Origin of the sequence: Massilia sp. AB1, from assembly GCF_018119385.1 — a bacterium.
Classification (GTDB): domain Bacteria; phylum Pseudomonadota; class Gammaproteobacteria; order Burkholderiales; family Burkholderiaceae_D; genus Telluria.
The window spans coordinates 1-55,510 of sequence record NZ_JAGKSG010000009.1 but is presented as its reverse complement, the minus strand read 5'-3'; the positions used below and the strand labels follow the sequence as shown (position 1 = coordinate 55,510).

Sequence of the window (55,510 nt, the reverse complement as noted above, 5' to 3'; positions counted from 1 at the left end):
CGCGCAACGACCAGGTGGCGACCGACATCCGCCTGTACGTGCGCTCCGCCATCGACGACATCCTGGGCCTGCTCGCCAGCCTGCGCGGCGCCCTGACGGACCTGGCCGAGCGCCATGCCGACACCATCATGCCGGGCTTCACCCACCTGCAGGTGGCGCAGCCGATCACCTTCGGCCACCACATGCTGGCCTATGTGGAAATGTTCGGCCGCGACGCCGAGCGCATGCAGGACGCACGCCGCCGCGTGAACCGCCTGCCGCTGGGCGCCGCCGCCCTGGCCGGCACCACCTTCCCTATCGACCGCCTGCGCGTGGCCAAGACCCTCGGCTTCGAGGACGTGTGCCATAACTCGCTCGACGCCGTGTCAGACCGCGACTTTGCGATCGAGTTCACCGCCGCCGCCTCGCTGATCATGATGCACGTCTCGCGCTTCTCGGAAGAACTGGTTATGTGGATGAGCCAGCGCATCGGCTTCATCGACATCGCCGACCGCTTCTGCACCGGCTCGTCGATCATGCCGCAGAAAAAGAACCCTGACGTGCCAGAACTGGCGCGCGGCAAGACCGGCCGCGTCTACGGCCACCTGAACGGCCTGCTGGTCCTGATGAAAGGCCAGCCGCTGGCCTACAACAAGGACAACCAGGAAGATAAGGAACCGTTGTTCGACACCATCGACACCGTCACCGACACCCTGCGCATCTTCGCCGACATGGCGGGCGGCATCACGGTCAAGCCGGACAACATGCGCGCCGCGGCGCTGCAGGGCTACGCCACTGCGACCGACCTGGCCGACTACCTGGTCAAGAAGGGCCTGCCCTTCCGCGACGCGCACGAAGCCGTGGCCCACGCGGTGCGCGCCTGCGACGACCTGAAGTGCGACCTGTCCGACATGCCTCTGGAAAAGCTGCGTGAGTTTTCGCCGCTGATCGAGCAGGACGTGTTCGCCGTGCTGACCCTGGAAGGCTCGGTGGCGGCGCGCGACCACGTCGGCGGCACCGCGCCGAACCAGGTGCGCGCGGCGATCGCGCGCGTGCGCAAGCAGCTGGCGGAATAAACCGCCGGGTGGACGGCCTTGCCGTCCACCCTTGGTTCAGCCTCCCCGCTTCTCGCGTCCACGCAGGCGCGCGCCCTTCATCAGGGTCTTCCACTTCGCCCGTTCAGCGATCCGGTCCAGCGCCGTCTGCTCGGCGCGCCTCACCTCGCGCAACAGCTTGCGGTAGTTCCGCAGCCGGTCCGCATCCACCACGTCCCTCACCGCGCATCCCGGCTCGCTCTCGTGCTGGCAGTCGCGGAACTGGCAAGCCTCCCCGAGCGCGGCGATGTCGTTGAAGGACTGTTCCAGGTCGTCTTCATCCGCGTCCGGCTGCCAGGCGCGCAGTCCCGGCGTGTCGATGATGCAGGCGCCGCCCGGGCAGCGGTGCAGCGAACGCGCCGTGGTCGTATGTCTTCCCCGGTCGTCGCCGTAGCGGGTGCCGCCCGTCGCCTGCAGGCTGCCGGCGAGCGCGTTCGTCAAGGTCGACTTGCCCACGCCCGAGGAGCCCAGCAGCACCAGGGTCTGGCCGGCGCCCAGCCACGGCGCAAGGAGGCCGGCATCGCTCTGCTCGGCCGGGTGCACGGCCAGCGCCGGCACATCCTCGGGGATGCGGCGGCGCAGCTGCGCGATCTTTTCGCCGGCATCGCTGCCGATGTCGGATTTGGTCAGCACCATCACCGGCGCCACGCCGCAGGCGCGCACCACGGCGATATAGCGTTCCATGCGGCGCGGGTTGAAGTCCTTGTCCAGGCCCATGAGCAGCAGCGCGGTGTCCACGTTGGCGGCCAGGACCTGGCGGCCGCCCGCGGTGCGCCGCGCCAGGCGGGTGGATGGCTCGAGGACATGGTCGATCCAGTAGTCGCCGATGACTTGCACGGCGAGTACCCAGTCGCCGACTACCGGCGGGCTGGATGCGATAGGCGGCGTGCTGCGGGCCAGGAAGGCCTCGCGGCCATCGTCCAGCATCAGGCAGTCGCGCTGGACGGAGGTGACGCGGGCAAGGCGGTGCTGCGGTCCGGCCTGCGCCAGTTGCGCGGCCAGGTGGTGATGAAAGCCGATTCCTTGCAGGGTCGGGTAATCGATGTCGATCATGACGATGTGTTTTCCAATTCGATAGGCGCAACAGGCGTGCGCGGACAGCCGCCCATTGAGGCGGCAAGGTCGGGAAATGGAAGGTCGGCGCTGGCGCGCCTCAGGCCATCGTCGTGATGGGTGTGCGCGTCAGGCGGCCGACCGGAGGGCGGTATCAGGCTGGTTCATGTCGCGTCTCCTCGGGTCGTGTTGGAAAGGCTCGTAGTCTGGCACCTAAGGCGGATGACGTCAAGCAAACGCGGTGGCGGACAAGGCGTCTCCGGCTTTTGCGCTATGCTGATGGCGCATCGCACCAACCATCCAGCGAGAACATCCCGTGACCACCTTCACCCCTGCCCTGCCCGAGCGCGACTTCGCCGCCTTCCTGTTCGACATGGACGGCACCATCCTCACTTCGATCAAGGCCGCCGAGCGGGTCTGGAGCGACTGGGCGCGCAGCCACGGGCTGGATGTCGAGGCCTTCCTGCCGACCATCCACGGCAAGCGCACCGAAGACACCATTCGCAATCTCAATCTGCCTGGGGTCGATCCGGCGGCCGAGGCAAGGCGCATCACGCTGGCGGAGATCGACGACGTGGCGGGGATCGAAGCGATCGAGGGCGTGGCCGCCTTCCTCGACAGCCTGCCGCCGCAGCGCTGGGCGATCGTGACCTCGGCGCCGCGTGCACTGGCCGAGGCGCGCATCGTGGCGGCCGGGCTGCCGCTGCCTGGCGTACTCGTCGCGGCTGAAGATGTGCAAAAGGGCAAGCCGGCGCCGGATCCTTTCCTGCTGGGGGCGGAGAAGCTGGGAGTGTATCCGGAGCATTGCCTGGTATTCGAGGATACGCTGGCCGGGCTGCAGGCGGCGGAGGCGGCGGGGATGGACAGTATCGTCGTGACGGCGACGCATACGCATGCGCTGGACACGACGGCGTATGACGTGCCGGATTATGCGGAGTTACTGGCAGTGCGGACGGAGGATGGGTTGTTGAGGTTGCAGCGCAAAACGGCGTAAGGGCTGTTCTTCTGCTGGTCGAACTTGGGTCCCGGCCTTCGCCGGGACGACGGTCTTGAGGCTATAGGCGCACTCAAACAACGTCATCCCCGCGCAGGCGGGGACCCAAGTTCAACAGATCTCAGCACTGCCGCGCAGCAAGCCTTGTATCGCTACCGCCAGCCCTTACATACTCCGTATCGACGCACCCAGCAGAGGCCCCCCATGCATCGCTACAGAAACCAAAGCGGCGAATCCGGCGTCACCGCCTACGACATCGGCAAGGACTTCATCACCATCCAGTTCACCGGCGGCGACCGCTACCTCTACACCGAGCGCAGCGCCGGCGCCGAGAACATTGCCAAGATGCGCGAGCTGGCCGAAGGCGGACGCGGTCTCTCGACCTTCATCAGCCAGCACATCCGCCAGCGCTACGCCCGAAAACTCAACTAAGTCTTGCGCAAGGGATACGGCGTGCCGTCTTTGTGCAGATAGGAATTGGTCGCGCCTTCAAAACGCAGGTCGATATCCGGATAGGTCGCGATATCGTTCTTGACGCGCGACCCGACCACCAGGAACACGCCCGGCCCCCAACTACGATTGATCAGATGGTGGCCGTTCGGCTTACCAGCAGGAAATGCCGCGCAATCGCCGGCCCGCATCAGGGTCTCCCCTTCATCCGTGACGAGCACCAGTTCGCCGGACACCATCATGACGAACTCGTCCTCGTGCGAATGCCAGTGGCGCTGCGAGGAAGCCGCGCCGGGCTGCAGCTCGACCAGGTTGACCCCAAATTGGGTCAGCCCGCCGGCGTCGCCCAGCGCTTGCTTGGTGCGTCCATCCACCGCCTCGGCGAAGGGCTCCGGGTAACCGGTGCCGCTCACCACAGGGATACTGCTCAGATCCAGTCTCGACATGGCGCTCCTTTTGCAGTTGGACGCGGCCAGGTATTAGCCGCGTTTTTGTACCAGCGTCAGGATATCGTAACTCGCCACCAGTTCGTCGTTTTGATTCGTGACCTGCACATCCCATGCGACCACGCCCTGGCCGCGCCCCTGCTCGTCAGTGCGGTTGCGGTCGACCTTGCGCTTGCAGGTGAGGCGCGCGCGGATGGTGTCGCCGATCGCCACCGGCGCCACGAAGCGCAGGTTGTCCAGGCCGTAGTTGGCCAGCACCGGGCCCGGGGCCGGCGACACGAACAGGCCCGCAGCCGCCGACAGCACGAAGTAGCCGTGGGCGATGCGCTTGCCGAATTGCGTATCCTTGGCCGCGATCTCGTCGAAGTGCATGTAGAAGTAGTCGCCCGACACGCCGCCGAAGTTGACGATGTCCGCCTCGCTCACGGTGCGGCGGTGGGTCAGCAGCGAGTGTCCGATCTCGAGGTCTTCGAACCAGCGGCGGAACGGATGGACTTCCGTCTCCTTGACCGCGCCGCCGCGCACGTATTCGCCGGTGACGGCGCCCAGCATGGTCGGCGAACCCTGGACCGCGGCGCGCTGCAGGAAGTGCTTGACGGCGCGGATGCCGCCCAGCTCTTCGCCGCCGCCGGCGCGGCCCGGGCCGCCGTGCTTGAGCTGCGGCAGCGGCGAGCCGTGGCCGGTGCTGTCGACCGAGGCTTCGCGGTCCAGGATCAGCACGCGGCCATGCGAGGCGGCGGCCACCGGCACCGCGTGGGCGGCGATCGCCGGGTCCTTGGTGGCGAGCGTGGTCACCAGGCTGCCCTTGCCGCGCGCGGCCAGTTCCAGCGCCTCGTCGATGTCCTTGTAGGTCATCAAGGTGCTCACCGGGCCGAAGGCTTCGATGTCGTGGACGGCGTCGTTGACCAGCGCGTTACGGCACAGCAGCAGGGTCGGCGAGAAGAAAGCGCCGTTGGCGCAGCCCTCGCCCACCGGCGCGAAGCCGTCGCGGGCCGAGAACAGTACTTCGTTGCCGCGCGCAAGCATCTCCACGCGCTCGGAGACGTCGCGGTGCTGATCCATCGAGGCCAGCGCGCCCATGCGCACGCCTTCCATCTTCGGGTTGCCGACGGTGATCTTGGCCAGGCGGTCGCGCAGGCGCTCGCCGACGGCGTCCACGAGCTGCTCCGGCACGATGACGCGGCGGATCGCGGTGCACTTCTGGCCGGCCTTGCCGGTCATCTCGCGCGCGACTTCCTTCACGAACAAGTCGAATTCCGGGTCATCCGGGGTAACGTCCGGGGCCAGGATGGCGCAGTTGAGCGAGTCGGCTTCGGCGGTGAACGGCACCGAGTTGCGGATCAGGTTCTGGTTGGCACGCAGCTTGGCGGCGGTGTCGGCCGAGCCGGTGAAGGTGACGGCATCGAAGCCGCCCAGGCGGTCGAGCAGGTCGCCCGTGCTGCCGATCACCAGCTGCAGCGCGCCTTCCGGCACCAGGCCGGATTCCATCATCATCTTGACGGTGGCCTGGGTCAGGTAGCTGGTGGCGGTCGCCGGCTTGACGATGCAGGGCATCGCGGCCAGGAAGCTCGGTGCGAATTTTTCCAGCATGCCCCAGATCGGGAAGTTGAAGGCGTTGATGTGCACGGCGACGCCGCCGCGCGGCACCAGGATGTGGGTGCCGGAGAAGCCGCCGCGCTTGCCCAGGGCCAAGGCCGGGCCTTCATGCAGGACGTTGGACGACGGCAGTTCGCGCGAGCCCATGCTGGCGTAGGCGAACAGGGTGCCGATGCCGCCTTCGACGTCGACCCAGCTGTCCGGGCGGGTGGCGCCGGTCAGGTGGGAGATTTCGTACAGCTCTTCCTTACGCTCCATCATGTAGAGGGCCAGGGCCTTCAGGGCCTGGGCGCGCTTCTGGAAGTCGAGCTGCATCAGCTGCTTGATGCCGGTCTTGCGCGCGTAGGTGATGGCTTCCTCGAAATCGATCTTCTCGGCGTGGGTGTGGTAAATCAGCTGATTGTCCAGTGCGCTGTGCAGCGGGGTGTGCGCTTCCTGGCCGTGCCAGCGGCCGGCGATCAGGCTTTGCAGGGTGGCGATGTTGCCCATGTTTCTTCGTCTCCGTTCAGTTATCTCTTCAATTGGCCTGCTGCCCCTGCACCGTCATCCCGGCGAAGGCCGGGATCCAAGTTTGCGTGCGCGTCTGTGGCGCGAAACTTGGGTCCCGGCCTACGCCGGGACGACGGTTTTACGGGCGGTGGTGCTTTCAGCTTTTCGGTTTATGCAGCGCCCCAGTCCCGAAATCGATGCCCTTGCGGTCCGGCTCCACTTCAGTGAACGCCTCGACCTCCCGCATCGTCTCCAGCGACCGCACATTCAGCTCGTGATACTGCCGCGTCCCAAAGCTCTTCCACTTCACATCTTCATCCGTCAGCTCGCGCATGACCTTGGCCGGCGTCCCCATGACCATCGAGCGCGGCGGAATGATCATCCCTGCCTTTACGAAGCTCATCGCCGCCACGATCGACTCCTCGCCGACCACGGCCTTGTCCATCACGACCGCATTCATGCCCACCATCGCGTTGCGCTTGATGCGGCAGCCGTGCAGCACCGCGCCATGCCCGATGTGCCCATCCACCTCGACCACGGTGTCCTCGCCCGGAAACCCATGCATCACGCAGGTATCCTGCAAGTTGGCGCCCTCCTCCAGGATCAGGCGCCCGAAGTCGCCGCGCATCGAGGCCAGCGGGCCGATGTAGCAGCGCGGTCCGACGATCACGTCGCCAATCAGGACCGCCGACGGATGCACATAGGCCGTCGGATGCACCACCGGCCGTACGCCGTTGATCTCGTAGACCTTGACCATCTCAGACCCGCTCGACGATCAGCGCGATGCCCTGGCCCACGCCGATGCACATGGTGCACAGCGCGTAGCGGCCCTTGGTGCGATGCAGCTGGTTCACCGCCGTGGTCACCAGGCGCGCGCCCGATGCGCCCAGCGGATGGCCCAGCGCGATTGCGCCGCCGTTCGGGTTCACGTGGGCCGCGTCGTCCGCCAGCCCCAGGTCGCGCGTCACCGCCAGGCCCTGCGCGGCGAAGGCTTCGTTCAGCTCGATCACGTCCATCTGGTCCAGGCGCAGGCCGGTCTGCGCCAGCAGCTTCTTCACCGCCGGCGACGGGCCGAAGCCCATGATGCGCGGCGCCAGGCCCGCGGTCGCCATGCCGACCACACGTGCACGCGGGCTCAAGCCGTGGCGGCGCGCCGCGTCGCTTGACGCCAGCAGCAGCGCGCAGGCGCCATCGTTCAGGCTCGACGCATTGCCGGCGCTGACCGTCCCATCAGGCATGACCACGCCCTTCAGCTTGGCCAGCGCTTCCATGCTGGTCTCGCGCGGCTGCTCGTCGGTGTCGAACACGCGCGACTCACCTTTCTTCCCATGAATCGTGACCGGCACGATCTCATTCTTGAAGAAGCCCTCGGCGTTCGCACGCGCCCAGCGCTGCTGGCTGCGCAGCGCGAACGCATCCTGGTCGGCGCGGCTGATGTTGAATTCGACGGCCACATTCTCGGCAGTCTCCGGCATCGAATCGATGCCGTACTTGGCCTTCATCAAGGGATTGACGAAGCGCCAGCCGAGCGTGGTGTCCTCGATCTTGGCCGCGCGCGAGAAGGCGCTGTCGGCCTTGCCCATTACGAAAGGCGCGCGCGTCATGCTCTCGACGCCGCCCGCGATGATCAACTGGGCCTCGCCGGCCTTGATGGCGCGGGCGGCCGTGCCGACAGCGTCCATACCGGAGCCGCACAGGCGGTTGATGGTATTGGCCGGCACGTCCTGAGGCAGGCCGGCCAGCAGCGCGGCCATGCGGCCCACGTTGCGGTTGTCCTCGCCCGCCTGGTTGGCACAGCCATAGAACAGGTCATCCACGGCGGACCAGTCCACGTCCTTGTTACGGCTAATGAGCGCCGCGATCGGCAGCGCGCCCAGGTCGTCGGCGCGGACGGTCGAGAGCGAGCCGCCGTAGCGGCCGAAGGGGGTGCGGATCGCGTCGCAGATGAAAGCGTCGTTCATGAAATCTCCTGGATTAATTTTTGGGGCGTTTGTCGACGACACGCTTTGCTTTGCCAGTGAGCGTGCGTTCGATGCCTTGCGGAGGCATCAGCGTCACACGGGTAGTCACGCCCACATAAGTTTTGATGCAGTGCTGGAGTTCGCGGCACAGCGACTCCACGGTGTCTTGCGGCAGACTCGCGTCGCTCAGCTCGCCCAGCACCTCCAGGGTGTCGAGATGGCCGTCGCGCGCCACCACCAGCTGGTACTGAGGCGCCAGCAGCGGCATCTTCAGGACCAGTTCTTCGATCTGGCTGGGGAACACGTTCACACCGCGGATGATCAGCATATCGTCCGAGCGGCCCGTGATGCGGCCCATGCGGCGCATGGAGCGCGAAGTGGGCGGCAGCAGGCGCGTCAGGTCGCGGGTGCGGTAGCGGATGATGGGCAGCGCTTCCTTGCTGAGCGAGGTGAACACCAGCTCGCCCTCCTCGCCGTCCGGCAGTACCTCGCCGGTGTCGGGGTCGATGATCTCGGGATAGAAATGGTCTTCCCAGATCACCGGGCCGTCCTTGCTCTCGATGCATTCGCTGGCCACGCCCGGGCCCATCACTTCGGACAGGCCGTAGATGTCGACGGCGTCGATGCCGGCGCGCTGCTCGATCTCGCGGCGCATGGCGTCGGTCCAGGGCTCGGCGCCGAAGATGCCGACCTTCAGCGAGGACTCGGCCGGGTCGATCCCCTGGCGCTGGAATTCCTCGATGATGTTCAGCATGTAGGACGGCGTGACCATGATGATCGAGGGCTTGAAATCGCAGATCAGCTGCACCTGCTTCTCGGTCTGGCCGCCGGACATCGGGACCACGGTGCAGCCCAGGCGCTCTGCGCCGTAGTGGGCGCCCAGGCCGCCGGTGAACAGGCCGTAGCCGTAGGCGATGTGCACCATGTCGCCGGGACGGCCGCCGGCGGCGCGGATCGAGCGCGCCACTACGCCGGCCCAGGTGTCGATGTCCTTCTGGGTGTAGCCGACCACGGTTGGCTTGCCGGTGGTGCCCGACGAGGCGTGCACGCGCACCACCTGCTCGCGCGGCACGGCGAACAGGCCAAAGGGGTAGTTGTCGCGCAGGGTCTTCTTTTCGGTGAAGGGGAACTTCGCCAGGTCGGCCAGCGTTTTCAGGTCGTCGGGATGGACGCCGGCCGCATCGAACGCGGCGCGGTAGTGCGGCACGTTCTCGTACGCGTGCCGGAGCGACCATTTCAGGCGTTCCAGCTGGAGCGCCTGCAGCTCGTCGCGGCTGGCGCGTTCGATCGGCTCCAGTTCACCTGGCATGGGACTACGTTGGACCATCTCGACCTCCTTTGCGTTAAATCAGGCGGCGACCTCGGCCACGTGACCGCTGACGCGGTGCGACTTCCCGCGGAACAGCGCCACCAGGCGCCCTTCCCCGTTGCTCACGGTGACGTCGTAGACGCCGGTCTTGCCCGCAAGCGCCTGCTCCACCGCCTCGGCCACCAGCAGGTCGCCTTCGCGGCCCGGTGAAAGGTAATCGATGGTGCAGCCGGCGCCCACGGTATTGAAGTTGTGCGAGTTGCAGGCGAACGCGAAGGCGCTGTCCGCCAGCATGAAGATGTAGCCGCCGTGGCAGGTGGCATGGCCGTTGAGCATGTCGCCGCGCACGCGCATCGACATGCGCGCGTAACCCGGACGAATCTCGTCGAGCGCCATGCCCAGCGCCTGGCTGGCGGGGTCGCGCTCGTACATGGTCTTGCCGGCCAATTCCGCCAGGGCCTGCGGATCGCTATGCATGGATGCGCGCTCCGCTTGGATCGGCAGCCAGCTTGCGGCGCAGCAGCGGCGAGACGCGGTAGCGGTCCTCGCCGTAGACGTCCGCCAGGTTGGCCAGCACCGCCACGATGTGCGGCAGGCCGACACTGTCCGCCCAGGCCAGCGGGCCGCGCGGGTAGTTCACGCCCTTCTGCATGGCAGTGTCGACGGCGCGGGCGCTGCACACGCCCTGGTTGACGGCGTCGGCTGCCTCATTGGCGAGCATCGCCACGGTGCGCATCACGGCCATGCCGGGCACGTCGTCAAGACGGGTAACGGCGAAGCCTGCGGCCTGGAACATGCCGACCACGGCGTTGTAGGCTGCCTCGCTGCACTGGTCGGCGCGCGCCAGCGCCACGCGGGTGGCCTTGGAGGCGTCCAGCAGCAGGTCGACCAGGACGGTGTCCGCGTGGCCATCATCATGGGCGCGCTGGGTGGCGCTGCGGCCGTCGGTCAGGTGCACGGCCGCGCCTTCGCAGCGGATGCCTTCACCTTCCGACTGCGCGAAGCCGGCGGCGCGCAGGCGCTCGGCCAGCGGGCCGGCGCCGATGCTCACCGATTCCGGGCGCGGCTGGGCCGCCTCGGTTTGCGGCATGGCTTTCGCGGCGCCTTCGCCGTACTGGTAGAAGCCGCGGCCGGTCTTGCGGCCCAGGAAGCCGGCGTTGACCAGTTCCTGCTGCAGGATCGAGGGCGTGAAACGCGGGTCGCCGAAATAGGCGTTGAAGACGGAATTCGTGACCGAGAAGTTGACGTCGTGGCCGATCAGGTCCATCAGCTCGAATGGGCCCATGCGGAAACCGCCGCCCTCGCGCATCACGGCGTCCAGGGTGGCCGGGTCGGCGGCCTGCTCGAGCAGCAGGCGCAGGCCTTCGGCGTAGTACGGACGGGCGACGCGGTTGACGATGAAGCCCGGGGTGGACTTGGCGTGGACCGGGTTCTTGCCCCAGCTCTCAGCCGTGGCGTAGACGGTGTCGGCGACCTCCTTGCTCGTCGCCAGCCCGCTGATTACCTCGACCAGTGCCATCAGCGGCACCGGGTTAAAGAAGTGCATGCCGACCAGGCGTTCCGGACGGCGCAGCGGCGCGGCGATCGCGGTGACGGAGATCGACGAGGTGTTGGTGGCCAGGATGCAGCTGTCGGCGACGATGCCTTCCAGCTCGGTGAACAGAGAGCGCTTGGCGTCCAGGTTCTCGACGATCGCTTCGACGACCAGGGCCGCATCCTTCGCTTCCTGCAGCGAGCCGATGGCTTTCAGGCGTTCGCTCGCCAGGTCGGATTCGGCCGCACCCATGCGGCCCTTCTCGACCAGCTTGGAATAGGCGATGCGGATGCTCTCGATCGCCTTGGCGGCGGCATCAAGCCGGGTGTCGTAGAGCAGGACCTGGTGGCCCGCCATCGCCGCCGTTTGCGCGATGCCGGAGCCCATGGCCCCGCTGCCGATCACGGCGACCGTGCTGCCTTGCGGAAGTGCGTGCATCCTTACTCTCCCTTGAAGTGCGCAGGGCGCTTGCCGATGAAGGCGGCGACGCCTTCGCGATAGTCGTGGCTATAGCCGAGTTCGCGCATCATCCGGGCTTCCAGCTGCAGCTGGTCTTCCAGCGAGTTCGTATAGCTGGCCTGGAAGGCTTTCTTGGTGAAGGCCAGGCCCTTGGTCGGGGCGGCGGCGAAGTGCTCGGCCATGGCCATGGCTTCGTCCATCAGGGCTTCGTCGGGGACGCAGCGCCAGATCAGGCCCCATTGCTCGGCTTTTTCGGCGCTGAGTTTTTCGCCCAGCATGGCGAGACCCGTGGCGCGGGCCGGGCCGATCAGGCGCGGCAGGTGCCAGGTGCCGCCGGTGTCGGGGATCAGGCCCAGCTTGCAGAAGGCTTCGATGAAGCTGGCGGATTTGGCGGCCAGGACGATGTCGCAAGCCAGGGCCAGGTTGGCGCCGGCGCCTGCCGCCACGCCGTTGACGGCGCAGATGACCGGCATCGGCAGGTTTTTCAAGGTCAGGACCAGGGGGGCGTAGAACTTCTCGACCGATTCGCCCAGGTCGACGCTCGGGGCGCCCGGGTCGACGGCGCGGTCGTTCAGGTCCTGGCCGGCGCAGAAGCCCCGGCCGGCGCCGGTCAGCACCAGGACGCGGGCGGTTTTGTCTTCCTGCAGCTTCGTGAGCGCATCGCGCACTTCGAGGTGCATGGCCTGGGTGAAGCTGTTCAGACGGTCGGGGCGGTTCAGGGTCAGGACGGCGATGCCGTTGTCGATCTTGAACTGGATGGATTCGTAGGTCATGAGTGTCTCCAAATCTTATTGTTATCTTCCGGCTTTGCGGTTGCAGGGCCTATTCGGCGATGTCGAAGTCGACCACCACCTTGTCGGTGACGGGGAAGCTCTGGCAGCTCAACACAAACCCGCGCCGCACTTCGTAATCCTCGAGCGCGTAATTCACGTCCATCTCGACCTCGCCGTCCAGCACCTTGCAGCGGCAAGTCGAGCACACGCCGCCCTTGCACGAGTAGCGCATGTCGATCCCCGCGCGCAGGCCGGCGTCCAGGATCGATTCCTTGTCCTTGTCCATCGTGAAGCTGGCGGCATTGCCGTCCATGATCACGGTCACTTCGGTCTGGTGCTTCGTCCCCGCCTCGATATGACGCGGCTTGTGCTCGTGCTTCGGAATACTCGCTGCGAACAGCTCGATGCGGATCTTTTCCTTCGCCAGCCCGGCTTCCTGCAGCGAACGCGACACGCCATGCATCATGTCTTCAGGCCCGCAGATGAAGGCCACGTCGATGTCGCGGATGTCGATCCAGTGCTTCAGGAACTGTCCGCACTTCTCTTCCGTGATGCGGCCATTGAACAGCTCGATGTCCTGCTGCTCGCGGCTCATCACGTAGACCAGGCGCAGGCGGTCCATGTACTGGTCCTTCAGGTCGGTCAGCTCGTCGCGGAAGATCACGGTCGACGAGGCGCGGTTGCCGTACACCAGGGTGAAGCGGCTGTTCGGCTCGGCCTGCAGGGTGGTCTTGATGATCGACAGGAGCGGGGTGATGCCGCTGCCGGCCGCGAAACCGAGATAGTGGCGCGCGCTCTCGGGCTCCAGCGGCACGTTGAAGTGGCCCATCGGCGGCATCACGTCCAAGGTGACGCCCGGCTGCAGGCTTTCGTTGGCCCAGTTCGAGAACAGGCCGCCCGAACAGCGCTTGATCGCCACGCGCAAGGCATTGTCCTGCACGGCGGAGCAGATCGAATAGGAACGGCGCACATCTTCGCCATCGATCATGGCGCGCAGGGTCAGGTGCTGGCCCTGCTTGTAGGCGAAGGCTTCCTTCAGGTCGTCCGGCACGTCGAAGGTCACGGCGATGGCGTCGCGCGTCTCGTGCTTCACCTTCGCCACGGTGAGTGGATAGAATTTGCTCATGTTGCCCTTAGTGGCACTTGAAATAGTCAAAAGGCTCGCGGCAGTCCAGGCACTTGTACAGCGCCTTGCACGGCGTCGAGCCGAATTCACTGGTCAATTGGGTATGCGGGGAACCGCAGTGCGGACAGTTCACCTGGGGCGCGGCGCGGCGGCGGATGCCGGCGTGCAGGCCGCTGATGTCGATCGCCTGCTGCACCGGTGGGGCGATGCCGTAGCCCTTCAGGGCCGCCTTGCCGGCGTCGCTCATCCAGTCGGTGGTCCAGGCGGGCGACAGGCGGCTGACGATGCGCAGCTTGTCCAGGCCATGGGCCTGCAGCGCCTCGCGCACGGAGTCGGCGATCACCTGCATCGCGGGGCAGCCGGAATAGGTCGGCGTGATCGTGACCACGCATTCGCCATCCTCGAACGCGACATCGCGCACGATGCCCAGGTCCACCACCGAAATGACCGGGATCTCCGGGTCGGCGACTTCGCCGAGCCAGCTCCAGACCTGTTCGACGGTGGTGTCCACGGTATCCATTACCACTGCGCTCCCGGATAGGCGCGCTGCAGGAACTGCATCTCGGCCAGGATGTAGCCCAGGCGTTCCGTGTGGCGTCCCTGCTTGCCGCCGCGCTGCATGTAGGCGTCGACCGGCGGCATCTTCAGGGTCGCTTCCTCGAAGACTTCCGCGACGTGGTCGAGGAACATCTTGCGCAGCTGCCCGGCCGGCGGCGCGACGCCCTCTTCCACCATCGCGTTGTCGACCGCGTCGTAGATGAACATCTCGCCGCTGAACATCCACAGCTCGTCCGCCGCGGCCTGCATCTTGGCGTGGCTGACGTCGGTGCCGTCGCCCAGGCGCACCACCAGGTCGCCAGAGCGGCGCAGGTGGTAGGTCACTTCCTTGATCGACTTCTCGGCGATCTCGCGGATGCGCAGGTCGCTCGAGCGGGTCAGGCCGTCCATCAGGAAGTAATGCCAGGTGTCGAAGAAGAACTGGCGCATCATGGTCTCGGCGTAGCTGCCGTTCGGCTGCTCCACCAGGTGGCAGTTGCGGTACTCGTGCGCGTCGCGCAGGAAGGCCAGGCTGTCTTCGTCGCGGCCCTTGCCTTCGAGTTCACCGGCATAGGTCAGCCACATGCGGGTCTGGCCCAGCAGGTCGAGCGCCACGTTCGACAGCGCCATGTCTTCTTCCAGCGCCGGACCCTTGCCGCACAGCTGGCACAGCTGCTGCGACAGGATCAGGGCGTTGTCGCCCTGGCGCAGGAGGTATTCGAATTTCGCGTCCACGGCAGCGCTCACAGGTTCTTGACTTCTTCCGGCATCGGGAAGAAGGTCGGGTGGCGATAGACCTTGCTGTTGGCCGGCTCGAACAGCGCTTCCTTGTCCGACGGGCTGCTGGCGACGATGTCGGCGGCGCGGACCACCCAGATCGAGACGCCTTCGTTGCGGCGGGTGTAGACGTCGCGCGCGTTGTTGATCGCCATTTCGGCGTCAGGGGCGTGCAGGCTGCCCACGTGCTTGTGGGCCAGGCCGTGCTGGCTGCGGATGAAGACTTCCCACAGTGGCCATTCTTTGCTCATCTTGTATCTCCGTTTTTGATTTACGCAGCCTTCTTGGCTTTTTTCTCTGCGTGCGCGACCAGGGCGTCGCGGAACCATTCGCCATCCTCGTAGGCCTTGACGCGGGTGCGCAGGCGCTCGCGGTTGCAAGGACCGTTGCCCTTCAGGACGTTGTGGAACTCGCTCCAGTCGATCTCGCCGAAGTCGTAGGAGCCGCGCTCCTCGTTCCACTTGAGGTCCGGGTCGGGAATGGTCAGGCCCAGGTATTCGGCCTGGGGCACGGTCTGGTCGACCATGCGCTGGCGCAGTTCGTCGTTCGAGAACAGCTTGATGCGCCAGGCGGTCGACTGCGCGCTGTTGACCGATTCGGCGTCCGACGGCCCGAACATCATCAGGGAAGGCCACCACCAGCGGTTGAGCGCATCCTGGGCCATCGCCTTCTGTTCCGGCGTCCCTTGTGCGAGGCTCATCATGATGTCGTAGCCCTGGCGCGCGTGGAAGGACTCTTCCTTGCAGACGCGGATCATGGCGCGCGAATACGGGCCGTAGGAGCAGCGGCAGAGCGGGATCTGGTTGATGATCGCCGAGCCGTCCACCAGCCAGCCGATGGCGCCCATGTCGGCCCAGCTCAGGGTTGGGTAGTTGAAGATACTCGAGTATTTCGCCTTGCCCGAGTGCAGGGCCTGCAGCAGCTCGTCGCGCGAGACGCCCAGGGTCTCGGCCGCGCTGTACAGGTAGAGGCCGTGACCGGCTTCGTCCTGGATCTTGGCCAGCAGCACCGACTTGCGCTCGAGCGTAGGCGCGCGGGTCACCCAGTTGCCTTCTGGCAACTGACCGACGATTTCCGAGTGCGCGTGCTGCGAAATCTGCCGAATCAGCGTCTTGCGGTACGCTTCCGGCATCCAGTCCTTCGGTTCGATCTTGATCCCGGCGTCGATGCGCGCCTGGAAAGCCTGTTCTTCGGCGCTCATGTCCTCTGCGGTCTGGACTTTCTTGAGGCCGGTCTCCACCATCTGTGCGTACATGTTTGTCTCCGTTGCAAACCTCTCCAATCCATAATACGATACAAAAAATCGGATGTACACAAAAATTTTGAATCATATTGCCGGGTAGATTAAGATGACTCAACCATGAAACAACCCTCGAGCGGCGCGTGGATCGACGACTTCCTCACCCAGGACACCCCGCGCCATAAGTCGCTGGTGATGACCCTCTGCGGCGACGCGATCGCGCCGCACGGCGGCGGTTTCTGGCTGGGCAGCATGATCGAGCTGATGGCGCCCCTGGGCGTGAACGACCGCCTGGTGCGCACCAGTGTGTTCCGCCTGGTGCAGGAAGGCTGGCTGGTGGCCAGCCGCGAGGGCCGGCGCAGCCGCTACGCGCTTGAGCCCAAGGCCCTGCCGCGCCTGGCGCGCGCCAACCGCCGCATCTATTCGCCCCCGGGGCTGGACTGGAACGGCCGCTGGACCTTCCTGCTGGCGCCCACCAATACCATCGACACCGAGCTGCGCAACCTGCTGCGCAAGGAATTGGAGTGGGAGGGCTATGCAATGCTGGCCACCGGTGTGATGGCTCATCCCGCGCCCGACCGCGACAGCCTGCGCGAGATCCTGGCGCGCTGCGGCGCCGAGGACAAGGTGTTCGCCTGCGAGGCGGAAGAGCTGCCCGGCGTGGGCTCGCGTCCCCTGCCCCAGCTGGTGCGCGACGGCTGGGACCTGGGCGGCGTAGTGGACGGCTACCGCCATTTCATCGACAGCTTCGCGCCGCTCCTCGCACAGCTGGAGGCGAACCCCGAGGTGACGCCGCAGGACGCCTTCGCGATCCGCTCGCTGCTGGTGCACGCCTACCGCCGGGTGCAGCTGCACGATCCGATGCTGCCGGTGGCCCTGCTGCCCCAGCCCTGGCCGGGATCGGAGGCCTACGAGCTGGCGCGCAAGATCTACCGCCTCACCTGGGCCCGGGCCGAGGAACACGTCATGGCCATGCTGCGCCACGAGGACGAGGCCACCCCTGCCGCTGACGAAGACTTCTATCAACGCTTCGGCGGCCTGCGCGACTAAGAGCGCCCGACAACACCCTCATGGCCGCGTTGCATCGTCTTGCCGTACTACAGTACTGTCTTCGACGATGCGCCTTGCCCTGAGGGTGTTGTCGGGCGCTCTCTAAGGTATTATTTCGCCTTCACCGCATTCCCCTTTACAGGACACACCATGTCTATCAAGATCAGCAGCCAGTTCGACGCTGGCGCCATCGAGGTCGTGAACGCCAAAAGCGCCAACGCCATCGACCTGAACATCCGCAAGGATTCGCACGCCGACATCATCCAGTGGTTCTACTTCCGCCTGCAGGGCGCGCAAGGCGAGCCGTGCACCATCCGCTTCCTGAACGCCGCGCAAGCCGCCTATCCGGCGGGCTGGGAAGACTACCAGGCGATGGCGAGCTACGACCGCATCAACTGGTTCCGCGTGCCGACCTCCTACGACGGCAAGGTGATGACCATCGAGCACACCCCGGCCATGGACAGCGTCTACTACGCCTACTTCGAGCCGTATTCGTGGGAACGCCACCTGGAGCTGCTGGACCGCGCCCAGATGTCCGAACACGTGCGCATGGTGGACCTGGGTTCGACCGTCGACGGTCGCGACCTGAACATGCTGATCATCGGCGAACCGTCGCCGGAAAAGAAAAAGGTCTGGGTGATTGCACGCCAGCACCCGGGCGAGACCATGGCTGAATGGTTCGTCGAGGGCATGCTCGACGCGCTGCTGGACCCGGCCCACCCCTTCGGCCGCCAGCTGCTGAAGGAATCCGTGTTCTACGTGGTGCCGAACATGAACCCGGACGGCTCGGTGCGCGGCAACCTGCGCACCAACGCGGCCGGCGCCAACCTGAACCGCGAATGGCTGAACCCGAGCATGGAACGCAGCCCGGAAGTCTTCCTGGTCAAGCAGAAGATGCACGAAGTGGGCGTGGACCTGTGCCTGGACGTGCACGGCGACGAAGGCCTGCCCTACGTGTTCGTGGCCGGCAGCGAATCCCTGCCGAACTTCACCGCCGAGCAGGCGGCCGCCCAGAAGCGCTTCAGCGACGATTTCATGATCGCCAGCCCGGACTTCCAGGACGTGCACGGTTACGGCCAGACGCCGTACACCGAAGAGACCCTGACCATGGGTTCGCCGCACATCACCCACGCCTTCGGCTGCCTGTCGCTGACCCTCGAACTGCCGTTCAAGGACAACGCCAACGATCCGGACCCGCAAGTGGGCTGGGACGGCGCACGCAGCGCGCGCCTGGGCGCGGCGGTGCTGCAGCCGGTGCTGAACGCGATTCGCGCGAAGTAATCACTTAGCAGGCGGGCCGGGTTTTTCCACCCTGCCCGCCTTTTTCATGACGAGGCCACCATGACCGTATTTGCCGCTCCCGTGTTTGACGCCACCGTCGACTATGAGGGCCAGGAATTGTTCAAAGGCCGTGGCGCCGCCCAGACCTGGGCGGAAAAGCTGGCGAAGGAAATCGAGACCGAAGTGACGGTCGAGAAGATCGGCACCGGCTGGGCGCTGCGCGCGACCGTCGATGGCGAGGTGAGGACCTGGGGGATCTTCGGGCAGCGCCTGAGCCGCCTGGAGCAGCCGAGCTAGCTGCTAACCGTAAACCCGTCGCACCGGCGAAGGCCGGTGCCCAAGTTCGTAGAGCAGTGGATACGCATGCAAACTTGGGTTCCGGCCGAGGGGGACGCCGAGTCCCGGAACGACGTGCTTGTGCCGCGTGATTTAAAGCTGGACGCCCAGATGCGCCGCCACCCAAGTGTTGGCATCTTCAGCGCTATCGAAATGCAAGGTGGCGATCGCGGTTTTATCCGGCGCCATGAAGGTCGCGTAGACCTTGCGGCTGTCGTTGTTGGAACTGAGCAGGTCCGACGCCTGCGCCAGCTCGACCGTTGCCACCAGGTCCAGATTGAGCAGCACGGTCTTCTGGCTGCCCTCCTTGTCGATACGTACGAATCGATTCATGAGCCCTCCGCTCAGTTGCCGGCCACGACCATCTTCTCGATCAGGATCGAGCCGGTCGCCTTGTTGCCGCGCGTCAGTACATCGCTGCCGACCGCGACGATCTGCTGGAACATCTCACGCATGTTGCCGGCGATGGTGATTTCTTCGACCGGGTACTGGATCACGCCGTTCTCGACCCAATAGCCGGACGCGCCGCGCGAATAGTCGCCGGTGACGTAGTTCACGCCCTGGCCCATCAGTTCGGTTACCAAGAGGCCGGTGCCCATCTTGCGCAGCATGCCTTCGAAGTCGTCGGCGCGGCGGGTACCGGTCGACACCATCTCCAGGTTATGCGAACCGCCGGCGTTGCCGGTGGTCTGCATGCCCAGCTTGCGTGCCGAATACGAAGACAGGAAGTAGCCCTGCAGCACGCCATCCTTGACCACCTTGCGGCGCACGGTCTTGACGCCTTCTTCGTCGAAGGGCGCCGAGCCGACCGCGCCGATCAGGTGCGGGTCTTCGACGATCTGGATGTGGCTCGGGAAGACGGACTTGCCCAGCGTGTCGAGCAGGAAGCTCGACTTGCGGTACAGCGAGCCGCCTGAGACCGCCTGCACGAAGGCGCCGAGCAGGCCGGCGGCCAGCGGCGCCTCGAACAGCACCGGGCAGGTGCGGGTATTGAGCTTGCGCGCGTTCAGGCGCGCCAGGGCGCGTTCGGCGGCATAGCGGCCGACGGCTTCCGGCTGGGCCAGCTGCCTGGGATCGCGTGACGAGGTGTACCAGTCGTCGCGCTGCATCTGGTTGCCCTTGCCCGCGATCGGCGCCACCGAAATGGTGTGGCGCGAGAACGGATAGCCGCCGATGAAGCCGCGCGAATTGGCGCCGACGAAGTGCGACTGCTGGACGTAGACGCTGGCGCCTTCGCTGTTGGTGACGCGGCGGTCGACCTCGAAGGCGGCGTTTTCGCAGCGCTTGGCCAGCTCGACGGCTTCCTCGGTCGAGATCTCCCAGGGGTAGAACAGGCGCAGGTCGCGCGGACTGGTTTCGAGCAGCTCGGCGTCCGGCAGGCCGGCGCAGTCGTCCTCGGCGGTAAAGCGGGCGATGTTCCAGGCCGCTTCGACGGTCGCCTTCAGCGAGGACGGCGAAAAGTCCGAGGTGTTGGCGTTGCCGCGGCGCTGGCCGTAGTAAACGGTGACGCCCAGGCCCTTGTCCTTGTTCTGCTCGATGGTCTCGATGTTTCCTTTACGAACTGAAACCGACAACCCGCTACCCTCGCTGATCTCGACCGAGGCGTCGGTCGCACCCTGCTCTCGGGCAATGGCCAGCACGTCGCGTGCAAGCTGTTTCAGCTGATCCTGGGTGTGGGTAAAAAAGGAATCGTTCATGTCGTGTTTTTCGTAGCGAGCCCTAAAACAGTTATCATAGCAGCCGTTTACAGTTTTCACTGATCGGCCCAGCGCCAATCAAATCATTCCGGAATTTTCCTCAAATTATGCCTAATCCAAATCGCGGCTCCGTGGGCTTCCAGTCCAACGAGTTCGACCAAGAATACGAACGTCCCTCCAAGTCTGAACTCAAGCGCCAGGTGAACGAGTTGCAGAAGCTCGGAGAGCAGCTCGTCGACGAGCCGCGCGACCGGGTCAAGCGCGTGCCGATGCCGGAAGACGTCAAGGACGCCATCCTCGAGTGCCAGACCATCACCAACCACGAGGGCCGCCGCCGCCAGCTGCAGTTCGTGGGCAAGAAGATGCGCACCCTGACCGAGGAAGAAGTCGATGTCATCCGCCGCACCATCGACAGCTGGAAAGGCGCCTCGAAGGCCGAGACGGCCGCGCTGCACGCCCTGGAGCGCCGCCGCGAGAAGCTCCTTAGCGACGACAAGGCCCTGACCCAGCTGCTGGCCGAACACCCGCAACTCGACGCCCAGCACCTGCGCACCCTGATCCGCAACGCGCGCAAGGAGCAGGCCGAGAGCAAGCCGCCCAAGGCCTACCGCGAGATCTTCCAGATCCTGAAGGACCTGGGCAAGAAGCCGAAACAAGCTGCTGCCGACGACGACGAGGAAGCGCCGGATGACGACGCCGACGAATGAACTGGTGATTGGCCTGGTGTCGGTCTCGGACCGCGCCAGCGGCGGCGTGTATGAAGACAAGGGCATTCCTGCGCTGCAGGAGTGGCTGGCGACGGCCATTACCACCCCTTACCGCATCGAGACCCGCCTGATCCCCGACGAACGCGCGGAGATCGAGCGCACCCTGGCCGAGCTGGTCGACACGGCGCGCTGCCACCTGGTGCTGACCACCGGCGGCACCGGCCCGGCGCGGCGCGACGTTACGCCGGAAGCCACCCTGGCCGTGGCGACCAAGGAGATGCCGGGATTCGGCGAGCAGATGCGCCAGATCAGCCTCAAGTTCGTGCCGACCGCCATCCTGTCGCGCCAGACCGCGGTGATCCGCGAGACGGCGGACCACGCGGCCCTGATCATGAACCTGCCGGGCCAGCCGAAGTCGATCAAGGAAACCCTGGAAGGCCTGAAGGACGAGCAGGGTAAGGTGGTCGTCGGCGGCATCTTCGCGGCCGTCCCCTACTGCATCGACCTGATCGGCGGACCGTACATGGAAACCGACCCGGCCGTGAGCAAGACCTTCCGCCCGAAGTCGGCACTGCGTCCGCCAGCAAACTAACGAGGAATTCTGCATGACCCAGCTCCTGGAAAACATCGAGATCGAAACCGCACCGAATCCTGAAGTCGCGATCATCTGGCTGCACGGCCTGGGCGCCGACGGCAACGACTTCGTGCCGATCGTGCGCGAGCTGGACCTGGCCGGGCTGCCGGGCATCCGCTTCGTGTTCCCGCATGCGAAGACCATGCCGGTGACGATCAACGGCGGCTACGTGATGCGCGCCTGGTACGACATCACCGGCGCCGAGCTGACCCGCCGCGAGGACGAAGGCGGCCTGCGCGCCTCGCAGCGCGATGTCGAGGCACTGATCGCACGCGAGAAGGAGCGCGGGATTCCGGCGTCGCGCATCATCCTGGCGGGCTTCTCGCAAGGCTGCGCGATGACCTTGCAGACCGGCCTGCGCCATCCAGAGAAGCTGGCGGGCATGCTGTGCCTGTCGGGTTACCTGCCGCTGGCGACCGTCGTCGGCAACGAGCGCAACGAAGTGGGCTTGTCTACCCCGATCTTCATGGCGCACGGACGCCAGGATCATGTGGTGCCCTTCCTCCGCGCGGAACAGTCGCGCGATGCGCTGCAGGCGATGGGGTATCAGGTGGAGTGGCATGCTTACCAGATGCAGCATTCGCTGTGCCTGGAGGAGGTGCAGGATATTTCGAAGTGGATTCGGAAGGTGCTTTCCTAGATTTCGCGTTTTGGGTCTGCATGCAAACTTGGATCCCGGCCTTCGCCGGGATGACGGAGCATAGAGTTGTGGCAGGATTAGCAGTACCACTGCCTTTAAAACCGTCGTTACTGCCACTGGCAGTAACGACTCCCGGCGAAGGCCGGAACCCAAGTTCGCAGCGCACCACTAGCCTCACTGCTTCAACGCCGCATCCACCGCATCCTCCAGCCGCGACACAATCTCCGACAAATCCGCCGCAGTCGCAATGAACGGCGGCGCCAGCAGCACGTGATCCCCACGCTGCCCATCGATGGTCCCGCCCATCGGATACACCATCAGCCCCCGCTCCATCGCCTTCTGCTTGAGCACCGCATGCAGCCTGCGCTCCGGCGCGAACGGCTCCTTGGTCGACCGGTCCTGCACGAACTCCAGCGCGAGCAGCAGCCCGCGCCCGCGGATATCCCCCACGTGCTCGTGCACCCCGAACACATCTCCCAGCATGCGCCGCAAGGTGGCCCCACGGCTGCGCACCCGCGCCAGCAGATCGTCGCGCTCGATCACCTGCTGCACCGCCAGCGCCGCAGCCGCCGCCACCGGATGCCCGATGTAGGTATGCCCATGCTGGAACGCCCCGCTGCCGTTGCGGATGCAGTCGACGATGGCCTTATGCGCCAGCACCGCCCCGATCGGCTGGTAGCCCGCCGCCAGCCCCTTGGCCACGGCGACGATGTCCGGCGCCACGCCATCCTGCTCGATCGCATACATGGTCCCGGTGCGTCCCATCCCGCACATCACCTCGTCGGCGATGAACAGGATGCGGTAACGGTCGCAGATCTCGCGCACGCCCTTGAAATAGCCCGGCGTCGGCGGAATCGCCCCACCCGTCGCTCCCACCACCGGCTCGGCGCAGAAGGCGATGATGTTCTCCGGACCGGTCTTGAGGATCGTGGTTTCCAGTTCGTCGAGCAGGCAGGCGGTGTAGTCGTCCACGCTCTGGCGCTCTGGCCTGTCGCGGTACTCGTAGCAGGGCGACACCCGCACCGTATCCATCAGCAGCGGCGCGAAGGCCTTGCGGCGCCACTCGTTGCCACCCACCGCCAGCGCGCCGAGCGTGTTGCCGTGGTAGCTCTGGCGCCGCGCCAGGAACAGGCGGCGCTTCGGTTCGTTCAGCTCCACCCAATACTGGCGCGCCAGCTTGAGCGCGGTCTCCATCGCCTCCGAGCCGCCCGACACCAAGTAGACGCCGCTCAGGTCCTCGGGCGCGCCGGCCGCCAGGCGGTCGGCCAGTTCCTCGGCCGCCTCGGTGGTGAAGAAGCCGGTGTGCGCGTAGGCGCAGCGCTCGATCTGGCGGTGCATGGCGGCGATGACGTCCGGGTGGCCATGGCCCAGCGAGGACACGGCGGCGCCGCCGCTGGCGTCGATGTAGGTCTTGCCGTCGCTGGCGCGGATCGTGATGCCGTCCGCGCCCACCGCGACGGGCGGCACCTGGCGCAAGTTGCGGTGGATGATATGGCTCATGGCGAATCCTCCGAGAGAGTACGACGATTGACGATAAGCGCCCTCGCGCCCGTCAACTTTGATATTTTCCGCAGGTCATGCAAATAAGCCTTCTGGACGACACATGAACGACCGCCTCGGCCCCATCCCCCTGGAAGACATGAACGCCGCCCAGCGCGCCGCCGCGCAGGAAATCATCGACGGGCCGCGCGGCGCGGTATACGGGCCGTTCGTGCCGCTCTTGCGCAGCCCCGAGCTGATGGCGCTCGCCCAGCGCATGGGCGAGTACCTGCGCTACCGCAGCGCGATCGGCATCCGGCTGTCGGAGCTGGCGATCCTGGTCACGGCCAGGCAGTGGGACCAGCAGGTGGAATGGGCGATCCACGCGCCGATCGCGGAGAAGGTGGGGATACCGGTGTCGGTGATCCTGGCAGTTGCGGAGCGGCGCCGGCCGGAGGGCATGCTGGTGGACGAGGCGGTGGTGCACGACTTCTGCGTGGAACTGCACGAGAAGAAGGCGGTGTCGGACGGGGTGTATGCGGATGCGCTGGCGCAGTTCGGGGAACAGGGGGTGGTTGATCTGATGGGGATCAACGGGTATTACACGTTTTTGGCGATGGTGATGAATACGGCCAGGACGGCGGTGCCTGAAGGGGAGGAATGGGTGCTGCCGGAGTAGGTGGTGTGCCAGCAAACTTGGGTCCCGGCCTTCGCCGGGACGACGGTTTTAAGGCAAACGGTTAGGTACGAGTATCGTGGCCCGCGCCCCTAGCACGTCGTCCCGGCGAAGGCCGGGACCCAAGTTTTCCTGAACAGCCGTAACCCTTATTTCGATTTAGGGAATGCGATAACTTCCTGCTGCTGCTCCCCCAACCCCGCAATACCCAGGCGCAGCTGATCGCCCTTCTTGAGGAAGCGCTGCGGCGAGCGCCCCATCCCCACCCCCGGCGGCGTCCCGGTAGTGATCACATCCCCCGGCTCCAGGGTCATGAAACGCGACACATAGCTGACAATCTGCGCCACCGAGAAAATCATGTTCGAGGTATTCCCCGTCTGCATGCGCTTGCCATTGAGTTCCAGGTACAGGTCCAGGTCCTGCACGTCGAACACCTCGTCGCGCGTCACCAGGAAGGGGCCCACCGGCCCGAAGGTATCGCAGCCCTTGCCCTTGTCCCACTGCGAGCCCATCTCGAACTGGAAGGCCCGCTCCGACACGTCGTTGACCACGCAATAACCCGCCACATACTTGAGCGCCTCGTCCTCCGGCACATACTGCGCGCGCGCGCCGATCACGACGCCCAGCTCGACTTCCCAGTCGGTCTTCTTCGAACCTTTCGGCAGCTGGATCGGATCGTCCGGCCCGGACAGGCTGCTGATCGCCTTGGTGAAGAACACCGGCTCCTTCGGCACCGTGGAACCCGTCTCGGCCGCGTGGTCCGCGTAGTTCATGCCGATGCCGATGAATTTGCCGATGCCCTTGACCGGCACGCCCAGGCGCGGATTGCCGCGCACCAGCGGCAGGGTCTTCCAGTCGACCTTGGCCAGCTTGCGCAGGGCCTTGTCCGACAGGACGTTCGCGTCGATGTCGTCGATGATGCCGGACAGGTCGCGCAGGCGCCCTTCTTCGTCGAACAGGCCCGGTTTCTCTTTGCCCGGGCGGCCATAGCGCACCAATCTCATGCTGTGTTTCCCTGTAATGAATCAAGAGGGCGATGATACCAAGGATCGCTACTGGCTGAGCAGATAGGCGCTGATGTCGACGGCGTCGCGCTCGCTCACGCCCATCGCGGGCATGGCGGTCTCGGGATCGATGGCCTGCGGGTCGCGGATCCAGCGCGCCAGGTTGGCCTGGGTCAGCGGCAGCTGCCCCGCGATGTACTTGCGCTTGGCCAGCCCCTCGAGCGGACGCCCGACATAGACCTCGGAGCCCGCGATCCCCGGAATCACGTGGCAGGCGTGGCAGGCATACTGGGTCAGGATCCTGCGGCCGCGCTCCGGGTCGCCCTGCACACCCGGCGCCGGCGCATCCTTGCCCTTGCATCCCGCCAGAAGCACGGCGACCAGCAGCGCAGCCGTCAGCAACACCGAGCGGATCGCAGTCATGGCTTCTCCTCCTGCAGCGCGGTCATGCGCCGGTAGTCGCGCGCCGACATGCCCGGCATGTGGGACACGAACGCCACCACCGCCCACAGGTCGCTTTCGCTGAGATGCACTTCCCAGGCCGGCATGCCGCTCATCTTCACGCCGTGGCGCGTGATCCAGTACAGCTCGCGGGTTTCCCAGCGCGCGGTGGCGTCCGACAAGGGCCCCGGCACCGGCTGCATGCTCATGCCGATGCTCGCCTGGGCCACGCCCGGACCGCCATGGCACTGCGCGCAGTTTTCGCGGTAGATGGCGGCGCCGCGCTGCAGCTGCTGGGGCGCTCCCAGCGCCGGCACCGCGATGTCCTGCGCATGGTGCTGGACCGAATAGCGCATGCCCTGCTCCAGCACCGCGTGCACCATGGGGAAATGCTGCTTGGTCGCGCCGATGTTGTACCAGCCGCCGAACAGGACCATGAGTCCCAGCGCGCCGCCCGCCAGCGCGCCGCCCAGCATTGTGAGCAGGATGGTCTTGACAACGAGTCGCGCGCGATTCGATAGCATGCATATGCCCGTTCTGTTGAAAAAAATACATCATATTTTTAGTATTATAAAAGCCACAGGTAAATTGCGAGATTCGATACGTGCGCTACCTTTCTCTCCCGGATGCTGTCGCTGGCCTGCCCTTGCGGGCGGTTTGCGTCCTTCTGCTGGCGCTGTCCGCATCCGGTTGCGCCAAGGAGGAAACACCTCGGCGGGTGACGGGCGGCGATGCGGAACGCGGCCTGCACCTGGTGCGCCAGTACCAGTGCGGCGCCTGCCACGCCATCCCCGGCGTGCCCGGCGCGGGCGGCGACGCCGGCCCCTCGCTCGCCCACACGGGACGCCTCGGCTACATCGCCGGGCGCATTCCCAACCAGCCCGCCAACCTGGTGCGCTGGCTGCAGGACCCGCCCGCGCTCAAGCCCGACACCGCGATGCCCTCGCTGGGCGTGTCGGAAGAAGAAGCGCGCCACATGGCCGCCTACCTGTACACACTGCGATGAGCGCGCCGCTGCAGTCCGTCCTCCATCCCGCCGGGGCCGACGCCGCCGTCATCAGCCAGTTCGCCTGGGTGCTGTTCGGCATCGGGGCGCTGATCTTCGTGGCGGTGATGGTCCTGGTCCTGCTGAGCGTGCGGCGCCAGGAGCGGCCGGTGCGCCCGGCGCTGTGGATCGCCGGCGCCGGCGTGGCCTTCCCGGTGGTGGTGCTGACCGCGCTGCTGGGCTGGAGCACCTGGCGCAGCGCCCAGCTCGTGCCGCAGACTTCGCACAAGGCCATGACCGTCTCCGTCACCGCCAAGATGTGGTGGTGGGAAGTGCGCTACCGCGATCCGCGCACCGGACGCGAGATCGTCACCGCCAACGAGATCCATATCCCGGTCGGCACGCCGGTCTACCTCGGCCTGAACGCGGCCGACGTGATCCACAGCCTGTGGGTGCCTAACCTGGCCGGCAAGCGCGACATGATTCCCGGCCGCGTGACCGGCCTGACCCTGCGCGCCGACAAGCCCGGCGTCTACCGCGGCCAGTGCGCCGAATACTGCGGCGCCCAGCATGCCAGGATGGCCCTGCACGTGGTCGCGTCAACGCCGGAGGAATTCGACGCCTGGCTGGCGCGCCAGGCCGAGCCGGCGAAGGCTCCCGACACCCCGGAGCTGGCCCTGGGGCGCGCCGCCTTCCTGGAACAGCGCTGCCAGGCCTGCCACACCATACGCGGCGTGGCCGACGGCTCGCGCCTGGGCCCGGACCTGACCCACGTCGGCAGCCGCATGCAGATCGGCGCCGGCACCCTGCGCACCCACCGCGGCGCATTGGCCGGCTGGATCGCCGACCCGCAGGCCATCAAGCCGGGCGTCTTCATGCCGGCCTCGCAAGACCTCGACGGCGAATCGCTGCGCGCGCTGGCCGCTTACCTCGAACACCTGAAATGACCCGCGACAGTACCGTGCCAGATTCGCTCCCCAATTCCCTGCCCCGCCCCGGCGGCGAGCTCGCCCGCCTCGAAGAAGTCTGGCGCACGCCCACCGGCTGGCGCTTCTTCAAGTCGGTCAACAACACCAACATCGGCCTGCTCTACATCGGCACCGCGCTGCTGTTCTTCATCCTGGCCGGTATCCTGGCCCTGCTGATGCGGCTGCAGCTGGCGGTGCCGGAGAACACCCTGCTGAGCGCCTCGACCTACAACCAGGTGTTCACGATGCACGGCACCGTGATGATGTTCCTGTTCGCGATCCCCGTGGTCGAGGCGATCGCCGTCTACCTGCTGCCCAACATGCTGGGCGCGCGCGACCTGCCCTTCCCGCGCCTGTCCGCCTACGCGTACTGGGCCTACGCTTTCGGTGGCCTGGCTTTCTTCTGCACCCTGTTCGTCGGCCTGGCCCCGGACGGCGGCTGGTTCATGTATCCGCCGCTGACCGGCATGAAGTATTCGCCCGGCCTGAACGCCGACTTCTGGCTGCTGGGGATCGGCTTCATCGAGATCTCGGCCATCGCCGGCGCCATCGAACTGATCGTCGGCATCCTGTTCACGCGCGCGCCCGGCATGACGCTCGCGCGCATGCCGGTCTACGCCTGGGCGATGCTGGTGGTGGGCGTGATGATCGTGTTCGCCTTCCCCGCCGTGATCGCCGGCACCGCGCTGCTGGAGCTGGAACGCGCCTTCGACTGGCCGCTGTTCAACGCGGAGCGCGGCGGCGACCCGCTGCTCTGGCAGCACCTGTTCTGGTTCTTCGGTCATCCGGAGGTCTACATCATCTTCCTGCCCGCCGCCGGCATGGTCTCGACCATGATCCCGACCATTGCCCAGAGCCCGCTGGTGGGGCGGCGCGCCATCATCGTCGCGCTGGTGGGCGTGGGCTTCTTCAGCTTCGGACTGTGGGCCCATCACATGTTCACCGCCGGGCTGGGCATCCTGGAAATGAGCTTCGTTTCGGCCGCCAGCATGGCGGTGGCGGTACCGACCGCGATCCAGGTGTTCGGCTGGATCGCCACGCTCTGGCGCGGCAAGGTCAGCATGCACGCGCCCACGCTTTTCCTGCTCGGCTTCATGTTCATCTTCGTGCTGGGCGGCCTGACCGGGGTGATGGTGGCCGTGATTCCTTTCGACTGGCAGGTGCACGACACCTATTTCATCGTCGCCCATCTGCACTACGTGCTGATCGGCGGCATGGTGTTCCCGGTGTTCGCGGCCATCTATTACTGGCTGCCTCTCATCAACGGCAACCGCATGTCGGAGAAGCTGGCGCGCTGGGTGTTCTGGCTGATGTTCGGCGGTTTCAACATCGCCTTCTTCCCGATGCATATCACGGGACTCTACGGCATGCCGCGCCGGGTCTACACCTATCTGCCGGAGATGGGCTGGGACCTGCTCAACATGGTCTCCACCATCGGCGCCTTCCTGTTCGCGGCCGGGGTGCTGCTGTTCGCCATCGACGTGTTCCGTACCCTGCGCCGGCCCGAGCGCGAGGTCGGCAATCCATGGAACGCGGCCACGCTCGAATGGCTGCCCTCGGAAGACTACGGCAACCGCAGCATCGCGCGGGTCCACTCCGCCAATCCACTGTGGGACGACCCGGCCCTGTCGAAGGAAGTCGAGCAAGGCCAGCACTACTTGCCGAACACCGCCACCGGCCGGCGCGAGACCATCGCCACCAGCCCGGTCGGCGCCGAGCCGCGCTACCTGATGATCCTGCCGGGCGACAGCTGGCTGACGGTGCTGGCGGCGCTCGGCACGGCGGGCTTCTTCCTGCTGCTGACGGTCAAGCTGATCTGGCTCGCCTGGGCTTTCGGGCTCATGGCCGTGGCCTGCACCATCGGCTGGCTGTGGCAATCGGACCGCCCGCCGCCGATGCGGGAAGCGCGGGTGTCGCGCGACCTGGTCCTACCGGTCAATGCGCGCGGCACCGCATCGCAGTCGTGGTGGGGAACGATGATCATGCTGATCGTGGACGCCAGCATTTTCGCTTCCTTCGCCTTCGCCTACGTGCACATCTCGATGCGGCTGGAGATCTGCCCGCCGCCGGGCGCCTCCCTGCCCGACACGATCTGGCCGATGCTCTCCGCGGGCCTGCTGGCGGCCGGTTCCGCGCTGCTGTGGCTGGGAGGACGTTTCGACCGCAAGTTCCTGCCCTGGCTGACCCTAACGGCGCTGGGCTGCGCGGTCGCCTCCTTCCTGCTTGAATGGCATGGCTGGCAGCTGGTGCGCCTGGACGGCACGAAGGATGCGTGGAGCGCTGCCATCGCCACCCTGGTCGGCTACCAGGGCCTGCACATCGTGCTGCTGGCGATCCTGGCGCCCTACCTGTGCCTGCGCGTCTGGCGCGGCCACCTTACCAAGACCAGCCTGGCGACGCTCGACAACATCGTCCTGATCTGGCACTACACCACCCTGCAGGGCATCGCCGCGATTGCGGTGATCCGCGGCCTGCCCTTGCTGATGGACTGAGCATGCACGACCACTTCTTTGTGCGCCTCGCGCGCGGCTCCGCTCCCTTCGTGATCTGGGCCTTGCATTTCACCCTCTGCTACGGCCTGGCGGCGGCCCAGTGCACGCCAGGCGGAATGCGCGCGGGCGGGCCGGACCGCGTGCTGCTGGGCGTGGCGACGGTGGTGGCGCTGGCCGCCTGCGTGTGGCTGGGATGGCGCGCCCGGGGGCGCCTGCGGGAGCCGGACGTTGGCTTGTCTAACTGGGCGGCCGTGGCCGGCGCGATGCTTGGTGTGGTCGCCATCGCGTGGAACGGCATACCGCTGCTGCTGGTGGCGGGATGCGCCTGAGCATATCGAATCAGGCGCCCTGCCCCGTCTCGGCGCGCGCAGTGCAGAAGGCCAGGACAGCCGCCAGCACCAGCAGGGCTGCGCTGGCCATGAAGGCCGTGCCGTAGCCGCTCCCGTCGACCAGGATGCCGCCGATGGTAGAGCCGAAGGCAATACAGAGCTGGATCATAGCCACCATCAAGCCGCCTCCAGCCTCTGCATCCTTGGGCAAGGCCTTGGCGAGCCATGACCACCAGCCGGTGGGCGCAGCCGTCGCAACCAGTCCCCACAAGCCAAGCAGGACAAAGGCCACCACCACCGACCCGCCGAAAGCGGTCAAACCGAGCGCGATGAGCGCCATCAGCAGCGGGATCGACACCAGCACTAGGTACAGGCCTTTTTTCAGGAAAGCGCCAATCAAGGTCGTGCCGATAAAGCCTGCAACGCCAATCACCAGCAGGATCATCGACAGCGTGGGGACGTCCACGCGGGTGACGATCTCCAGGAAGGGGCGCACGTAGGTGAACAGGACGAACTGCCCCATGAAGAAGCTACCGACGGCCAACATGCCGATCCTCACCAGGGGCCGCTTCAGCAATTCGACAATCTTGCCCGAGCCGGCCGCACGCGGCGTAGCCTGCATGGACGGCAGGCTGCGCCATTGCCATGCCAGGGCAATCAGCGCCACGGGCACCAGGCACAGGAATGCGCCGCGCCAGCCGATCACGTTGCCGAGATAGCTGCCCAGCGGCGCGGCCACGACAGTGGCCAGCGCATTGCCGCCATTGAAGATGGCCAGCGCCCTGGGCACGCGTTGAATCGGCACCAGCCGCATGGCGACGGCCGCCGACATCGACCAGAACCCGCCCACCACCACCCCAATCAGGGCGCGCCCGATCATGTAGGTCACATAATTGGTCGCCAGCGCGACGACCAGGCCCGAGACACCCATCAGCGCGGTCAACAGCAGCAGCAAAGTCTTGCGGTCCATCGCGCCGGCCAGCGTCGAGATGGACAGGCTGGTCGCCACGGCGAACACGCCGGAGATGGCGATGCCGTAGCCCGCCAATCCCTCGCTGACGCCGAATTCCGCCGCCATGGGAGTGAGCAGGCTGACCGGCATGAATTCCGAGGCGATCAGCGTGAACACACACAGCGTCATCGCGAACACACCGCTCCAATATGCCGGTTGGCCGGCCGTCCCGCGGTGGGCGGCGGAATCGCCCACCCGGATCTCTGAAACTTGAGCAGTCATGACTTCCCTTCTCAGGCCAGGTGCCGCTGGAAGAAAGCGGTCAGCTTGTCCCAGGGGATCATGTTCGCGCGGTCATACAGGTCGACGTGACCGGCCCCCGGCACCCACAGCAGCTCCTTCGGCTCCGCAGCCCGGCGATAGGCATCCTCGCTGAACTCCCTCGAGTGCGACTGGTCGCCGGCGATGAACAGCAGCGGCCGTGGGGAAATCGTCTCGATATCGTTGAACGGGTAAAAATTGACGAACCGGACTTCGCTGGTCAGCATGCGGTTTTGCGTCAGTTCCATCGTGCGGCCGACCGGAATGTGGATGCCGCGTGAGGTGCGGTAGAAATCGTGGAACTCGCGCGTCACCGGGTCCGCGTCTTTTGGCAAGCGCACAGGCAGATAGCTCAGCCACTCCACTTTGCCGGTCGTGAACTCGCTGTAGCGCTGTTCGGCTGCCTTGGCGAGCAAGGCTTTGCGTTGCTCGAGGGTTTGCGACTGGCGCAGGCCATTGCGGGTGACGGCGCCCATGTCGTACATGCTGACCGTGGCAATGGCTTTCAGGCGCGGATCCATCTTGGCTGCACTGATGGCGAAACCGCCGCTGCCGCAAATACCCACGACGCCAATCCGATTGCGGTCGATACCGTCCCGCGTGCCGAGATAGTCGACCGCCGCGCTGAACGCCTCGGTATACATTTCAGGCGCGACCAGGTTGCGAACCTGCCCTTCGCTCTCGCCCCAGAAAGGCAAATCGATCGCCAGAGTGACGAATCCCCGCTCCGCCAGCTTTTGCGCATACAGCATGGAGCTTTGCTCCTTGACCGCCCCCATCGGGTGGCCGACGATGATGGCGGGAGCCGGCGTGCTCCGGTCCAGATGCCTGGGCGTGACGAGGTTCCCTGCGACGCGCATGCCGTACTGGTTCCTGAAGCTCACCTTCCGGATGCTCACCTTGTCGCTCTTGTAAAAATTGTCGGCGCCTGCGGGCGCGGCAAACACCGGACCGCCCGTGGCGGCAAGCATTCCCAGCGCAACGACGCCGGCGCCGGCGGCTTTGACAAATCCACGGCGATCGGTGACCGCTTCCACCGGGGATCCGACAGTGCGAGGAGGATGTTTCAGCGTTGTGCTCATGGTGATGGCTCCTTGTTGAAAATCAGGCTGCCATCTTGGCGGAAACCCACAGCTTTGATTAGCGGGGGCAATGTTCATGCAGTTGTGAGAAAATTTCAGCAATGGCATACCCTAAAGTGAACGATCTCCACGCCTTCCTGGCCGTCGCGCGCGAGCAGAGCTTTACCAAAGCGGCGGCCAGGCTGGGCATCAGCCCATCGGCCCTGAGTCATTCGATGAGGGGGCTGGAAGAAAGGCTGGGCCTGCGCCTGCTGGCGCGCACCACGCGCAACGTGGCGCCGACGGAAGCCGGCGAACGGCTGATGCGCTCGATCGCCCCGCTGTTCGACCAGATCGCCGCCGAGGTGGACGCCCTCGGCGAATTGCGCGACAAGCCGAGCGGCACGATCCGCATCACCTGCACCGACGACCAGATCGAGCTCTGCCTGCGGCCAAAGCTGGCCGGTTTCCTGGCCGAGTATCCGGACATCACGCTGGAGTTCTATGTCGACTACGGGTTCACCAACGTGGTCGAGGAACGCTTCGATGCCGGCATTCGCATGGGAGAATCGATCAGCAAGGACATGATCGCCGCGCGGATCGGGCCCGACTGGCGCCTGTTCGTGGTGGGCTCTCCGTCCTATTTCGAGCGCCATCCCGCGCCGGCGACGCCGCACGAGCTGACCAGGCATGCCTGCGTCAATATCCGGCACCGGCCTTCCGGATCGATCTACGCGTGGGAGTTCGAAAAGGACGGCCAGGCATTCAGCGTCAAGGTCGAGGGGCAGCTGGTATTCAACAGCATCATCCACGTCCTCAATGCCGCTCTCGACGGCATCGGCCTGGCTTATGTCCCTGAACAGCTGGTGGCGCCTTACCTGGCCGATGGCCGGCTCAAACAGGTGCTAACCGAGTGGTGCCCGTATTTCCAGGGCTATCACCTGTACTACCCCAACAGGCGCCAGGCCTCGCCCGCATTTTCAGCCCTGGTCGACGCCCTCAGGTATCGCGGCTGACCACTTCATCCCTTGTCGCTGCTCACCGCGAGCCGGCGGGCGGCCTGTACAGACGGCGTATCGCCCAGCGGCAGCAGCATGGTCGTCCCCGCCAGCACGCGCACCATTCCCGCCTCGCCCAGGCGCAGACCGCGGCCACGCAGCTGCGGCAGCGAACGCACCGGCTCCGGAGTGATCTCGACGGCGGCGCGCACCAGCAGGCGCTGGAGCGGACGTATCGGCGTCGGGACGATCGGCGCCTCGTCCATCAGCCGCAGGAAGTCGGCAAGAATGTGCGATCCCCCCAGCCGGGGCGCGGTCCGCGCAAGCAGGGCTTCCCACGCGGCCCACGAACCGAGCGCCCCGGTCGCTCCGTACAGCCGGGCGGCAGGCTCGCCCTCGGCGAAGGCGGCGTCCTTCTCCGCCTGCGACAAGGGAACGGCGTAGCGGTGATAGGCCTCGACGAATCCGAAGGCGGCGGTCGCGTGCACCCAGTCGAGCAGCCTTGGGTCATTGGCGCGATAGGCCAGCCCCTCGGGCGTCGTGCCCTGCACGCGATCGTGCATCCGCACCACGCGCGCGATCAGCTGCTCCGCCGCCGAACGCGGGCCGTAAACGGTCATCATGGCCGCGAAGCCGGTACGGCGCAGGCGCATGACCGGATCGTAACGGAAGCTGCCGTGCTCCCACACGCCCGAGCGCACCGACGGTTCCGCCAGTTCGAGCAGCACCGCCGTCACGCCGCCGATGAACAGGGAGACCGGATTGGCGAACACGCGCCACGAAACGCCGCCCGCAGGCGTCAGCGCCGGTTCCCCCACGGGCTGGCTGAAGTCGAAGGCCATGCCCGGCGGCGGCTGCATCAGTTCCCGCAAGGTATTCAGCATCTGCGCCCTGCATACCGCCTGGCGGTCAGCGCGCCGGCGCCACCCGCCAGATCACATTGCCGACATCGTCCGCCACCAGCACCGCCCCGCCCTTGTCCACCGCCACGCCGACCGGACGCCCTAAGGCGTCGCCGTTCTTGTCGACGAAGCCGGTCAGGATGTCCGTCGGCTTCCCGCTCGGCATGCCGTCGCGGAAAGGCACGAACACCACCTTGTAGCCCGACAGCGGCTTGCGGTTCCAGGACCCGTGCTCGCCGATGATGGCGCCGCCGGCGAACTGCGGCAACAGCGCGCCTTCATAGAAAGTCAACCCGAGCGCCGCCACGTGGGCGCCGAGCGCGTAGTCGGGCACGATGGCCTTGTCCACCAGGTCCGGGCGCGGCGGCTTGACGCGCGCATCGACGTGCTTGCCGTAGTAGCTGTAGGGCCAGCCGTAGAAGCCGCCGTCCTTCACCGACGTCAGGTAGTCCGGCACCAGGTCGCTGCCCAGCTCATCGCGCTCGTTTACCACGGTCCACAGCGCCCCGGTCTGCGGATGCCAGGCCAGGCCGTTCGGATTGCGCAGCCCGGAGGCGAACAGGCGGCTCTTGCCGGTGGCGATGTCCACCTCGAGGATGGCGGCGCGGTCGACTTCCTTGTCCATGCCGTTCTCGGCCACGTTGCTGTTCGAGCCGGAGGTGGCGTACAGCTTGGTCCCGTCCTTGCTGGCGATGATGTTCTTGGTCCAGTGGTGGTTCAGCGGGCCGCCCGGCAGCGGCGCCACCGGCTGCGGCGCGGCGGTGATCTCGGTCATGCCTTCCTTATAGGCGAAGCGCACGATGCCGTCGGTGTTGGCGACGTAGAAGGTGTCGCCCACCAGCGCCATGCCGAAAGGCGAATTCAGGTTCTTGATGAAGACGCGCTTGAGTTCCGCCACGCCGTCGCCGTCGGTATCGCGCAGCAGGCTGATGCGGTTGGCGCTGGGCACGGCGGCGCCGGCCTTCGTCATCACCTTCTTCATGATCCAGCCCTTGACGCCCTTGTACTCCTCGGGACGCTCGGGCGCATTGGTCTCGGCCACCAGCACATCGCCGTTGGGCAGCACGTACAGCCAGCGCGGGTGGTCGAGGGCGGTGGCGAAGGCGTTCACCGCCAGGCCGGCGGCCGGGATCGGCCCGCTGCCCGAGGGCCAGCCCTTGGCGGGGGCGATGTCCACGGTCGGGATGGCCGTCTTGACCGGTTCCTTGATGACGGGTTGCGGACCGGCGTCGGCACCGGAAGGCAGGATCGATTTCTCGCCGCAGGCGGCAAGCAGCAGCGTGGCGCCTGCGAGCAGGCGCCCGGGACGGGTGCGCATGATTGTCCTCCTCCGGATATGAAGGATGACATTTTATATAGACAAAAAATTACGCCCCGTACGTTACCGCCGAGAAAGCACACGCATCCGGTCACGCCGCCGCTTTGCGGCGCCGCGCGAATTTCCACAAGCCCGGCAGCTGGACCAGCAGCAGCAGGGCGAAGGCGGTCTGGTAGGCGACGGCCGGCGGCCGGCCCGACAACTCCGGCTTCCACAGTCCGACCACCAGGCCAAAGCCGGCCTGCACCAGGAAGGCGCCGATGAAGATCAGCAGATTGAGGAAGGTCGCCGCGCGCCCGGTCAGTTCCTTCGGCATCGACTGCGCAACGATCGCGTATTCGATGCCGGTAATAGTGCCCACCAGCGTGAACAGCACCGAGAGCAGCTGGAAGCTCGGCTGGTAGCCGATCACGAAGCCCGCCTGCACCAGCACGAACACCGTCACGCCGGCCGCGGCGACGTCCAGCGGCGGCATGCCGCGCCGCCCAGCCCATTCCGTGACCATGCCCACCGCGATCGCGCCGAAGATGACGGCGGCCATGCTCAGGTACAGCAGGTAGGCCACCGCCGGCTCCGGAAAGCGCGCCACGTCCGACAGCCAGCGCCCGATCCACAGGCCCTGCACGCCGAAGAACACCGCATGCGGCGCCAGCACCAGCGAGATCACGCTGCGGAAGCTGGGCGTGCGCCACACTTCGCGCAGCGCCTGCAGCAGCGGTCCGCGCCTGGTCCCCGGGCTCTCGACGCGCGGATACAGCAGCGCGATCAGGAGGCCGGTGCAGGCCACCAGAGCGCCGAAGAGCAGGAACAGGCCGCGCCAGTCGGTGTACTCGAGCGCCGCCCGCACCGGCGTGGTGGCGGTGGCCGCGCCCAGGCCGCCGACCGCGATCAGGTAGCCGTGCACGGACGGCAGCCGGCTGGGCGCGATCCAGGTCGATACCGCCTTCACCGCGGCCATGAAGCAGCCACCCAGGCCGCAGCCCATCACGGCGCGCGCCAGCAGCAGCTGGGTGAAGCTGGTGCCGCGCGCGAACAGCAGCGCCCCGCAGGCGGCCAGCAGCAGCATCGCCAGCTGCACCAGGCGCGGCCCGTGGCGGTCGAGCGCGATCCCCACCGGCAGCTGCACCAGCGCGAAGGCGAAGAAGAAGGCGCTGGTGAGCAGTCCGAGCTGGCCGGGCGTGAGCGCCAGTTCGCCGGCCAGGTGCGAGGCCAGCACCGCATTCACGTTGCGCAGCAGCGAGGACAGGTAGTGGCCGAGTGCGAAGGGCAGGAACACGTAGAGGAAGACCGCCACGCCGGTCAGGCGTGGCGGGGCGGGCGCCGCCAGCGCAGGCTGCATCAGGCGGCGTCCGGATGCTGTTCGGAGCCGCGCTGGCCATGCGGCACCAGCGGGATCACGCGTCCGCCGGGGCCGCGCAGCGGGCCGCCGCTTTCCGTCTCGAAGAAGAAGCGGTCGCGCCCGAAGGCTGGTTTCAGGTGGTCGAGCCAGGTGGCCTCGGGATCGTAGCGCGCGAAGAAGGGCCGGCGCACCCAGTCCGGATTGCGGGCCTGCAGGAACTGCAGCGCGAACAGCTTTTCGCCGTTGATGGTGACCACGCCGTCGATGACCACCTTGCCCGGGAAGGCGCTCATCGACGGGCCGCGCACGGTGCGCGACAGGCCGGAGACCATCGAATAGGCTTCCTGGAAGATCTCGTGCGCCCGCGCCAGCGGCAGCGCGAAGTAGTCGCGCGGACCGGTGTCGCGCTCGACGAACATGTAATAAGGGATCGCGCCCAGGCGCACGCCGGTGGTCCACAGCTCGGCCCAGCTCTTCGGGTCTTCGTTGATGTGGCGGATCAGGGGACCCTGCATGCGCAGGGTGGCGCCGGTGCCGACGATGCGCTTGACCGCCTGCTGCGCGATCGGGTGGCGCAGCTCCACCGCGTGGTTGTAGTGGCCCATGATGGCCAGGTTCTTGCCGGCCCGGACCACCTTCTCGAACAGGCGCATCAGGTCGTCGCTGTCCTTGTCGGACACGTAGCGCTGCGGCCAGTAGGCCACCGACTTGGTGCCGATGCGGATGTTCTGGATGTGCGCCAGTTCCGGCGCCAGCAGCGGTTCCAGGAATTCCGCCAGCGAGCGGGTGTTCATGATCATCGGATCGCCGCCGGTGAGCAGCACGTCGGTCACGTCCAGGTGGTTCTTGAGGTAGGCCACCAGCTCGGTGCATTCGCGCGCGTCGAACTTCATGTCGTCCATGCCCACGAACTGCGGCCAGCGGAAGCAGAAAGTGCAGTAGGCGTGGCAGGTCTGGCCGGCGCTGGGGAAGAACAGCACCGTCTCCTTGTACAGGTGTAGTTAGAAAGCGTCCATTCTTTGTTGCGCTGTTGTTGATTGTGCGCAAGACGTCCGACATACTTGGTAGTAACGTTAGAGAATGACAACGCTATCTCCACTAGATGTGTTTAAGAATGCTAGCTTGCTGGCTGCAGCAGTGCAGCTTCGGCACACGCATGGACTTCTATACTCCATGCGGTTTCTTGAAGATTACGGTTTTACCAACGTGGTGATTTGGGAAGTTTTAGGTTTGCTTCCTTCCAGTGCATCTATTTAAACGTTTTACTTCAACTTAGATGAGTTCATGGCTGTTCTGTCCAATCGTTTTACTTGACCAGATCGTTCAGGCCAAACATTGCCGCCAAAGATGAGAATGCATACTTTTCGTATCTTGGGAGCGTACGTTCAGAGGGCCAGATATAGAGATGGGTTGGAAAGTCGACCACGGGAATGAGGTAAATCTGTGCAACACACTCGTTGTTGCAGTCAGCACGTACCCAGATGACGAAATCGACCGGCGGGTCATGAGCCAAAGTTACCTTCCAGCATGGATGGCTCCGCTCAAGTCGACACCTCGTGCAGAGCAGACGGACGGTCACTCCATTCAAACGATAGGTTCGCAAACTGAGCTTCTCAACCCTGGCTCTTGCTGTGGCAACACATCGTTCTAAATCGATGGTCATGTCACGCGTAATGCAGCGCATGCGGTATCTGATGATCATGCTGCGGGACATAGATGGCCAGCTAACTCCGGCCAGGCCTAGGGCAGAGGTAATTCCATTGAAGCGAAGTGCATAAGACTTTACCGCTGGACCACCGCTGGAATTGATTAAGTCAAGAGTGACTCTGCCGTGTTCGACAAAAATACTCCTAAGTGCATCGAGCATTTCGTCGTTGCTCCACTGCTTGCGTCGACGGACACGTTCGGCTCGCGCTTCCTCAAGCTTGTCCCGCGAAACGATGGCATCGAAAGCATCTTCCACTTTGACCCATGTGTCTGGTGAGTTCGGCCTGCGTGAACTCTTCAGCCGCTGGGTACTGCGGTTAAAGACTAGCGTGCCCGCGTACTTGTCGTTGGTAAGGATTTGCTTGATATGGTAAGCCGACCAGAGCCGACCAGATTCGTTCTTAATCCCCTCATCGTTCAAGCGCCGAGCGATCCCAGTGTCAGATAGCCGTTCAATGAGGTACATGTCGTAGATACGGTGAATTACAGCAATTTCACTCCGTAAACCTAAAGCATACGTCACTCGATCAGTTGGCATATTCTTTCGTTCGCCGACCTGAAGTATGCTTTTGACTGTCCCTCCGGCAGAGACAGCAATACGTCGCAATCCATATCCAGCTACTCCGCCTTGCTTATAGCCAGCCTCGGTAAGTCGACACTGAGCCCGGAACACCTTCGTTGATAACTCGCGGCTGTATTCGGCGGCCATCGCCCTCTTGAGTCCCTTAAGTAACGTCGCGAGAGGAGATCCATCGTTAGTGAATGGCTCTGCGCAGTATGCGACAGCAATGCCAGCACGCCTACAGGCAAACTCGTAATAGGCACTCTCATCAACATCTTGGAACCGCCCCCATCGACTTATGTCATAGACCAGCACCACACTAAAGTCGAATTGGCCGGACTGAATGTCTCTTAGAAGCTGCAGGAGTCCGGTGCGGCCATCTAGGGTTAGCCCGCTCCGGCCTTGGTCGCAGTATCTTCTAACCACTGTAAGACCATGTAGGGAAGCATAGTCATGCAATACTGCTTCTTGGTGGTTTGTGGAATAATTCTGATGTTCGGTGGACGCACGAACATACAAAGCGGCACGGTTGGCCTGAGGCGCTAGCACTTCGCCACCTCATGGGTAGCCCCGATGTCCATGAACATATCCGCTAAGCAGCTAAACCTCTTTGCAGCGTACTGATCCAGATTCGTCGCCTTAAGATATATCGATCCGGCTGATCGGTCTGCAGCTGGCATTAGGAAGTAATCAAGGACTTCAAGGCTCACTGGGCTCATTCTCGCGAAAATTGTGAAGTCAGCCCCTGGGGTTATGTGCATTCGCCAGTTTCGTAATCCACGACTAGGGTTGCGTGAAACCGCCATTTCGAGCCGGAGCAGAAGATGATCGTTCAGCAGCAGAGTAAATGGTGTCGTGGTGCGCTCACAGGTCGCTCCAGCAGAGCGCGCTAATTTCTCCACTTCCATAATTAGTGCTGTTCGTTCAGCTAGGAGCTTACGCTTTGTTTCGACAAAGATATGCTTGTGTGAACGTGGTAGGCCAGCAGCTTCGTATGCCCGAATAAGCGAGCCGAAAGTCCTTACAAACAATTGTGGATCAGGCATTGAGGTATCGGCAGCGATGATCTTTGCGTTAACTCGACCGTGATTCTGATAACACTGTCGTAGCTGCTCGATCAGTTCACTTGGGGGGTACTTCTGTCGGCGGCGAGCCCGTTCAATCTGAACTTCATCAAATACTTTACGCACGACAATTGGTTCAACAGCGGTCGGATTTACGATCCATTCATCGGGCGAATTACGGATACGGGGTGTGGAAAGTCGGCAGGAGCGCCGGTTGTAAACCAAGGCACCGCAATACTTCACGTTTGTTAGAAGCGAATTGATCATGGCCTTTGTCCACGGGCGGCCGAACTCGGTAGGTACATTTTCGCTATTGAGTAATCGTGCAAGCCCAGCTTCACTCGCGCCGGTATTCAAATACAGGGAATAGACTCGCCTAACCGTCGCGACCTCGTGATCTGGTCCCCAAACGAGAACAATCCGGTCGGTGGCACAAACCTTGGATTCGCCGTATTCAAGGATTGCACGTGGTGTTCCGCAAGCCTTCAATGCTAATCGCCGCAGTCCAAAACCTGCGTGCCCACCTTGTTTGAAGCCTTTTACGATAAATCGTGATTGCGCAGCAAATACCTTTTCCGATAGTTCACGGCTGTATTCGGCAGCCATCACCCGCTTCATACTCTTCAGTAGGGATGCATAAGGCCCTACACCTTCGCCGAATTGTTCGCCGCAGTACACAACCTTGATGCCAGCTCGACGGCAGGTATGCTCGTGGTATGCAGCCTCATCTATATCCTGAAAGCGGCCCCAGCGACTAACATCGTAAACGATGATATGAGTAAAGTCTGGTTGTGGCACTTGCACGTCCCGCATTAGTGCCCGAAGACCAGCCCGACGTTTGATATCCAGCCCGCTTTTTCCATCGTCAACGTATTCGCGAATAATGTGTATGGTGTGGGCTGCTGCATACGCACGAATTTTTGCCCGCTGATGGTCTGTAGAGTAGTCCTGACTCTCCTTCGATGCACGCACGTAGATTACAGCAACGGGTTTACCAGAAGAGACCATTGAACGCCTCCAACAAGGGACTGATGTGCTAACGGAGCGAGGTCTAAGACTAGCCGATGCTTCTGCACGGTGCCGCACTGGTGAACCTCACATCGCGTACATCGGAGCTCCTGTTAGCTACTGGTGGGAAATAATGGAAACAAATGATGAGTTTGCTAAACAAACTGTCGTGTTGAACCGTGCTATCGCGCCAGTCTTAAGCTAGACGAATCCTGGCAGTTTATATGGTTTGATGTAATAAAAATTTGCACAACCTATTGACAAATGTTGATTTGTATGGGTGGGTATTGACTTTTGGGCGATCTTGATGTACAATCCTTTCATGAATTAACGAAGCAGCAGTATCTTCGTACCCTGTTGAACCTCCACTTTGGAGGTTTTTTTTCGTCCGTATATAGGAGAGCGCATGAACGTTCACGACAAGCTATACCCGTCCTTTGGTGGACGGACTCGACCGGAGGCGTACTACGCCTTCATTTCATCAGCCATCGCCGCATTGCGACCAGCTACACCCCTGCGAGAAATCGCTGAAATCCTGAATCGTGATGGGCTAAAAACTCCTCGCAATTTGGATTGGACTAAAACTCGCGTTGTCGCGTTCCTTCGTGACAACCGCATCAGCTAACAAAGAAGGAAGTGAAATGACAAAACTAACTAAAGCAACAGCGTCGACTGAGGGTGTAGTTTCGTTTGCCGCACCAATCGCAGCAGGCGAAGTGGCAACATCCCCTGCAGACAAGCCAGCAGCCGTCGAGTTGGTCGGACCTATTCACAGCGTGCTGGCTCAAGCAAGCGCATTGTGCCGCATCGGGTTCACGATCAGCATCGACCATATGCCAACGATGTATGCGACCACGGGGACTGCGATTATCGTCCTTGTCCCTGGCGATCCCGAGCCAGCGTCGGTTCGTGCAGCGAACCAAGCAATGACTGACGCTCTTGAGCGCGAACGACATTTTGCACTGGATGCTGAGAAACGAGCAGCAGCGGCTGAGGAGGCGCGGGCAGAACAGGCTGCGAAAGATGCCGCCAAAGCTGTCATTGAAGCGCAGATCGTCGCACAGCAGGAAAACCTTCGCCAGCTTGAAGCTACGCTCGCCGCAGCGTAATCCTCCTTGCCACCACAAGGTGCGCATCCCGGTCTGCTGTTTGCGACCGAGCTAAGTAATCACAATCCAACCGCCTGACTGTGGTCGTCTACCCGACAGCTACAACTTCGTCTGTTAGCGTTGAAGAAATTAATGAAAGAGAAATTATGAATGCATCAGCCTTTGACGCCGCTCGTGCGTCTTCCAAAAAGTTGGGCGGCAACTATGCCTAATACAGTACCGTTCACACGTCGCCAGCAGGTCACTACGCAGGCGGGCGTATCACTGCAACGACAGTCAGTCTACCTTCCAGTCGAGACTTGGTACGCCCTGCAAAGCCTTTGTGTTGCCCAGCAGCGCAGCGGTTCGCAAGTAATTGAAATTCTGATTAACAACGCCGCACGAGGCACGCGCATGGACGCTAACGATGACCAAGCTTACCGACCAAAGTAAGGAAATACGTGCAGCTTTCATAGCGCATCTTGCTCAAAAATACGTTGTGGATGAATCTGGAAACTATCCGCGTGCCATCTCCGCTTCAGGCCGTACGCAGAACCTTTCGTCGCTAACATTCGAGTTCGGCCCGTGGAGCAAGGGACAGGCATCTCGCCGCGTCCCTGAAGCGGACTTTAGTGCGTTCACGGGCAGCCTAGAAACCGCCATTCGTGGCGGACTGACACGCGTGTGTGGTATTTCGTTCAAACCCATTGTTAGCCGTTCGTTCGCGGACTCCAAGGGGGACATACTGCTAAACACCTATCTACCGTATGCGCCAGAGCGCCCAGCGAACTATGCCGAATGCAAATTGATCTTGGACGCCTATGCCGCAAGGCTGTTTCACCAAAATTCCGAAGATGGCAAACATGTCCTGCAGTTCTGCGGAGATGTGATCCAAAACCCGGCTCGGCGTCCCCAGTGGGGGATGATCATTCGTGGTTACTCAGGGACAGGGAAGAGCAGCTTGATAAACCTACTGCGAGTTGCGCAAGGTGGGCGGTATGTTTGGAGCGAAGCTGACTACACGCCAGCGTTTAAACAGTTCTCCGAAGTTCTACCGAATAACATGGTTGTGGTTTTCGACGATGCTACAGCAGGGAAGCACACGGCTGAAGACCTGAAGCTGGCTATCACACGCGACACAGCGAACGTTGAGATCAAAGGCGTACAAGCAGTGATCGAGCGCGAGGTGTATAGCCGGGTCTTCATCATCAACAACCGCCACCGTCCGCTCGTATTGCCTGCTGATGATCGAAGGTTTTATGTAACGGAGTACCTTGATCATCTACACGATCTCGCCGAATCGGAAGCATACTACGAAGGATTCACCGCGTTCTGGAAGAATCCGGAAAACGCTGCTGCAATCCACTGGTGGTTTCGCGACATCGACCTCGACGGGTTCAAGCCGAATTCGTGTGTCAAGACCGAAGCACGTAAACAGTTAATTGCGATGTCCACGTCCAATGCCGACTTGCTAATTGCTGAGTTCGTTGGCGGCAATGAAGTTAGCCACATCGACGCACACGGCGAGACCCAAGCGGAAACGCTACCGATTCGGGCAGCCTTTCATATCAACCAGTTAACTGCATTTTTGCGCGCGAATGGGATCGCAGATATGCAGACGGACATGATCCGGCGCAAGTTGACCGAAGCAGGCTACGAGGAGAAGCGTCGCGTTGTCCTGGGCTGCAATGCAGGAAAACAGATCGACCTTTGGCAGAAGATCGTTCCGGGGCAGCGTCGAGCGCCATCGTTAACGCCCGTAGAGCAAGCGGCCATTGCGGCGGCTTACATCGATACCTACTGACTGATGCGCGTTAGTGCAAGCTAGTGTAGCGCTGGTGCAGGAGGTGAGTAGCGCGGGATCCAGTATTAATGCGGGTTATAGCGGAGTGCCGACTCCTAATGCACTAATGCAGCTAACGAAAAAAACACTATAAAACCATTGCGCAACCGCTTGCGGCATGCCAATTCAAAAGAAAGGAAAAACATGAAATTTGCTTCAAAGGCGGAACGCCTTGCTGCCCCAGTAATCGCTTCACTTGGCGGACGCCCGTGTGTGAGCTTCGCACCATATATGTCTCCCATCTACCAAGATGCCAGCGGCGAACAACTTGAAGGCAAGCCGGATTTCGTTATCCCGTGTGCTCATGGACCGGTGTTTATCGAGCTGAAAGACGGATCTTTGAACAACCACTACACCTGTGAAAGCAGCCGCGAAGCATTGGCGGCCGAGTACATGCGCATACTTCGCTCCCCAACTAACGGTATGAGCCATACGGACCTGTCGACGGCTCTTCATGGCTCAGGTCGTGCAGGCTACCTGGCGACGCTTGCTGAGGGGTTTAATCACTCGCTATGGAAGCTGCTTGCACTGCAGGCTCAACACGGTTGGCGGCATTACATAGTCTGTTTTATCGACAATCCGAAGCCAGATGATGCCGAACGCTACGCAAACTCAGGGCTGATCTGGTGCACGCTGAAGATGCTTCCACAAATGCTTATACGAATCGAGCTGGAAGCAGAAGGTGTGTCAATCCCGTTCGTTCACCAAGCTACGAAGTTCGGGTGTACCGTGGAGTTTGACGATGGGACAGCAGGCGCAGCCGAGTTACGCAGTCATTTCCTTGAGACGGTAACTGCTGACCGAGTCGCCGCCGCTGAGGCTCGTGCTAAGGCTGCTGCCGACTTCGCAGCAGGCATCATGCCGTACTAGTGTAGCTCGTGAGCAGACCTAAACTCCTAAAATCCGTAATACTTCTGAATAGCGGTCGCCAGCAAGCTACCTGCTGTACCGATGGACACGTTCCATGAACCGTCGATAGCCTTACCCAACATTCGCTTCATCCAGCCTTCAGCAGCAGGTCCGTACTGCCCCGGTCCAGTCGGGACTGGGTCTTCGCTCAACGCCACATCCAGCGCAACGATGTCCGCCTCTGCAACCTTATTTCGACGAAGTTCGTCTGCCAGTGCCGCCTTATCGTTCTTAAGGCTCGTGTTCGTGACCTGTTGGTTGTTGTGATTGCCGAGCAGGATGGTTGTGTTATCGCCGAACACTGCCTTACCGAACATGCCTGGCACGTCCAGACTAATTGTCATTTTCTTGATGTCCTCTTCTTGTACTGACATCCCAACCTCGCTCTGTAATTCCAAAATAAAGTCAAGAAGGCGAGACCGTACTTCGATCAAAATCTGCTGTATTTGGCCGATCCCGATGTATGAATATGAACCTTCAACGTAGTATCCACCCGCATATGGCTCGCTTAATAGCTTGTCCACCTGGGGGCCAAACTGCTTCGTCATTGCACTTTCAGCCGTAGACTCGCTTACGTTCTTCTCCAACACACCGATAGCTTGTGCAATCTGTGCAACCTCAAACACGTCGCCAAATTGTTTGCGAAGGTGCCTAGCCGAAAGTATGCGTCGCGGGTAGATATGGTAGCCATTGGTTATGGTTCCGTAGACTTGAAAGTGCACCTTTCGGTAAGGTGGAAGCTCCGCATCGTCAGGGTATCCCGACAGCTCGCTTGTCACCCATCCAACTAGTTCACGATGGCCTATCTGGTGTAGTAACACCTTTGTCTTCAACAATGCCTCGTTCAATGAACCTGCTTCGTTCATCAGCAGTCCAACGATATCGTTCAATAGTTTCATTCTGGCTCTAGAACTAGCAGGAGCACCAGTATATGCCTGTGCGCTACAACAAACCAGTCCGCCCACGCATCAATTATGTGCAAGGAACTATGTTGTAATCTCTGCAACGATGGTATAAGATTGCCTAACGAACATTACGCAGTTTTATACCGTTTAGGGTGCCGATGAAGATCGTAAGTTATTGCAGGGTGAGTACGGAGCGGCAAGGTGAGAGCGGCCTTGGGCTAGAAGCGCAACGCGACCGTATACAAGGCTACGCAGCATCCCGCAATGCTCGTATCCTAAAGGAGTTTGTGGAAGTCGAGTCAGGGAAAAGCGATAACAACCGGCCCAAACTGATAGCAGCCCTACACCTAGCAAAGGTAACAGGCTCAATATTGGTCATTGCGAAGATGGATCGCCTGTCGCGTAACGCTGCTTTTTTGCTAACCCTTCGTGACTCTGGAGTAAAGTTCGTCGCAGCCGACAACCCCGACGCCAACGACTTGACCGTCAACATCCTGGCTGTGATCGCCCAGCAGGAGCGGGAAGCTATTTCGGCTCGTACCAAAGAAGCTTTGGCAGTCGCGAAGAAGCGAGGTACGAAGTTGGGGAACCCGAACGGTGCTGCAGCGCTGAAACGTGCTGCAAAGGGTAACGTAGCAGGCGTACAGGCAATCAAAAAGAAAGCAAATTCCCATGCGGCTGACCTCAAGCCAGTGATTGAGCATCTTACAAGCCGAGGCATTAAGTCGTTGGGGGCTATCGCTAAACTCCTGAATGATGATGGGTTTAAGACCCCACGCGGCGGTGCTTGGCACAAGACCTCCGTTGCCAACCTATTGACCCGAATCGGCAGCATATAGGATACAAAGAAGCGACAAAATGCTCTACAACAGTTTCCTAGGTGCCGTACTATCACCCACCACTGAGCGCCAGCCACGTCTCCACGGCTTTCTCAGTCGTGTTATCGATTGATATTTAAAAAATAGCAACTACGGATTTATTCTCGGAATCTGTGTGTCAAATCAACAACTCGCTCCCCGGTCTTTTCCGAATTTGCCTGCTTTCTGAAATCTAAAACCGAGAATACCCAATGCGCTCGCGTTGTCAAATTATTTTAGATTTTTGGCTGTAGGTAATTTGGAGAGGCAAGATCCCTAATTGATGCTTCAAAGCCGTAGGGGCGGTTGTCTACGTTATCCGAGCGCCTAAGTTGATATAAGCGAATACACGTCACTACTTGTCATCAAATCTCCGGCCATACTTCCAGATATATTCTTTACGCCGATCTCTAGCAGTACCGTACTTTGTGCGAGCGTGGCAACACCTTCCGCTATAACGGCGAGCTCTAAACTTTTAGCAAGAGCAGCAATTGCGCTAGCAATTTCCCGATCAGCTTTACTTATAGCTATGTCGCGAATAAAGCTTTTATCAATCCACAGTGAGCCAATCGGAAATTCTTTAAGCCAATTCAAAGATGAGTAACCGGTGCCGAACTCCTTTACGCCGAAGGTCAAACCAGTTGCTCTGAATTCTCGAAGCATTTCGATCATGTCTCTTGGGTTAGAAGTCAATTGCGTTTCCGATAACCCAATTTCCACTGAATTAGGAAAATTGCGACCGAGCTCGCTTAAAATTGTCAGTTGCTCTTTTAATACTTGGCCTGGCCCTGAAAGGTCTATGGAAACGCTTGGGACTGCCGAGGCCACGCTGAACCAAGCCTCCAAATCTTCATGAATAGTCGCAACAAGTTTCCGTAAAGAAGATGCTGAACTAGGTTTGACTATAACTCCGGAAAGCGCACCTTCAAGGTTCGATACGGGAGCATAATATAAAACTTGATTGCCTGTCACATATTCTTGTGATGATTCTGCTGCGTAGACAGTGTAAGGTTCGGCTGAATTTGGATAAAGCGTTTCGTTCTTCACGGCGACACGGTGAAGAAACTTCATAATCTCGTCAGCTTCGAGAGACGTTACAGGTGATTTCGTCGGTTGTTCGGCTGCAGGGGGTTCGTATGTTGGAATAGCCTCCAACGCCTTATCCAGCCTACTCCAAAGCATTTCGAACTGTTCAGAGAGGTGTGTTTGATCCAGACCTTGGTCGCCCATCGACGCATTGATCGCTTTTAACACTTGCAGCACGCCATCGCGATCAAGTTTATTTGCTTGGAACTGAGCAATCGGCCCGCTTAGATCATGCAGTTCCATAGAAAATGCCAGCGGGCAGACACGTGACGCTTTCATCGATTTGGATAACGCACCTGCTTCAAACATCAACCACGGCTTGTTTATATTCTCCGGCGTCACGCAAATAATGCCGAAGTCTGCTGCATCCAGTTCGTGTGCAATATCCGTCTGCCAACGGGCACCAGCCGGGATATCTATGTCTGACATCCATGGTCTTACAGCTTGAATAACTCGTGGCAACCACGTGCGCAGGGATTCTGCTATGTGCCTGCTACGATCACCTGACCAGCTTAAAAATACTTTCATCGCACAAGCTCAAAAAATGTTGTGGTAACGGAAGCTAGATTAATGTAAAGCCTGGTATATCTCGCAAGCGTCTCCTACTGCCGAGGCAAATTCGCCGCGAGTAATATAACCTTTAGTAAGGTCAGGGCGATTTTCAAGCCTCGAAACTAAATTTTCAATTGGGTCTAAGTTGAAATTAGGCTCCATTGCCTTTAGCTGCTCGATTGCGTCAACTAAGATGGTTAAGCTGGTTCGTTCCCGTGTTGGGCTAGCTGAACGCGCCCTTACCTTCTGTGACCTGCGGATTTCGGAAACAGCTTGCTGCAATTCAGTGAGCATATCGATCATTACGATTTCGCCAGTTGCCTCCTTCTCATTAAGGTGCGCTACCTTGAACGTGCCGAAATTTTTCAAAAAGGTAGAATGCTCAGGATTGGCCGATGCCACCTTGTGAGTGGCAATGACTTTCTCTGCAAGTAGTTTTTTGAAGTTGTTTATCTTGGCGAAACGTAAATCGCGTGGATATGAAAGGTGCTCGATTACGCTTGTATCAAAGCTGTAGTCGGTCTTATCGTCTTTTATTATGATGGTTGGTTTATCAAAAGCAAGGCGCATCCCAAGTTCAAACATGACATTGGAATTTTTTGCGCTAACATCGCAGATAACAATATCCGAAGAATATACGCCTTGCACTATTCTTTTATGAATTACGCCTACATCATCTGCCTCACTCACCAACCTAGCTACAAATCTGGGCGCAGCAATACTATCTACCGCCTCCTGAATAATTGACTTTACATCGCTCCAGTGCTCAGCGCTTAGTCCGTCAATTGAGGAGATGGGCATGATAATGCCGCAAGTTAGAGGTGAGGAGGTCGTGGATGAGTCTTCAGTTTTTGGCTGGCTAGACATGGTTACCTTCATGGGATCGAACGCTATGAACTTGCGTTAGTGGGGTGAAGCGTAGCAATCTATCACATTGGATGACACCACGACTATAAATTGGCATCACCTAAGAGTTGTGAAGCTGTCATACCAAGCGCACTTGCAATCCGCTTTAGAAGCAACACTGCAATTTCGTTTTCAGCCCTTTCGATTCGCCCAAGGTGGCTTCGATCCGCACCGGCCAGCAGCGCTAACTGTTCCTGGCTGAGTCCCTTAGCTTGCCTAGCTTTACGTATTGCTTCGCCAAGTGCGATCAGTGCAGGGTCATGTTTCGATGGTGATAAGTTTGGCATGCCACATGCTCACACCGCGTGGTAAACTTCTCGACGGTTCATGAACCGCAGACAACCCCTTAACTGAAAGTTGACAATGAAATCCGTTCTTTTAATTCTTACGCTCTTGGTTGCTTCCGCGCCTGCACTTGCTGGTAAACCGAAAACTACTGCTCCCTGCGGTGCCGATGTGTGCCTAAAATTGCATCAACAAGCAAGTATTGCGCTTGCGCAAGCACGGATCGATGTGATCCTCCTAAGAGAGGAGGAGTATCGAAAAAACATCCCGGACGCGGGACAAGCGGTAGTGGAGAAAGTGAAAGCGGCCCGGCAGGGGCTCGCACCGCTGTATTCCGCAGCCGTCGCCTCAGCGACCGGCAGCCCAGCGGTCACGACAGCACTAAAAAACTATATGAAAGTATGGACGGCCGCGATCAATGCTTATCCAATGCAAACCGTCAAGTCAACACCCGAGCGCGAAGCTGAGCATCGCGGCTATGAAGCTCGGTTGAACGACGCTTGGGCAGATGTACAAGTCGAAGCTGGCATTTAAGTCCTTACGACAGAATTAAAGAAGGCGCATCGTAGCGCCTTCTATTTTCGGTCACTCGTTCAAGTTACCGTCTTAACCAATGTCGCGTTGACTTGTGTTTCGCCTCGTACCTCTGCCGTTCGGTGTAGTCAAATCGCCTCGATAAACAAACCCACCTCCCGACTTCGCTAGCAATGTCTTTACGCCCTTAGCGATAGAATTAGCCGCATCTAAGTCTGGGATCTCACCCGGTTTACCTTCCAGCCCTAGACACCCAACCCTATTCTTATCGACGGCAAACATAGCTCTAGCTTCATCCCGCTGAAGCACCAAGTAACCGTCCGCTATGTACACACGAACTCCCAGACGATGAAGGAATGCGTTAGCCCGTCTACGTGTATCTACGTCGGCCATGTCGATCTTAGTTCGGGTCTCTGCCAGGGTTAGCTTGTCACTGCTTCCGGCCAACTCCATGGTCAGGCGTTCAACTTCCGACTTCATAGCCTTCACCTGTGCGTTACCTTTGACAACAAGGTCATGGTAAGCCTCTACTTCTGGATGGTCTTCTACCTTCCTTACCCAAACTGCATGCTTTTTCTGTTCGGCTTGTAACCGTCCTTCTGCCGCAGTTAGTTCCTGCGAAATACGCTTCGGGTCAGGCAGTACGAAGTGAAGCGCATGTAGCTCTCGGAGCATAAGCAAAAACACATCTTCACTTTCATCAAGTCGAACATTCTTTGCACCTTCACACTGTCCATAGCGTCGGTTAGCACAGGTCAGGTATCGGAACTTTGTACGTTGGATAATATGCATGCGACTACCGCAAACGCCACAATAAACAAGCTTCTGCCATATGTTGAACTCAGCAGATTGCTTCGTGATCTTTCCTGTACGTCGCTCGGTAATTTTCGCCTGGGCAGCATCGAACGTCGCTACATCGACCACTGGCGTGAAGTAGCCTTGTATTGGCTCGCCCCCGTCTTTCGGCGCAAGCTCACCGATTGCAGCCCGGTTCTGAAGAATACTGAGTACCGCAGTAGTGCCCCACCGCTTGCCCTTGTTAAAAGTTCTATATCCTTCAGCGTTCAGGGCCTGTGAAATTGCCGTGCTACCTAAGCCCTGAAGGCAAAGCTCGAAAATCCGGCCAACGGCGAACGCGTGCTCATTGACGTAGTACCGCCCATCGGGTCTAACTAGCGTCAACCAGTTAGACACCCGATTCCCAATGTGGTGCTTGTTCTCGCGTGCACGCGCAAAACGCTTCGCCCATTCCCTTTCACCAAGCTCGCTCTTACGTGCCGATTCCTTGTGGGCGTTATCCATATGCAGAATGGCCTTGAGCAAGTCAAGGGCGTCGCTGGTGTGGTCAAACCGCATTTCTGGACGAAGGGTAATGACGACTATCCCTAGCTTCACTAAATCTTGCAGTAGGCCCGACGCTTCCCACGCACTAAGTCGGGTAAGCCGGTCAAGGTTTTCTAGAAGCAGGTAACTACCCCGTTCAATTTCGCCAGTCTTCACACGTGCGATGAACATGGAAAGCGCTCCTGTTGCAAGGTTGTCACCATGGAAGCCTGACACCGCCTCATCTGCAAAAGCTTCCGCAAGCTCAACATTGTGTTCTTCACACCAGTTGCGAGCTAAGGTCTGCTGTCGGTCGATTGACCCGCCTTGGCGCTGCATTTCGCTGGAATAACGGGAATAGGAATAGGCTCTCATAGTGGACGCATTCTAACAGCACCTGTACTTGTGCTGCAGGCCCTTGAGCGGCGCATCGTTCACGCGCGGCACGTTGTGCGTCATCTGCCCTGCCGGGTGCGGATTCATGCGCATGCGGATGCGATGCACCATCTGGGCGGTGGCGGCGTCGTCCTTCTTGACCAGCACCAGGTCGCGCAGCTGCTCGTACTCGTCGGCGGGCAGCATGTCGCGGTGCGGGAAAGTCAGGCGGTAGATCGGATCGTCCGGCACCTTGTCCCAGTCGATCAGCTCTTCCAGCACATAGGCGTTGGTCCGGAACGGCAGCACGTGCGATACCACTTGCACCGCTTCCTGCAGCTCGGGAGTGAGCCACTCCCACTGGCGCGCGGCGACGATGCTCTGGCGCGTATAGGGCTTGAACTTGGCGGGCGTCGATTCTAGCGTGGTCACGGGAATTCTCCAGGAGAAAGGATGAAGAAGCGGGGCTACCGCGAAGAACCATGGTAGGACCGCTAAAGCAAAAGAAGTTGCCATCCATCAATCGGACTGTTCCTAACAATCGGCCTGGAACAAAGGGTGTGCAGGTAGGACAAAACTACCCTCGGTCCACACTGCGCAGGGACCGCGCGCGGTGTGCTTGAGTGAGCGCAATCCGTGGCCGATTCGGGTCGGTACATTTGTGAATGCACTTTAGAAATATTTCATGCGTACATCACGAAAGGAAGCCTCATGAAACTGATCGCCACCGCCGCGCTGACCCTGGGCCTGAGCTTGGGCTTCGCATCGACCGCCGCCCTTGCCAACGAACCGACCGAGAAGGACGCCATCGCGATGTGCGAACGTGGCGCGGCCCTCATCAAGAGCAAGGGCAAGGACGAGATGATGAAGCGCATCAACGCCAAGGATCCGGATTTCGTCCAGGGCGCCCTGTACATCGATATCCGCGACATCAAGACCGGCATCGTGCTGGCTCATCCCTACAACCCTTCGATCGTCGGCAAGGACCTGACCGACGTGCCGGATGCGAACGGCAAGAAGTACCGGCGCGAGATCATCGAGCTGGCTGCGGCCAAGGGCAAGGGCTGGGTCGATTACCAGTACAAGAATCCGACCTCGGGGAAGATCGAGCCGAAGACCACGTACATCCTGCGGGTGGACGATGTGGTGCTGGAGGCGGGGATTTATAAGAAGTGATTCCTGGTTGGCGGTGGGCTGTGCGAGCAAACTTGGGCCCCCGCCTGCGCGGGGGTGACGTGCGAGCGTTACGGGGTGAATGATGCTGAACAAACTGCGGATCGGGCAGAAGCTGCTGCTGGCCCCGGGGCTGGTGCTGGTGTTGCTGACCCTGTTGTCGGCGGCCGCCTGCTACGGCATGGTGCGCCAGAACGCCTCGCTCGAGCACATGGTGCAGGTGCGCGCGGCGCGGCTGCAGGCGGTGGCCGACGTGGCGGGCGATGCGCGCTTCGCGCACGCGAACATCTACCAGCTGCTGGCCTGGGTCAACGGCAGCTTCGCCAGGAACCGCCTCGACGCCCTCACCGCCGACATCCACCGCAAGCATGCCGGCATCAAGGACAAACTGGACAAGCTCGGCAAGCTGGCCGAAGCCGGCGAGCGCGCCCCGATCGAGGCTTCCCTGAGCGCGCTGGCCGCCTACCGCAAGGCAGTTCTGGAAACCATCGAGCTGGCCCAGGTGGACCAGTCGATCGCGACCAACTCGATGCAGAAGGCCGAAAAGCAGTTCGGCGCCCTGGACGCCGAACTGGGACGCCTGGCGGCCCTGGAAAAGAAGCTCAGCGAGGACGCCTACACCGCCGCCAAGGCGGAATTCCGCTCGCTCGGCCTGAGCATGGCCGGCCTGGTGCTGCTGTCCATCGGCCTGTCGCTGCTGGTGACAATGCAGGTGCGGCGCTCGATGCTGGGCGGGATCCGCACCATTGCGCGCGCGGTGGACGACCTGGCCGAGGGCCGCCTCGACGCCCCGCCCGGCGCCAGCACGGGCCGCGACGAGATCGCCGACACCTCGCGCGCCCTCGACCACAGCTTCGCCCGCCTGAACGTGGCGCTGCACAGCATCCACACGGCGGTGCGCTCGATCGATACCGCGTCCAAGGAGATCGCCAGCGGCAATCTCGACCTGTCCACCCGCACCGAGATGCAGGCCGGATCGCTGGAGCAGACCGCCAGCGCCATGGAAGCCCTGACCACGGCGGTGAAGGACAACGCCAACAACGCGCGCCTGGCGTCCGAGCTGGCGGCCGAAGCCTCGCAGCTGGCGGCCAGCGGCGGCCAGGCCGTCGAGCGCGCGGTGGCGACCATGGAATCGATCAAGGCCAGCTCGCGCAAGATCGTCGAGATCATCGGCGTCATCGACGGCATCTCCTTCCAGACCAACCTGCTGGCGCTGAACGCGGCGGTGGAAGCGGGGCGCGCCGGCGAACAGGGACGCGGCTTCGCGGTGGTGGCCGCCGAGGTGCGCACCCTGGCGCAGCGCTCGGCCGCTGCGGCCAAGGAAATCAAGGCCCTGATCGCGGACTCGGTCACCATCATCGAAGGCGGCAACGCCTCGGTCAGCGAAGCCGGCGCCAGCATGGGCGACATCGTGGCCTCGGTGAGGCAGGTGAACGACATCATCGGTCGCATCAGCGTGGCCAGCACCGAGCAGGCCGAAGGCATCGCCGACGTCAACCGCGCGGTCGGGCAGATGGACGGCATGACCCAGCAGAACGCAGCGCTGGTGGAGCAGGCCGCGGCGGCGGCCGAGAGCCTGCACGAACAGACCGTCAACCTGGCGAAGGCGGTATCGATCTTCAAGATCGCACGGAAGCAGGACGGCATCGCCGAAAACCCTGCCGCGCAGTCAGAGGCAGAGGACGAGGACACCGAGTTCCGGGGCGTGGGCGAGCGGCGTGCGCCAACCAGCCCGATGCGGCCTAATACCACGCGCGTCCTGCCTGCGGCCCGGCGATCATCGTAGGGGGGGGGGGGGGGGGGGGCCCCCCGCGGCCCCCCCCCCCCCCCCCCCCGCCCCCCGCGGGGGCGGCGAGGGTGAGGCCGGCCAGGCCTGCCTTGAGCAAGGCGGCCGCTCTGTGATGGA

At 62.3% G+C, this 55,510-nt stretch carries 55 protein-coding genes and 2 pseudogenes (1 of these 57 cut by a window edge); 23 read left to right on the top strand and 34 right to left on the bottom strand.

Annotation, left to right across the window (positions count from 1 at the left end):
* A protein-coding gene (gene argH / locus J8847_RS07725) for an argininosuccinate lyase (RefSeq protein WP_211524105.1) crosses the window boundary here: on the top strand, positions 1-1,055 show its 3' portion. The gene continues 343 nt to the left of window position 1, outside the view; only the last 1,055 of its 1,398 coding nucleotides appear in the window; the start codon falls outside the window, past its left edge; its stop codon occupies positions 1,053-1,055.
* Positions 1,056-1,091: 36 nt separating this feature from the next.
* Here argH and rsgA read toward each other — a convergent pair whose 3' ends face one another.
* Complete coding sequence (gene rsgA / locus J8847_RS07720; RefSeq protein ID WP_211524104.1) at positions 1,092-2,126, bottom strand: ribosome small subunit-dependent GTPase A; 1,035 nt, start codon at positions 2,124-2,126, stop codon at positions 1,092-1,094.
* Between the two features lie 316 nt (positions 2,127-2,442).
* On the opposite strand from rsgA, the gene J8847_RS07715 reads away from it, so the two are divergent.
* A complete protein-coding gene (locus J8847_RS07715) occupies positions 2,443-3,120 on the top strand; it encodes an HAD-IA family hydrolase (protein ID WP_373888832.1) in 678 nt (225 codons plus the stop codon).
* A gap of 204 nt (positions 3,121-3,324) precedes the next feature.
* Positions 3,325-3,552: a hypothetical protein gene (locus J8847_RS07710; RefSeq protein WP_211524103.1), complete on the top strand. Its 228-nt coding sequence runs from the start codon at positions 3,325-3,327 to the stop codon at positions 3,550-3,552.
* Here J8847_RS07710 and J8847_RS07705 read toward each other — a convergent pair.
* The 13 genes from J8847_RS07705 to paaA form a co-directional block, all read right to left on the bottom strand.
* A complete protein-coding gene (locus tag J8847_RS07705; protein ID WP_211524102.1) occupies positions 3,549-4,016 on the bottom strand; it encodes a cupin domain-containing protein in 468 nt (155 codons plus the stop codon). The genes J8847_RS07710 and J8847_RS07705 overlap by 4 nt on opposite strands.
* A 33-nt stretch (positions 4,017-4,049) precedes the next feature.
* On the bottom strand, positions 4,050-6,101 hold the full coding sequence (gene paaZ / locus J8847_RS07700; RefSeq protein ID WP_211524101.1) for a phenylacetic acid degradation bifunctional protein PaaZ: 2,052 nt from the start codon (positions 6,099-6,101) through the stop codon (positions 4,050-4,052).
* A gap of 157 nt (positions 6,102-6,258) precedes the next feature.
* Positions 6,259-6,858, bottom strand: a complete 600-nt coding sequence (locus J8847_RS07695) for a phenylacetic acid degradation protein PaaY (RefSeq protein WP_211524100.1) — start codon at positions 6,856-6,858, stop codon at positions 6,259-6,261.
* A 1-nt stretch (position 6,859) separates the two neighbouring features.
* Positions 6,860-8,062, bottom strand: coding sequence for a 3-oxoadipyl-CoA thiolase (gene pcaF / locus J8847_RS07690; protein ID WP_211524099.1), 1,203 nt, complete (start codon positions 8,060-8,062; stop codon positions 6,860-6,862).
* 13 nt (positions 8,063-8,075) lie between these two features.
* A complete protein-coding gene (gene paaK, locus J8847_RS07685) occupies positions 8,076-9,389 on the bottom strand; it encodes a phenylacetate--CoA ligase PaaK (RefSeq protein ID WP_211524098.1) in 1,314 nt (437 codons plus the stop codon).
* Between the two features lie 21 nt (positions 9,390-9,410).
* Positions 9,411-9,848 (bottom strand): hydroxyphenylacetyl-CoA thioesterase PaaI, encoded by a 438-nt coding sequence (gene paaI / locus J8847_RS07680; protein WP_211524097.1) that lies wholly within the window; start codon positions 9,846-9,848, stop codon positions 9,411-9,413.
* The gene (gene paaH / locus J8847_RS07675; RefSeq protein WP_211524096.1) at positions 9,841-11,343 is read right to left on the bottom strand and encodes a 3-hydroxyacyl-CoA dehydrogenase PaaH; all 1,503 of its coding nucleotides are present in this window, start codon (positions 11,341-11,343) and stop codon (positions 9,841-9,843) included. Before paaH ends, paaI begins: the two co-directional genes overlap by 8 nt.
* 2 nt (positions 11,344-11,345) lie before the next feature.
* On the bottom strand, positions 11,346-12,137 hold the full coding sequence (gene paaG / locus J8847_RS07670) for a 2-(1,2-epoxy-1,2-dihydrophenyl)acetyl-CoA isomerase PaaG (RefSeq protein WP_211524095.1): 792 nt from the start codon (positions 12,135-12,137) through the stop codon (positions 11,346-11,348).
* Between the two features lie 49 nt (positions 12,138-12,186).
* Positions 12,187-13,263, bottom strand: coding sequence for a 1,2-phenylacetyl-CoA epoxidase subunit PaaE (gene paaE, locus J8847_RS07665; protein ID WP_211524094.1), 1,077 nt, complete (start codon positions 13,261-13,263; stop codon positions 12,187-12,189).
* A gap of 7 nt (positions 13,264-13,270) precedes the next feature.
* Complete coding sequence (gene paaD / locus J8847_RS07660; RefSeq protein WP_211524093.1) at positions 13,271-13,783, bottom strand: 1,2-phenylacetyl-CoA epoxidase subunit PaaD; 513 nt, start codon at positions 13,781-13,783, stop codon at positions 13,271-13,273.
* Positions 13,783-14,535 carry a 1,2-phenylacetyl-CoA epoxidase subunit PaaC gene (gene paaC, locus J8847_RS07655; protein WP_211524092.1) on the bottom strand — a complete coding sequence of 251 codons (753 nt, stop codon included), beginning with the start codon at positions 14,533-14,535 and terminating at the stop codon, positions 13,783-13,785. The genes paaD and paaC overlap by 1 nt, the downstream gene beginning before the upstream one ends.
* Positions 14,536-14,543: 8 nt before the next feature.
* Positions 14,544-14,828, bottom strand: a complete 285-nt coding sequence (paaB, locus tag J8847_RS07650) for a 1,2-phenylacetyl-CoA epoxidase subunit PaaB (protein WP_020651929.1) — start codon at positions 14,826-14,828, stop codon at positions 14,544-14,546.
* A gap of 20 nt (positions 14,829-14,848) precedes the next feature.
* Positions 14,849-15,832: a 1,2-phenylacetyl-CoA epoxidase subunit PaaA gene (paaA, locus tag J8847_RS07645; protein WP_211524091.1), complete on the bottom strand. Its 984-nt coding sequence runs from the start codon at positions 15,830-15,832 to the stop codon at positions 14,849-14,851.
* A gap of 105 nt (positions 15,833-15,937) precedes the next feature.
* On the opposite strand from paaA, the gene paaX reads away from it, so the two are divergent.
* From paaX to J8847_RS07630, 3 genes are all read left to right on the top strand, one after another.
* Positions 15,938-16,867: a phenylacetic acid degradation operon negative regulatory protein PaaX gene (gene paaX, locus J8847_RS07640; protein ID WP_211524090.1), complete on the top strand. Its 930-nt coding sequence runs from the start codon at positions 15,938-15,940 to the stop codon at positions 16,865-16,867.
* Between the two features lie 150 nt (positions 16,868-17,017).
* Positions 17,018-18,148 (top strand): M14-type cytosolic carboxypeptidase, encoded by a 1,131-nt coding sequence (locus J8847_RS07635; RefSeq protein WP_211524089.1) that lies wholly within the window; start codon positions 17,018-17,020, stop codon positions 18,146-18,148.
* Between the two features lie 60 nt (positions 18,149-18,208).
* Positions 18,209-18,445 (top strand): hypothetical protein, encoded by a 237-nt coding sequence (locus tag J8847_RS07630; RefSeq protein ID WP_211524088.1) that lies wholly within the window; start codon positions 18,209-18,211, stop codon positions 18,443-18,445.
* A 132-nt stretch (positions 18,446-18,577) separates the two neighbouring features.
* Here the strand turns inward: J8847_RS07630 and J8847_RS07625 are convergent, their stop codons facing one another.
* Together J8847_RS07625 and pmbA are read right to left on the bottom strand one after the other, a co-directional pair.
* A complete protein-coding gene (locus J8847_RS07625; protein WP_211524087.1) occupies positions 18,578-18,817 on the bottom strand; it encodes a hypothetical protein in 240 nt (79 codons plus the stop codon).
* Between the two features lie 11 nt (positions 18,818-18,828).
* Positions 18,829-20,181: a metalloprotease PmbA gene (gene pmbA / locus J8847_RS07620; protein ID WP_211524086.1), complete on the bottom strand. Its 1,353-nt coding sequence runs from the start codon at positions 20,179-20,181 to the stop codon at positions 18,829-18,831.
* 107 nt (positions 20,182-20,288) lie between these two features.
* Here pmbA and yjgA point away from each other — a divergent pair, with 107 nt between their 5' ends.
* The 3 genes from yjgA to J8847_RS07605 are packed head-to-tail and all read left to right on the top strand — an operon-like array spanning position 20,289 to position 22,162.
* Positions 20,289-20,888, top strand: a complete 600-nt coding sequence (yjgA, locus tag J8847_RS07615) for a ribosome biogenesis factor YjgA (RefSeq protein WP_211524085.1) — start codon at positions 20,289-20,291, stop codon at positions 20,886-20,888.
* Complete coding sequence (gene mog / locus J8847_RS07610; RefSeq protein ID WP_211524084.1) at positions 20,869-21,480, top strand: molybdopterin adenylyltransferase; 612 nt, start codon at positions 20,869-20,871, stop codon at positions 21,478-21,480. Before yjgA ends, mog begins: the two co-directional genes overlap by 20 nt.
* Positions 21,481-21,493: 13 nt before the next feature.
* Positions 21,494-22,162: an alpha/beta hydrolase gene (locus J8847_RS07605; protein ID WP_211524083.1), complete on the top strand. Its 669-nt coding sequence runs from the start codon at positions 21,494-21,496 to the stop codon at positions 22,160-22,162.
* A gap of 174 nt (positions 22,163-22,336) precedes the next feature.
* Here the strand turns inward: J8847_RS07605 and J8847_RS07600 are convergent, their stop codons facing one another.
* On the bottom strand, positions 22,337-23,662 hold the full coding sequence (locus J8847_RS07600; RefSeq protein ID WP_211524082.1) for an aspartate aminotransferase family protein: 1,326 nt from the start codon (positions 23,660-23,662) through the stop codon (positions 22,337-22,339).
* A gap of 103 nt (positions 23,663-23,765) precedes the next feature.
* On the opposite strand from J8847_RS07600, the gene J8847_RS07595 reads away from it, so the two are divergent.
* Positions 23,766-24,320 (top strand): carboxymuconolactone decarboxylase family protein, encoded by a 555-nt coding sequence (locus tag J8847_RS07595; RefSeq protein WP_211524081.1) that lies wholly within the window; start codon positions 23,766-23,768, stop codon positions 24,318-24,320.
* Between the two features lie 146 nt (positions 24,321-24,466).
* On the opposite strand, the gene J8847_RS07590 is transcribed toward J8847_RS07595, so the two are convergent.
* The 3 genes from J8847_RS07590 to J8847_RS07580 are packed head-to-tail and all read right to left on the bottom strand — an operon-like array spanning position 24,467 to position 26,286.
* Positions 24,467-25,321 carry a fumarylacetoacetate hydrolase family protein gene (locus J8847_RS07590; protein ID WP_211524080.1) on the bottom strand — a complete coding sequence of 285 codons (855 nt, stop codon included), beginning with the start codon at positions 25,319-25,321 and terminating at the stop codon, positions 24,467-24,469.
* Between the two features lie 48 nt (positions 25,322-25,369).
* A complete protein-coding gene (locus J8847_RS07585; RefSeq protein WP_211524079.1) occupies positions 25,370-25,744 on the bottom strand; it encodes a cytochrome c family protein in 375 nt (124 codons plus the stop codon).
* Positions 25,741-26,286 carry a cytochrome c gene (locus tag J8847_RS07580; RefSeq protein ID WP_211524078.1) on the bottom strand — a complete coding sequence of 182 codons (546 nt, stop codon included), beginning with the start codon at positions 26,284-26,286 and terminating at the stop codon, positions 25,741-25,743. The genes J8847_RS07585 and J8847_RS07580 overlap by 4 nt, the downstream gene beginning before the upstream one ends.
* A gap of 194 nt (positions 26,287-26,480) precedes the next feature.
* Here J8847_RS07580 and J8847_RS07575 point away from each other — a divergent pair, with 194 nt between their 5' ends.
* From J8847_RS07575 to J8847_RS07560, 4 genes are read left to right on the top strand one after another with little or no spacing between them, the layout of a single operon-like run.
* Positions 26,481-26,768, top strand: a complete 288-nt coding sequence (locus J8847_RS07575; RefSeq protein WP_373888831.1) for a cytochrome c family protein — start codon at positions 26,481-26,483, stop codon at positions 26,766-26,768.
* On the top strand, positions 26,765-27,694 hold the full coding sequence (gene coxB / locus J8847_RS07570) for a cytochrome c oxidase subunit II (protein WP_211524077.1): 930 nt from the start codon (positions 26,765-26,767) through the stop codon (positions 27,692-27,694). The genes J8847_RS07575 and coxB overlap by 4 nt, the downstream gene beginning before the upstream one ends.
* On the top strand, positions 27,691-30,207 hold the full coding sequence (gene ctaD / locus J8847_RS07565; RefSeq protein WP_211524076.1) for a cytochrome c oxidase subunit I: 2,517 nt from the start codon (positions 27,691-27,693) through the stop codon (positions 30,205-30,207). The genes coxB and ctaD overlap by 4 nt, the downstream gene beginning before the upstream one ends.
* Positions 30,208-30,209: 2 nt before the next feature.
* Positions 30,210-30,536, top strand: a complete 327-nt coding sequence (locus J8847_RS07560; RefSeq protein ID WP_211524075.1) for a hypothetical protein — start codon at positions 30,210-30,212, stop codon at positions 30,534-30,536.
* A gap of 10 nt (positions 30,537-30,546) precedes the next feature.
* Here the strand turns inward: J8847_RS07560 and J8847_RS07555 are convergent, their stop codons facing one another.
* Together J8847_RS07555 and J8847_RS07550 are read right to left on the bottom strand one after the other, a co-directional pair.
* Positions 30,547-31,770, bottom strand: a complete 1,224-nt coding sequence (locus tag J8847_RS07555; RefSeq protein WP_373999853.1) for an MFS transporter — start codon at positions 31,768-31,770, stop codon at positions 30,547-30,549.
* 11 nt (positions 31,771-31,781) lie between these two features.
* On the bottom strand, positions 31,782-32,891 hold the full coding sequence (locus tag J8847_RS07550) for an alpha/beta hydrolase (RefSeq protein WP_211524074.1): 1,110 nt from the start codon (positions 32,889-32,891) through the stop codon (positions 31,782-31,784).
* A gap of 101 nt (positions 32,892-32,992) precedes the next feature.
* On the opposite strand from J8847_RS07550, the gene J8847_RS07545 reads away from it, so the two are divergent.
* Complete coding sequence (locus J8847_RS07545) at positions 32,993-33,886, top strand: LysR family transcriptional regulator (RefSeq protein ID WP_211524073.1); 894 nt, start codon at positions 32,993-32,995, stop codon at positions 33,884-33,886.
* Positions 33,887-33,891: 5 nt separating this feature from the next.
* On the opposite strand, the gene J8847_RS07540 is transcribed toward J8847_RS07545, so the two are convergent.
* The 6 genes and pseudogenes from J8847_RS07540 to J8847_RS07515 all read right to left on the bottom strand — a co-directional run bounded on the left by J8847_RS07540 (position 33,892) and on the right by J8847_RS07515 (position 41,768).
* Complete coding sequence (locus tag J8847_RS07540) at positions 33,892-34,752, bottom strand: oxygenase MpaB family protein (RefSeq protein WP_211524072.1); 861 nt, start codon at positions 34,750-34,752, stop codon at positions 33,892-33,894.
* Positions 34,753-34,777: 25 nt separating this feature from the next.
* Positions 34,778-36,088 (bottom strand): sorbosone dehydrogenase family protein, encoded by a 1,311-nt coding sequence (locus J8847_RS07535; RefSeq protein ID WP_211524071.1) that lies wholly within the window; start codon positions 36,086-36,088, stop codon positions 34,778-34,780.
* A 91-nt stretch (positions 36,089-36,179) separates the two neighbouring features.
* Positions 36,180-37,427, bottom strand: coding sequence for an MFS transporter (locus J8847_RS07530; protein WP_211524070.1), 1,248 nt, complete (start codon positions 37,425-37,427; stop codon positions 36,180-36,182).
* Positions 37,427-38,425 (bottom strand): annotated as a pseudogene (locus J8847_RS07525) (KamA family radical SAM protein); the annotation flags it as partial. The pseudogene J8847_RS07525 and the gene J8847_RS07530, both read right to left, overlap by 1 nt.
* 308 nt (positions 38,426-38,733) lie before the next feature.
* Positions 38,734-40,245 carry a recombinase family protein gene (locus J8847_RS07520; protein WP_211524069.1) on the bottom strand — a complete coding sequence of 504 codons (1,512 nt, stop codon included), beginning with the start codon at positions 40,243-40,245 and terminating at the stop codon, positions 38,734-38,736.
* Positions 40,239-41,768, bottom strand: coding sequence for a recombinase family protein (locus tag J8847_RS07515; protein WP_211524068.1), 1,530 nt, complete (start codon positions 41,766-41,768; stop codon positions 40,239-40,241). Before J8847_RS07515 ends, J8847_RS07520 begins: the two co-directional genes overlap by 7 nt.
* Positions 41,769-42,174: 406 nt before the next feature.
* Here J8847_RS07515 and J8847_RS07510 point away from each other — a divergent pair, with 406 nt between their 5' ends.
* The 4 genes from J8847_RS07510 to J8847_RS07495 all read left to right on the top strand — a co-directional run bounded on the left by J8847_RS07510 (position 42,175) and on the right by J8847_RS07495 (position 45,569).
* Positions 42,175-42,393, top strand: a complete 219-nt coding sequence (locus J8847_RS07510) for a recombinase family protein (RefSeq protein WP_211524067.1) — start codon at positions 42,175-42,177, stop codon at positions 42,391-42,393.
* 16 nt (positions 42,394-42,409) lie between these two features.
* Entirely contained in the window at positions 42,410-42,877 is a 468-nt protein-coding gene (locus J8847_RS07505) for a hypothetical protein (protein WP_211524066.1), read from the top strand.
* A 406-nt stretch (positions 42,878-43,283) separates the two neighbouring features.
* Positions 43,284-44,660: a primase-helicase family protein gene (locus J8847_RS07500; protein WP_211524065.1), complete on the top strand. Its 1,377-nt coding sequence runs from the start codon at positions 43,284-43,286 to the stop codon at positions 44,658-44,660.
* A 183-nt stretch (positions 44,661-44,843) separates the two neighbouring features.
* Positions 44,844-45,569: a hypothetical protein gene (locus tag J8847_RS07495; RefSeq protein ID WP_211524064.1), complete on the top strand. Its 726-nt coding sequence runs from the start codon at positions 44,844-44,846 to the stop codon at positions 45,567-45,569.
* 26 nt (positions 45,570-45,595) lie between these two features.
* Here J8847_RS07495 and J8847_RS07490 read toward each other — a convergent pair whose 3' ends face one another.
* Positions 45,596-46,507, bottom strand: coding sequence for a hypothetical protein (locus tag J8847_RS07490; protein ID WP_211524063.1), 912 nt, complete (start codon positions 46,505-46,507; stop codon positions 45,596-45,598).
* A 164-nt stretch (positions 46,508-46,671) separates the two neighbouring features.
* Between J8847_RS07490 and J8847_RS07485 the strand changes: the two genes are divergently transcribed.
* Positions 46,672-47,352 carry a recombinase family protein gene (locus J8847_RS07485; RefSeq protein WP_211524062.1) on the top strand — a complete coding sequence of 227 codons (681 nt, stop codon included), beginning with the start codon at positions 46,672-46,674 and terminating at the stop codon, positions 47,350-47,352.
* A 345-nt stretch (positions 47,353-47,697) separates the two neighbouring features.
* On the opposite strand, the gene J8847_RS07480 is transcribed toward J8847_RS07485, so the two are convergent.
* From J8847_RS07480 to J8847_RS07470, 3 genes are all read right to left on the bottom strand, one after another.
* Positions 47,698-48,984 carry an EAL domain-containing protein gene (locus J8847_RS07480; RefSeq protein WP_211524061.1) on the bottom strand — a complete coding sequence of 429 codons (1,287 nt, stop codon included), beginning with the start codon at positions 48,982-48,984 and terminating at the stop codon, positions 47,698-47,700.
* 39 nt (positions 48,985-49,023) lie between these two features.
* Positions 49,024-49,875: a hypothetical protein gene (locus J8847_RS07475; protein ID WP_211524060.1), complete on the bottom strand. Its 852-nt coding sequence runs from the start codon at positions 49,873-49,875 to the stop codon at positions 49,024-49,026.
* Positions 49,876-49,958: 83 nt separating this feature from the next.
* Positions 49,959-50,201, bottom strand: a complete 243-nt coding sequence (locus tag J8847_RS07470) for a helix-turn-helix domain-containing protein (protein ID WP_211524059.1) — start codon at positions 50,199-50,201, stop codon at positions 49,959-49,961.
* Between the two features lie 76 nt (positions 50,202-50,277).
* Here J8847_RS07470 and J8847_RS07465 point away from each other — a divergent pair, with 76 nt between their 5' ends.
* A complete protein-coding gene (locus J8847_RS07465; RefSeq protein ID WP_211524058.1) occupies positions 50,278-50,733 on the top strand; it encodes a hypothetical protein in 456 nt (151 codons plus the stop codon).
* Positions 50,734-50,805: 72 nt separating this feature from the next.
* Here J8847_RS07465 and J8847_RS07460 read toward each other — a convergent pair whose 3' ends face one another.
* Positions 50,806-52,431, bottom strand: coding sequence for a recombinase family protein (locus tag J8847_RS07460; protein ID WP_211524057.1), 1,626 nt, complete (start codon positions 52,429-52,431; stop codon positions 50,806-50,808).
* A gap of 21 nt (positions 52,432-52,452) precedes the next feature.
* A pseudogene (locus J8847_RS07455) lies at positions 52,453-52,863 on the bottom strand (lysine 2,3-aminomutase); the annotation flags it as partial.
* Between the two features lie 279 nt (positions 52,864-53,142).
* Between J8847_RS07455 and J8847_RS07450 the strand changes: the two are divergent.
* Together J8847_RS07450 and J8847_RS07445 are read left to right on the top strand one after the other, a co-directional pair.
* Positions 53,143-53,607, top strand: a complete 465-nt coding sequence (locus J8847_RS07450; RefSeq protein WP_211524056.1) for a cache domain-containing protein — start codon at positions 53,143-53,145, stop codon at positions 53,605-53,607.
* A 79-nt stretch (positions 53,608-53,686) separates the two neighbouring features.
* Positions 53,687-55,390 (top strand): methyl-accepting chemotaxis protein, encoded by a 1,704-nt coding sequence (locus J8847_RS07445; RefSeq protein WP_373999852.1) that lies wholly within the window; start codon positions 53,687-53,689, stop codon positions 55,388-55,390.
* Positions 55,391-55,510 lie beyond the last annotated feature (120 nt).

Coding starts and splice junctions, on each gene's coding strand:
- rsgA (WP_211524104.1), bottom strand. CDS start 2,126: ATGATCGACATCGATTACCCGACCCTGCAAGGAATCGGCTTTCATCAC.
- J8847_RS07710 (WP_211524103.1), top strand. CDS start 3,325: ATGCATCGCTACAGAAACCAAAGCGGCGAATCCGGCGTCACCGCCTAC.
- J8847_RS07705 (WP_211524102.1), bottom strand. CDS start 4,016: ATGTCGAGACTGGATCTGAGCAGTATCCCTGTGGTGAGCGGCACCGGT.
- paaZ (WP_211524101.1), bottom strand. CDS start 6,101: ATGGGCAACATCGCCACCCTGCAAAGCCTGATCGCCGGCCGCTGGCAC.
- J8847_RS07695 (WP_211524100.1), bottom strand. CDS start 6,858: ATGGTCAAGGTCTACGAGATCAACGGCGTACGGCCGGTGGTGCATCCG.
- pcaF (WP_211524099.1), bottom strand. CDS start 8,062: ATGAACGACGCTTTCATCTGCGACGCGATCCGCACCCCCTTCGGCCGC.
- paaK (WP_211524098.1), bottom strand. CDS start 9,389: ATGGTCCAACGTAGTCCCATGCCAGGTGAACTGGAGCCGATCGAACGC.
- paaI (WP_211524097.1), bottom strand. CDS start 9,848: ATGCATAGCGATCCGCAGGCCCTGGCGGAATTGGCCGGCAAGACCATG.
- paaH (WP_211524096.1), bottom strand. CDS start 11,343: ATGCACGCACTTCCGCAAGGCAGCACGGTCGCCGTGATCGGCAGCGGG.
- paaG (WP_211524095.1), bottom strand. CDS start 12,137: ATGACCTACGAATCCATCCAGTTCAAGATCGACAACGGCATCGCCGTC.
- paaE (WP_211524094.1), bottom strand. CDS start 13,263: ATGAGCAAATTCTATCCACTCACCGTGGCGAAGGTGAAGCACGAGACG.
- paaD (WP_211524093.1), bottom strand. CDS start 13,783: ATGGATACCGTGGACACCACCGTCGAACAGGTCTGGAGCTGGCTCGGC.
- paaB (WP_020651929.1), bottom strand. CDS start 14,828: ATGAGCAAAGAATGGCCACTGTGGGAAGTCTTCATCCGCAGCCAGCAC.
- paaA (WP_211524091.1), bottom strand. CDS start 15,832: ATGTACGCACAGATGGTGGAGACCGGCCTCAAGAAAGTCCAGACCGCA.
- paaX (WP_211524090.1), top strand. CDS start 15,938: ATGAAACAACCCTCGAGCGGCGCGTGGATCGACGACTTCCTCACCCAG.
- J8847_RS07635 (WP_211524089.1), top strand. CDS start 17,018: ATGTCTATCAAGATCAGCAGCCAGTTCGACGCTGGCGCCATCGAGGTC.
- J8847_RS07630 (WP_211524088.1), top strand. CDS start 18,209: ATGACCGTATTTGCCGCTCCCGTGTTTGACGCCACCGTCGACTATGAG.
- J8847_RS07625 (WP_211524087.1), bottom strand. CDS start 18,817: ATGAATCGATTCGTACGTATCGACAAGGAGGGCAGCCAGAAGACCGTG.
- pmbA (WP_211524086.1), bottom strand. CDS start 20,181: ATGAACGATTCCTTTTTTACCCACACCCAGGATCAGCTGAAACAGCTT.
- yjgA (WP_211524085.1), top strand. CDS start 20,289: ATGCCTAATCCAAATCGCGGCTCCGTGGGCTTCCAGTCCAACGAGTTC.
- mog (WP_211524084.1), top strand. CDS start 20,869: ATGACGACGCCGACGAATGAACTGGTGATTGGCCTGGTGTCGGTCTCG.
- J8847_RS07605 (WP_211524083.1), top strand. CDS start 21,494: ATGACCCAGCTCCTGGAAAACATCGAGATCGAAACCGCACCGAATCCT.
- J8847_RS07600 (WP_211524082.1), bottom strand. CDS start 23,662: ATGAGCCATATCATCCACCGCAACTTGCGCCAGGTGCCGCCCGTCGCG.
- J8847_RS07595 (WP_211524081.1), top strand. CDS start 23,766: ATGAACGACCGCCTCGGCCCCATCCCCCTGGAAGACATGAACGCCGCC.
- J8847_RS07590 (WP_211524080.1), bottom strand. CDS start 25,321: ATGAGATTGGTGCGCTATGGCCGCCCGGGCAAAGAGAAACCGGGCCTG.
- J8847_RS07585 (WP_211524079.1), bottom strand. CDS start 25,744: ATGACTGCGATCCGCTCGGTGTTGCTGACGGCTGCGCTGCTGGTCGCC.
- J8847_RS07580 (WP_211524078.1), bottom strand. CDS start 26,286: ATGCTATCGAATCGCGCGCGACTCGTTGTCAAGACCATCCTGCTCACA.
- coxB (WP_211524077.1), top strand. CDS start 26,765: ATGAGCGCGCCGCTGCAGTCCGTCCTCCATCCCGCCGGGGCCGACGCC.
- ctaD (WP_211524076.1), top strand. CDS start 27,691: ATGACCCGCGACAGTACCGTGCCAGATTCGCTCCCCAATTCCCTGCCC.
- J8847_RS07560 (WP_211524075.1), top strand. CDS start 30,210: ATGCACGACCACTTCTTTGTGCGCCTCGCGCGCGGCTCCGCTCCCTTC.
- J8847_RS07555 (WP_373999853.1), bottom strand. CDS start 31,770: ATGACTGCTCAAGTTTCAGAGATCCGGGTGGGCGATTCCGCCGCCCAC.
- J8847_RS07550 (WP_211524074.1), bottom strand. CDS start 32,891: ATGAGCACAACGCTGAAACATCCTCCTCGCACTGTCGGATCCCCGGTG.
- J8847_RS07545 (WP_211524073.1), top strand. CDS start 32,993: ATGGCATACCCTAAAGTGAACGATCTCCACGCCTTCCTGGCCGTCGCG.
- J8847_RS07540 (WP_211524072.1), bottom strand. CDS start 34,752: ATGCTGAATACCTTGCGGGAACTGATGCAGCCGCCGCCGGGCATGGCC.
- J8847_RS07535 (WP_211524071.1), bottom strand. CDS start 36,088: ATGCGCACCCGTCCCGGGCGCCTGCTCGCAGGCGCCACGCTGCTGCTT.
- J8847_RS07530 (WP_211524070.1), bottom strand. CDS start 37,427: ATGCAGCCTGCGCTGGCGGCGCCCGCCCCGCCACGCCTGACCGGCGTG.
- J8847_RS07515 (WP_211524068.1), bottom strand. CDS start 41,768: ATGGTCTCTTCTGGTAAACCCGTTGCTGTAATCTACGTGCGTGCATCG.
- J8847_RS07510 (WP_211524067.1), top strand. CDS start 42,175: ATGAACGTTCACGACAAGCTATACCCGTCCTTTGGTGGACGGACTCGA.
- J8847_RS07505 (WP_211524066.1), top strand. CDS start 42,410: ATGACAAAACTAACTAAAGCAACAGCGTCGACTGAGGGTGTAGTTTCG.
- J8847_RS07500 (WP_211524065.1), top strand. CDS start 43,284: ATGACCAAGCTTACCGACCAAAGTAAGGAAATACGTGCAGCTTTCATA.
- J8847_RS07495 (WP_211524064.1), top strand. CDS start 44,844: ATGAAATTTGCTTCAAAGGCGGAACGCCTTGCTGCCCCAGTAATCGCT.
- J8847_RS07490 (WP_211524063.1), bottom strand. CDS start 46,507: ATGAAACTATTGAACGATATCGTTGGACTGCTGATGAACGAAGCAGGT.
- J8847_RS07485 (WP_211524062.1), top strand. CDS start 46,672: ATGAAGATCGTAAGTTATTGCAGGGTGAGTACGGAGCGGCAAGGTGAG.
- J8847_RS07480 (WP_211524061.1), bottom strand. CDS start 48,984: ATGAAAGTATTTTTAAGCTGGTCAGGTGATCGTAGCAGGCACATAGCA.
- J8847_RS07475 (WP_211524060.1), bottom strand. CDS start 49,875: ATGTCTAGCCAGCCAAAAACTGAAGACTCATCCACGACCTCCTCACCT.
- J8847_RS07470 (WP_211524059.1), bottom strand. CDS start 50,201: ATGCCAAACTTATCACCATCGAAACATGACCCTGCACTGATCGCACTT.
- J8847_RS07465 (WP_211524058.1), top strand. CDS start 50,278: ATGAAATCCGTTCTTTTAATTCTTACGCTCTTGGTTGCTTCCGCGCCT.
- J8847_RS07460 (WP_211524057.1), bottom strand. CDS start 52,431: ATGAGAGCCTATTCCTATTCCCGTTATTCCAGCGAAATGCAGCGCCAA.
- J8847_RS07450 (WP_211524056.1), top strand. CDS start 53,143: ATGAAACTGATCGCCACCGCCGCGCTGACCCTGGGCCTGAGCTTGGGC.
- J8847_RS07445 (WP_373999852.1), top strand. CDS start 53,687: ATGATGCTGAACAAACTGCGGATCGGGCAGAAGCTGCTGCTGGCCCCG.